The following is a 52,368-nucleotide window of genomic DNA, read 5'->3' as shown; positions in this document are numbered from 1 at the left end:
GGTCGGAACCCGGGCAAGCGGAAGGTGAGGAGCGGTCTGCCGCTGAAGCAGATGGCCGAGGCTGTTCGCGCCGTCCAGGACCAGCGTGGCGCCGAGGTGCTGCTCCGCGCGCTGACTCCGCGAACACCACCACCGATTACCCAGACCATCGCCGCGGGCGCCCAGGCGATGCTGGACGAACTCAACAACCAGCCCACCATCAACCTCGGTGCCCTGACCGCGAACACCGATCAGGGCGAACAGCCCCAGGCGCCGGGAGAAACACCCCAGGAGTCGGCCGGGTCAGGCGCCGAGTTCGACCAGTATCGGTTCAGGTATGAGCGGAAGAGTGGCGATCGGTGGGGCTGGGAAATTCTGGCGGAATTAATTCCGCGGTTCAATGAATTGACGATTCGGAGAGTTTGGGTGGAGTGGGATGGTGGAGAATGGCAGGCTGGATGAAGATCTTCTGGTCGCGATCGAAATAATGGAGCACGCTATATGGGGAATGTTTGTCCGGGTGGTCGACTATGGCACAATAGGGGTTGTGGACGCTCTGCACGTGACGGACGAGAGGCCATTTCAGCCGGTAGACGACTACCGCCCATCGGCCATCTTGCTCAGGCGGTAGTGCTCAGGTACACGCCATCGGGGCAGCTTCGGCTCAGTATGCTGGAGTCGGACTTTCCTGGGCGTCGTTGAGTGTAAGCTTGACGGCAGATATCGAAGCCCAGGGACGGGCTGTGAATTGTAACTCTCTCAATTCGGTGGCCTGGTCATGGCGGCAGAGTGGCGATCATTAGGTGAGGTCGAAATGTGGAATCATTTAAGTTTGTGTCGTTGTCGTTGTCGTTGAACTGAACTCGGCTGCCTTTGGTTGCGGTGTCGGTGCGGTTAGCTTGACCGATGTGTTACTCGGCCAAGCTTATGTTGAAGTGGCTGTGTCGATGTGACCGTTGCCGCGATCGAGCGCGCTGCGGAGATGGCGATCTGGATTGCTCTCGGCAACTCGGAGGACAGGGGCGTCTCCTGCCCCCGAGGGTGGCAGGTGAGTTGCCCACGCAGACCAATGAACGTGGTGTGCGCGCGGTCGAGTTGTGTCAACGGATGCCATCCCTTCGGGTGGTTTGTGGGAGCCACTGCCTGTCAGCCTGGGCGTCCGCCGTGGGGGATGGTGGGGTTCTTCTGGGTGAATCGGGGGGTGCGGGCGTGGTTCCCCCTGCTGGTCGTCACCCAAGATGGAGCGGGGCGCTGGGAATCGACGCGGCGACGGTGGGGGTGCGGGATCGCTCGATGGCTGGCCGGGGGAGGTGGCGGGTGAGCGGCGGGTGGACCCGGTCGAGGGTGGTCGAGGTGTGTTCCGCGCTGGGTGTGCGGGACGTTCCGGTTCCGGTGTGGGCGGTGGCGGCGATCACCGGGTTGCCGGAGGGCGAGGCGGTGGGGTTGGCCGATCCGGCTGGCGACCGTGGGCAGCGGCGTTTCCTGGCCCGGCTCGTGTCGGCTGCCGGGGTTGAGGTGGGGCGCGAGGACGACGACGCGGGTGCGCTGCTTGAGCACCGGGGGCTGCTGCTGGCGGGGGTGCGGGCGGGGCGGGAGCACGGCCTGCACGCGCTGGCGTGCGAACTGGCGCGGCGGCTGTGGTCGAGCACCGCGGAGCGCTCGGTCCTTCAGGACGACTCGGGGTGGCGGCGGGATCTCGCCTCGACGGGGGAGGCCGCCGCGTTGGCGTGGGAGAACGCGGTGGCGTTGGCGGGGCTGGTGGAGCGGTCGGCGGCCGTGGCCACCGGGGTCGACGACCTGGACACCGCGCAGCGGCAGTGGGTGCGCGCGGTGGCGCTGTGGCGGGCGTGCCGGGACGAGGCGCGGATGGTGGCGGCGATGGAGTCGCTGATCGACCTGTATGTGCGGTGGGGCAGGCTGCACCGCGCGCTGGACGTGGCGTTCGAGATGCTGGGCGAGCACCGCGGGCGCGCGCGCGACCTCGACGTGGCGCGCACCCTGGCGCGGCTCGGCGAGCTGATGGCGCGCGGGGGGCGGACGGCGTCGGCGATCGACTACCTGGGGCAGGCGGAGCAGGCGTACACGCGGTTGGCTCCGCCGCGCCCGGTCGAGCACGCCCGCGTGCTGGTGCGGTTGGGCCGGGCCCGCTGGGTGGACGGCGCTGCGGCGGGCGCCCGCCGTGACTTCCATCGTGCGCTGGCGTTGGCTGTCGACGCCGACGACGAGTTCGCTGAGCGGGTGCGGGTCCTGCTGCGCGCGGACGGGGACCTGCCCGACGAGGACTGACGCGCTGGCTGGCTCGGGGTGTTCGGTCGAGCGCGCGTGGTGGGCCGGGTTCGCTGGGTGGATGCCGCTGAGCAGTGGTCCCCAACGAGGACTGACGCGTGGGCTGCCCGCGGTGTTCGATCGAGCGCGTGGTGGGGCGGGTTCGCTGGGTAGATGGCGCTGAGCGGTGGGGCCCGCCCGACGAGGGCTGCCCCCCGGGGTCAGGGCTAGCGGGCTCCCGAGGTGATGGCGGCGTCCGAGTCCGGGGCCAGGGCCTCGCCGGGGGTGAGGTGGCGTAGGACAGCCTCGCAGACGAATGCCCGGCCGTAGGTCTTGTCGTCCAGTGGGGTGATCACCTTGGCGGTCATCAGCCGGTTGGTGATGTCGTGCGCCTTCGAGATGGAGATGCCGTAGCGGTCGGCGATGGCTCCGGGGTTGGTCACGGGGCTGTCGATCAGGCCCGCGGTGACGTCGCGGATGACGCCGGTGCAGCGTTTCGGCAGCGTCTGGACCAGGTGTTTGCGCAGGTCCTCCAGGGTTTTGATCAGCCGGACCTCGGCCTCGCAGACGGTGATGATCGCCTCGCCGATGAACACCAGCCACGGCTCGATGTCGCCGGTGTCGGCGATGCGGCGGATGTGCGACCAGTACTCGGCGCTGCGGCTGTCGATCACCTCCGAGATGGGCAGCAGGTGGTCGCGCACCAGCCCGGCTCTGGCGAGCTGCATCGCGATGAACAGCCGCGCGATGTGCCCGTTGCCGAAGCCGAACGGCCGCAGCACCTCCAACTGGTACAGCGCCAGCGCCATCCGCCCGACGATCTGCAGGTAGTCGTCCTCGGCTGCCCAGGTCACCAGCTGCTCCAGGCCCGCCCGCGCCGCCGCGCCCGGGGGCGTGGCGACCAGCACCTCGCCGACGCTGGCCGCGCCGATCGCGGTGTGCTCGGTGCGCCACACCCGCTCCGGGGCGTGGCCCTCGCCAGCGAAGGCGGCTGCCACGGTCTGCAGCAGCGCGACGTCGATCGGAACCCCTTGGCGCAGCGCGGTGAACGCGACGTCGCTGGCGCGCAGGTAGCGGTCGATCCCGGGTTCGAGGTCGCTGCGCCTGCGCACGCCGGGCAGTTGGGAGGCCAGCACCTCCCGCAGCGCCGAGGGCACCCCGTCCACCGCGGCCGACCGGTGCGCCTCCCGCACCTGCGTGAGCCGGACCAGCGTCGTGGAGTGCGACAGCCGCAGCGCCGCCTCGTCCAGCCTCCCCAACTTCTCCTGCGCGTCGGCCAGCACCCGGACCGAGCGCGGTGACAAGACCACATTCGTCCGCAACGGGTACGGGGTGAATGCGCCCTCGCGCCGCAACTCGACCGGGATTCGGTCCGACTCCGCCACCGGAGTCCACAGCCCGGGCATTGCGGGCCTGGAGTGATTCATAGCCGGAATCCTGATGGACACAAAACGATTTCCACAACACGGGAAGTCCGGCCGAACATGATCATTGTCGAGGTCCGTCCACCGGCCCGTCCCACCCCCTGTGTGCCTGTCGGATCGCCTGGCCTGGGTGTGGAAATCCCAGGTCGAGGGCGTGCAACGGCGACCGCGCGCGGGCGGGTGGGCACACTGCCGCCAGGGTCCCGACCCCCTACCGCGGTGGGCCGTCATAAACAGGAGCGATCAGCGGCCCCGGCGGATGCAAAGACCCCGAACTCATACCCGATCCGGTGAATCTCGGTGAACTCCAGCACTATCTCGCGACCATTGCCGACAGCACGATGCAATATGCCGCCGACATAGCGGCGCGCCGACAAGGGAATACCGCCGCGCGCGGCGTTGACGCGCGCCCGCGCCTGCGAGGAAGATCAGGTCGGCGGGGCCAGGACGCGTGGGGCGTAGCGTGGGCCCTCGATCACGGGGCGCACGGGGACGGGGCGGACATGGAGATACCCAGCGCACGGGGACATGGTGGGCAGCCGAGCGTGCACAACGTCGTGTCCGGTGCGGGCGGGAACGTCGTGCAGGTCAACTCGCTCACCGGCGACGTGAACATCATGTCGGGCGCCGGTAAGGCGGTGCCGAAACAGTTGCCCGCGTCCCCGTGGCCGTTCGTGAACCGGAGGAAGGAACTGGCCGACCTCGACGCGCGGCTGATCGCGCGCGGCACGGACGCGGCCTGGCTCGGCGTGGTCAGCGGGCTCGGGGGAGTCGGTAAGACCGCGACTGTCCTGCGCTGGGCCAACGCTGTCGCAAGCCAGTTTCCGGACGGTCAGCTGTATGTGGATTACGCTGCCTTGCGCACAGAGTCGGGCACCGCCGTCGGCGACGCGCTGGCCGACTGCCTGCGCGGTCTCGGCGTCCAGGATGACCACATCCCTGGGTCTTCATCTGGTCGTCTTGGGCTGTTCCGCACGAAGATCGCAGGTCGCCGGTGTCTGATCGTCCTGGATGATGTGACCGAGCCCGCTCAAGTCCTGCCCTTCCTGCCGAACGCGCCAGGAAGCGCCGTCGTTGTGACCAGTAACGACCGGTTGGTCGATCTGCAGTTGAACGGCGCGGACCCGATCATGCTCCAGCCACTGCGCCCGGACGACGGAGTGCGGATGCTCCAAGAGCTGTGTGGTGAGCAGCGGGTGCTCGCCGAGCGGGAAACGGCTCGTGAACTGGTCCGGTTGTGCGCCGGGCTTCCGATTGCGCTCCGGGTTGCGTCCGCGCGGCTAGTGGCCAGCCCCCGACTGCGGATCGGGGACTTAGTGAGCGAGCTAGCGGACGAGAGCCGCAGACTGCATGGTTTCGCGAGGCGAGGTGAGCGACTGGTGTCCGCGGTGTTCGACAACGTCTACCGGAATCTTCCCGGGGAAGCGGCCATGGTCTACCGCCGCCTCGGGTGCGTGCCCTGCCTCGATATCACCTGGGACGTCGCTGAGATCGCCGCCATGGGCGTCGGGGGCGTCGACGACGCGGTGCAGCGGCTCATCGAGGCCAACCTGCTCAACGAGGTCGAGGGAGACCGCCTCCGCTTCCATGACCTGGTGCGCCTGCACGCCCGCGAATGCGCGGCGCGAGACGAGCCCGCCGAAGTGGAGGCGAGCATCGTCCGCGCGGTGGCGGGGCACTACCTTCCCCGCGCGGTGTTCGCCGACCTGGCCACGATGAATCCCAACCGCCTCCGGATAGCCGACCCGACAGCGCTTACCGAGGGACTGACAGACCCGTTTAACGGCAGCTCGGTAAAGGCCGCGAAGTGGCAGGTGCGGGAGCGCGCGAACCTGCTGCACGTGCTGCGCGCCGTCGCCGACCGGGGCTGGCACGAGACGGCCTGGCAGCTCGCCGAGGCGCTGGTGCCGCTCTATCTCAACCAGCGCTACCTGGCCGACTGGGTCGAGTCGAGCGAACTCGGCGCGGTCGCCGCCCGGCTGGCGAGCAACCCCGCCGCGGAGGCGCGGCTGCGCAGCCTGGTCTCCCGTGCGTACACCGACCTCGGTGAGCTGACACGCGCGAAGGAGGAGCTGCACACGGCCAAGGAACTGGCCCACGAGTCCGGGAACCTGGTTCTGGTCGCGTCGGTGTGGGAGTTCACTGGCCGCTACCTCGACAAGGTGAACCCGGCCGGGGCTGTCGACGCCTACCGACAGGCGATCGAGGTCAACACCGCCGCGAAAGAGTGGCGCGGCGTCGCGCTGGTGACCTACTTCCTTGGCCGCGCGCTCCATGCTTCAGGCGACCACGCCGGGGCGCTGCCGCTGCTGACCGAGGCGCACGAGACCCTGACCGGGATGGGCGATCAGCGGATGGCGGCTCGGGCACTGCTCAGCCTCGGCGTGGCACGGGCGAAAGCAGGCGAGACCGAAGCGGCGCGGGACGCGCTCGGGGCGGCCGCTGACGTGCTTGAGCAGCGTGGGGCCGTCATTTACGAGGCTGAGGCCAGGCAGGCGCTGGCAGGCGTCTTGGAGCGGACCGGTGACCTCGACGGGGCGCGGGCGCAGCTTCGCCGGGTGCTGGAGATCCACGAGAAGGGCGGGGCCGACGTCACCGACCTCGTGGCCAGGCTGGCGCGGCTCAGCCCCGGCGCACCGTGACCACGGACTCGGTCGCGCCCATGCGCACGGTGAGCGGGCCTTCGGGGTCCTCTCCCGCGACCAAGAGCGTGTAGAGGGCCGATCCGACGGCGGCGGGGTCCGCCTCGGCGCCGTCGGCGAGCAGTTTGCCGCCGCCCCGTAGCGCTACCGCGCACCCGGTAAGCGTGGGGCCTGCGGTGAGACGGCTGAACGGATAGCGGGCCAGGGTCTCCGCGAGCCACGGCAGGTCTACCGGGCCGTGAGAGGCGACGATTACCGCCGCGTCGTTGAACAGCCGCACGTTGCGTTCACCGAGGCCGACGGCGAGGTGCCGCGACTCGTCGGGATGCGGTGCCGCGCGGTAGGCGCGCACGGCGGCGGGGAACCGGTCCAGGGTGACTGTGCGCGGCGCGGTAAGCCTTCCCGCGACCTGGTAAGACGACACCGGCGTGACATCAGGCCGTGGCTCGGGCATCGCCAGGGTGGGCGGCTCGTGCGCGGGTTCGGGCAATCCGATGCGCTGGTAGCACAGCCGCCGCAGCAGGCAGGCCGCCTCGCCCGGGCGCGCGAACAGGCGCTCCGCCAGCCCGGACGGCGGGAGGTGGGTCGCGATCAGCTTGTCCAGTTGCGGGCGCAGTGGCTCGCCGTGGTCGAGCGCGGGCGCGGTCCGGCCGAGTTCGGCCAGCGGCGTGCCGGGCACGACCTCGCCCGCGCCGAACGCGCCGAGCACCAGCGGCTTGCCGATGGCGGCCGCGTAGAGGCTGACCGAGCCGTGGTCGCCGATGACCGCGTCGGCGGCGACAAGAGTGCCGTGCCAGCCCGCGGTCGGGTCGATGAGAAGCAGTCCGGCGCGCAGGGCGGGGTCGAGGATTCGGCGCACCTCCGCCGCGCCGTGCTGGGTCCACACATTGGGGTGGACCACGGCGGCGACCCGGTAGTCGTCGGCGGGCAGTTCGCCGAGCAGACGTTCGAGCAGGTGCTCCTGGCCGCTGACCAGCGACTGCCCGCGCCAGGTCGAACTCGCGAGCACCAGTCGCTGGTGGTCGGCGACGCCGAGTGCGCGGCGGTACCGGTCGCGGTGCGGCAGGGACGCTAAGAGGCCGTCGTAGCTGGTGTCGCCGCCCAGCACGGTCAGTCCTACCGTCGCCTGGGAAACAGCGGCCAGTTGCGACTCTTGGTCGGGATGGGTCACCAGGAGGCTCACCCGCCCCCGGCGCAGCACCTCCGGCGTGACCAAGCCGGACAGCCGGTCTTCCGGACCGTCCGCGTCGGGCACGATCTTGTGGAAGCCGATCCCATGGGGAACCACGATGAGCGGAACATAGCCCGCGTGCGGGACGTTGACCTTCTCGCTCGCGGTGATCACGAGATCGCAGTCCATGGTGCGCGCTGTCTTCCAGGGCTCCACGCGCGCGGGCAGCGACCGAAGGTGCTCCGCGACGCCGAGCGAGAACTCCGAGCCCGGGTCCACGGTGAACACCACGCGCACCCGGGGGTCGCCCGCGAACACGGAGAGGGCTTCCAGGAGGCGGATCGCGGAGGTCATGGTGCGCGCTACCGCGAGGACAGTGCGCTTCCAGCGAAACGTGTCCCAGCGCGCGCTGTCCGTCGGCACGTTAGCCACAGTGATCGCCTCCGCGGGCGGTCCGCGCATTCCGGCTTCCGGCTTCCGGCTTCCGGCTTCCGGCTTCCGGCTTCCGGCTTCCGGCTTCCGGCTTCCGGCTTCCGGCTTCCGGGCGATTCTTTCAATCTTAGGGCAAGCACGAGGGGAAACCGGGGCGTAGACACGACGGCCGAGCATAGTGCGTGTCGCCGGTTCTCCTGTTCTGTGTGACCTTGGGTAGTGATCTCGGTACGGTGGGCTGGATGGGCCAGGGCGTGGGGAGGCCGGGTGAGCGGTGACGAGTCCGCCGTGCGGAACGTGGTCGGCGGGAACGCCGAGATCATCGTGCAGGCGGGGCAGGTGACCGGGGGCGTGCACTTCCACGGCCGCCGCCGTGAGCCTGCCCGGCTGGTTCCGCCGCCGACACCGCATTTCACCAACCAGCTCCGGGTGCTGGCCGAGGCGGACGCCGCGGTCACCGCGCAGACGCAGGCCGGGCCGCGGATCCTGGTGTTCAGTGGGCCGCCGGGGGTCGGCAAGCGTGAGGTGGCGCGGTTCTGGCTGCGCAGGCATTCCGACCTGTTCCCGGACGGGCAGTTCCACGCCGACCTCTCCGGCGGGCTGGACGACACCGGCCTGGAGAGCGCCCGGCTGCGGGACTTCCTGCTGGCCGCCGACGTCGACGCCGCGGCCATCCCGGATTCGGCGGAGGGCCGCGCGGCGGCGTTCCGGAGCTGGTCGACGGGCAAGCGGGTCGCGGTGTCGGTCGACAAGGCGATGACGCCGCGGCAGGTGCGGATGCTCTCGCCGGGGCCGGGGCCGTCGGTGATGCTGGTGACCGCGGCGGGGCCGCTGTCCGGGCTCACGGTGCGCGACGCGGTGACGTTCATCGACCTGGCCCCGTTCTCCGACGACGCCGCCCGGGAGCTGCTGGGCCGCATGGTCGGGACCGTGCGCACCGAGGGCGAGCCCGACGCCGTCGAGGCGCTGGTGCGGCTGTGCGCGGGGCTGCCGATCGCGTTGTGCGTGGTCGGGGCGCTGCTGGTCGCGCGGCCGACGCGGAAGATCGCGCGGCTGGTCGCCGAGCTGAGCGACGAGCGGCGCAGGCTGGCGGCGCTGTCCCGGGACGACGACCTGTCGGTCACGGCCGTGTTCAACACCGCTTACCGGCGGCTGTCTCCGGCCGCGCAGCGCTGTTACCGGGCGTTCGGCGTGCACCCCGGCATGGGCGACGTGGGCGTCGATGTCCTGCTGGCCGCGCTGGGGGACGGCGCCGAAGACGCCGTGGACGAGTTGGTGTCGGCGGGTCTGCTGCGGTCGACGGCGGACGAGCGGTACGTCCCGCACGCCCTGGTGCGGCTGCACGCGCACGAGGCCGCCGCGGCGGCCGCGGACGAGAGCGCCGCTGTCGCGGGCCGGATGGTCGAGCACTACCGGCGCACGGCGGTCGCGGCTGGCCACGCCGCGATGCCGTTGCGCGGCTGGCTGACGGCGTTCTTCGGCGAGCACCTGGACGGCACCGACGGCACCGACGGCACAGCCCCCGACGAGCCTGCGGCCTGGCTGGAAGTCGAGCGGACCACGCTGCGCGCGGTGGTCGAGCAGCTCTACGACGACGCGCGCTTCGCCGACGTGTGCCTGCTCGCGGTGGCCCTGTGGCCGCTGCACGAGCGCGGCAAGCACGCCGACGACCTCATCGAGGTCAACACCCGGGCGGTGACCGCGGCGCGCGAACTCGGCCGCGCCGACCTGCTCGCGTTGGCCACGACCCAGCTCGGCTTCGGCTACCTGCACGGCGGCGACAGCGCCCGCGCCCACAAGACCTTCCGCCAGGCGGTCGAGGCCGCCGACGCCGCGGGCGTGGTCGAGTTGCGGGCGACCGCGCTGGAATCGCTCGGCCTCGCCGCGATCGCCGCCGGACGCGAGGACGACGCCGTGGCGTCTCTGCGCGCCAACCTCGCGCTGGCCGAAGAGATCGGCGTGCCGCGCAGGCTCGCGCTGGCGCGGCTGCACCTGGCCAAGGTGACCGGGCCCGACGAGTCGCTGGCCCTGCTCGACGCGGCATTGGCGGGCTTTGTAGGCCTGGAGCCGGTGGACGACTACAACGCGGCCAAGGCGCGGCTGTGGCTGGGCCGCACGCTCACCCGACTGTCCAGGTTCTCCGAGGCGCGGGAAAGCCTCGACGCGGCGCTGGCGGTGATGCGGTCGCACCGCAGGCCGTTCGACCAGGCCCAGGTGCTGGAGGCGATCGGCGACCTCGACCACGCCAGCGGCGACACGGCCGCGGCAACCGACCGCTACCGGGAGTCTCTTGCGATCACGGAGTCATCCGGGTTCGTCGGCGAGGCCCGGCGGGTCCAGGGAAAGGTGTTGGCCCTATCCGCGAGCTGAGTCTTGGCCGCTTACCGTGACGGTGAGAACGCGGGTTCCGAGCGTGAGCGAGACCTCGGTAGGGATCGTGTCGACAGACCGGTTGTCGGTAAGCCAGGCGTGGACGAACGACGCGCACACTCGGCCCGCGTCCCCGGCGCCGGTGAACCGCAGCGTCCGGTCACCCGCGCCCACGACAAGCCAGTCCCCGCCTGCTACCGGACCGGTGGCAAGCAGGGCGCCCGGCAGCGCCGCCAGGACCTCGGCGGCGTCCCGCCCATCGGGGGCCACGACGATCTCGGCCAGGTCGAGGAACCGGCGGTAGGGCTCGTCGGCGTCCACGCTGAGGTGCGTGCCCTCGGGGAGGCTGCCGGTCAGGCGCAGCAGCTCGGCGGGCCGCCGGGTGACGCGGGCGGCCGCGTCGAGCCCGCCGAGCAGGTCCACCCGGACCAGGTGGGCGCCGGGCTCGACCGGCGGCTCAGCGGGCACCGGCACCGTGCGGACCTCGGCGGGGGAGTCGGGCTCGGCGAGCTTGAGCAGCCGGTAGAACTCCGCGCGCAGCAGCGGCATCGCCTGGCCGGGGGCGGAAGTCGTCAGCGCGACCACGGACGCGAACGGCTCCCGGGCCGGGTCGTGCGTCTTGACCACCTCGTCAAGCTGCTCGGTGAGCGGGCGGCCGTGGTCGAGGCAGGGAACGGCGTCGAGCAGCCTGCCCACGGCCGAGTCCGGCGCGACCGTGTCCCGGGGCGCGGTGGCCAGGATGGTCGGCGTGCCGAGAGCGGCGCCGTAGAACGTGACCGAGCCGTGGTCGCCGAGCACGACGTCGGCGGCGACCAACGCCGCCCGCCACCCCTCTTCCGGCGGCAGCAGCGTCACCCCCGCCCGGCGGCACCCCTCCGCCCATCGCCGCACCGCCCACGGCGAATGCCAGTGCCACACGTTCGGGTGCAGCGCCACCACGACCCGCCACTCGTCCAGGCAAGACTCGGCGGCCAGCCGCGCGACCAGATCGGGATGCGCCCCGTAGAGCGACGGCGGCCCCCAGGTGGAGGAGACGACGACCAGCCGCTGCCCCTCGGTTACCCCCAGCGCCCGCCGGTACACCGCGCGCAGCGGCCCGCTGGCCACGATCCGGTCGAAACACGGGTCGCCCGCGACGACGGCCACCTCGGCGGCCTCGGGACAGGACCGGGCCAGCCGCGCCAACTGCTCCGGATGCGACAGCACCAGACTCGACGGAACCAGCTTCCCGTCGACAACCAGCCACTCAGGCGACAGACCAAAGACCGGATTCCCGGATTCCCGGATTCCCGGATTCCCGGATTCCCGGATTCCCGGATTCCCGGATTCCCGGATTCCCGGATTCCCGGATTCCCGGATTCCCGGATTCCCGGATTCCCGGATTCCCGGATTCCCGGATTCCCGGCCTAAGTATTTATTGTATCCCATTCCGTGCGGCAGGATGATCAATGGTGGCGCGAGTCGGTGCAGGTCGCCGCCGTGGCTTGCGGAGATCGCCAGGTCGAACGGCGCCGCGCGGGCGGCCGCCCACGGTACCGGCGTCATTCCCCGGTCAAGGAGAAACCGCTCGGTCCCGGTGGTGAACGCCGACGACTGCGGCACACTGAAGTCGACCTGGATTCTGCTGTCGCGGGCCACCAGGTCGAGCACGTCGAGCAGTCGGGTGGCGGCGGTGACGTTGTGCACCACGGCCAGCACCCGCCGCTCGGTCGGAATGGTGGCCCACGGGGATGGGCCGCTCAGCTGCGAACCCCACCCTCGACGAGGACGGGCTCCGGCATGTCCACTCCTCCACGCTCCGGCGATGTCGGCCGTCACCGTAGCAACGCGGCCCCCGGCCCGAGCCGTGCGCGGGTCAGCGGCGGCGGCGCAGGAGGAGCCACAGGAGGGCGAGCGCGGCGACGACCGGCAGGCCCCAGCGGGCGAGGATCGCCGTCTGGAGGGTGGCCTCCTCGGACATCCTGGACCGCTGGTGCGCGCTGTGTCGGTCCCTTGGCATCGCCGTTCCTCCTGTCGCCGCCGGTGGGGTTTCGTCTCCGGTCGTGCGGATACCCGCATCCGAACGGTAAGACACTTCGGCCGAGAGGGCGGGTCATGGCCGACCAGGAAACGACCAACACCGTGGCGGACGCGCTGGTCGAGCGGCTGCGCGTGTGGGGGGTCCCGAGGGTGTTCGGGTACGCGGGCGACGGGATCGATCCGCTGCTGGCCGCGCTGCGCAGGGCCGGGGGCGACCCGGAGTTCGTGCCGGTCCGGCATGAGGAGATGGCCGCGTTCATGGCGTCGGGGCACGCCAAGTACACCGGCTCGCCGGGGGTGTGCCTGGCGACGCAGGGGCCGGGGGCGATCCACCTGCTCGGCGGGCTCTACGACGCCAAGCTCGACCGCAGGCCGGTGGTGGCGATCGTGGGGCAGGTGGTGTCGACCGCGTTGGGCAGCGGCTACCTCCAGGAGGTCGACCTGCACACCCTCTTCAAGGACGTGTGCGGGCAGTACCTGCAAACCGCGTTCGCGCCGGAGCAGTTCCCGATGATCCTGGACAACGCGATGCGCACGGCCATCGCCGAGGGGACGCCGACCTGCGTGATCGTGCCGCACGACGTGCAGCGCGCCGAGATGCCGGAGCAGATCCCGCACGCGCACGGTGTCGTCCCGTCCAGCGCGGTGATCGCCCGGCCCCGGGTGCTGCCCGCCGACGCCGACCTCGGCCGGGCCGCCGACCTGCTGAACCAGGGCCGCAGGGTGGCGCTGCTGGTCGGCCGGGGCGCCGCCGGGGCAGGCCCGGAGGTCGAGCGGGTGGTCGACCTGCTGGGCGCGGGGGTGACGGTGTCGCTGGTGGGCAAGCCGGTGCTGCCCGAGGACGCGCCCTGGCACACCGGGGTCATGGGACATCTGGGCACCACGGCCAGCGCCGAGCTGATGGCGGGCTGCGACACGCTGCTCATCGTGGGCTCCAACGACCCGTGGACGGAGTTCTACCCGGAGCCGGGGCAGGCGCGGGCCGTGCAGATCGATCTCGACGCCCGGGTGGTGGGCGGCAAGTACCCGGTGGAGGTCCCGCTGGTGGGCGACACCACCGAGACGCTGCGCGCGCTGATCCCGCTGCTGGCCCGCAAAACCGACCGCGGCTGGCACGAGCAGGTGACCGGCAGCGTGTCCCGGTGGCGGTCGCTGGCGCAGCGGCGGGCCAAGGACCCCGCCGACCCGCTCAACCCGCAGTTGGTGGTGCGCGAGCTGTCCGACCACCTGCCCGCCCGCGCCCGGGTCGCTGTCGACGTCGGCTCCACGACCTACTGGTACGCCCGCCACCTGGCCCTGCCGCCGGGGACGCCCGCGCACGTCTCCAGCTACCTGGCGTCGATGGGCTGCGCCATGCCGTACGCCCTGGCCGCCAAGCTCGACGCCCCGGACCGGCCGGTGGTCGCCCTCGTCGGCGACGGCGCCATGCAGATGAACGGCCTGCTGGAGCTGATCACCGTCGCCGACCGGTGGCGCTCCTGGGCCGATCCCCGGTTCGTCGTGCTGGTGCTGCACAACCGCGACCTCAGCGAGGTCAGCTGGGAGCAGCGCGAGATGGAGGGCGACCCGCGCTTCCCCACGTCGCAGCGCGTGCCCGATTTCCCTTATGCCGCTTACGCCGATCTGCTGGGCCTGCGCGGCATCCGCGTCGACTCCCCGAGGCAGGTGACCAGCGCTTGGCGCGAGGCGTTCGACGCTGACCGGCCCGTGGTCGTCGAGGCCGTGGTCGACGCGGCCGTCCCGCTGCTGGCCCCGCATCTGCCCGACGACAAGGCCGACAAGATGTACCAAGGCCTGTCGCGGGAATCCGACGACGGCGGCGCCCGCGAACACCTTTTCCGGCAACGCGAAGAAGAAGGCCACGACGACCGCGCGCGCCAGACCGCCGCCCACTGACCCAAAAGCTGATCCTGGGAACGAAAGTTCCCGGACATAAACCTGACAAGAGCCCGCGCCCCGCCGCAGGCTGCGCTCGCGCCGAAAGCACGTCGCTCATCCTGCCTGCCCGGCGAGGGACTGGCGATGTCTGACCGCACGAACAGACTCCACTGGCCACTGCTGTGTGCACGACGCGCACCTGATCCTGCTGCGGCCGGGCGGGTATGTCGGATTCCACGACCTGGCGGCCTCGGCGCGGCCATCACGGTGCGCGCGATCGCGCGCACCGAAACGGAATCAGGCCGCTTCGACGACGCGGTGCGCCACGCCGAGCGGGCAGGTGCCCAGCTCGCCCCTTCGGCCTGGGCGTCGCCATGTCGCTGAACTTCCTTGCCTGGGCGCACTTCTCGCTCGAACAGCCCGTCACCGTCCAGATAGGACAGTGGAGTCCGCTGAATCCGCTACCCATTCGGCGGAAAGGCGTGGTGAGCGATCCGGGGTAGTCTCGACACTCCTGTCGAGCAGGGCCTGATGTTGAGGTGATCGGACATGACGAAGTCCGTGCAGGCGACCCCCGAGCAGAGCGAAATCCCGTTTCTGGACATCACGAAACCCGGGTTTTCCTATGACTCCCCGGAAGTGGCCGCCGCCAGGGAGCGCCACTGGTACGCGGAAAGCCCGGTCGGGCTCATCGTGCTGCGGCACGCCGAGGCGCAAGCGCTCATGCGGGACCCCCGATTCGACCACGACGGCGCCGGGTTCATGCGGATGAACGGCGTCGAGGACGGCCCGATCTGGGACTGGTACGTCCCCATGCTGGTCAACCACGACGGCGCCGACCACCGGCGGCTGCGCGGCTTGGTGCACAAGGCTTTCACCCCGCGCACCGTGAACGACCTGCGCCCCTTCGTCCGCGCGCAGGCACGGCGGCTGGCCGACAGCCTCGCCGCCACCGAGGTGTGCGACTTCTTCGCCGACTTCGGCAACCCCTTGCCGCTGGCGGTGATGTCGCGGCTGCTGGGCGTCCCCGAGCAGGACTGGGAGATCTTCCGCACCTGGACCACCGACCTGGGGCTGGTGTTCAGCCTCGCCCACGGGGGCGACTTCCGCGAGCGCGTCACGGCCGCCGTCGTCGGGCTCTACGGCTACGTCGACGCCCTGATGGACGCCAAGGCGGCCCACCCCGCCGACGACCTGATCTCCCGGCTGGTCCTCGCGCAGCGCGAAGACCAGCCGGTCAGCCGCGCGGAACTGCTCAATCTCCTGGTCACCCTGGTCTTCGCCGCGCACGACACCACCCGCCACCAGCTGGCCAACGCCATGGTCGCCTTCGCCGACCACCCCGACCAGTGGCGCCTGCTGGGCAGGCGGCCAGGGTTGATCCCCACCGCCGTGGACGAGACGATCCGGTGGGCCCCGTCGTCGGTGTCGGTGTTCCGGTTCGCCACCGAGGACCTGGAGTTCCAGGGCACGTTCCTGGCGAAGGGCACGTTCCTGCTCATTTGCAGCCCGGCCGCGCAACGCGACCCGCGCGCCTACCAGGGCGCGGACACCTTCGACGTCACCGCCGGCGACCGCGAGCCAGCCGTCCAGTTCGGCGGCGGCCCGCACTACTGCCTCGGCGCGGCCCTGGCCAAGGTCGAACTCTCCGAGGCCTTCGCCGCCCTCACCGAGCGGCTGGGCCCGCCCACCGTCGCCGAGCCGTTCACCTGGCGCCCGCCCATCGGCATCCTCGGCCCCACGTCCCTGTCCCTGCGCTTCGCCGACGCCCAGCCCTGATCGACCGGTGGGCTATGGCGGCGACTCGTCCGGGGACGGGTCGCCGTAGGGGGCGACCGCCGGGTCGTCGTCAGCGGGGGGCTCGGGGTCGCGCCATTCCTCGGCGCGGGTGGGGCCGCCGCCCTTGAGCGTGCCCTGGAGTTCGGCTTTCAGCGCGTCGTCTTCTCGGGGGGAGTGCTGGTCGCTCTCGCGGTGCATCTGTGCCTCCTGGGATTGGTCTCCCAGGGGTTTCCGCGGGCGCGGTGGGTGAAACTCCCTCGGCCGGGTGGGCGGGATCATGAACCGGCGGCCGGTCCGCTGCTCGCCGTGCCCGCGGTGTCACTGGCCCGGAGTTCACTGGTCCGGAGTGTCCGCGGCGTCCTCTCGGCGGCCCCAGGCGGCGAGGGTGAACTGGGGGATGTCGATGAACGTGGGGTCGGCGAGCAGGGTGTGGAACTCGTCCAGGTCGGTCTGGGTGACCTCGCCGGTCGCGATGAGGCCGGTGGCGACCTGGTCGATGAGCGGGCGCCAGCGGTCGCGGGCCAGGTTGCCCATGCAGGCGAGTTTGCCGGTGAACTCGATCGAGGACAGGCCTGCGCCCGCGAGCAGCGTCGGGAGGCGGCGCGACCAGGTCAGGTCGGCGCCGTGGCCCGCGTAGACCTTCCGGTAGGCGTCCATGATGCGGGTCATCACCGGGAACGGTGAGGTGTCCGCGGGCAATTGGTACGGGTCGGTGACGACGAGCCAGCCGCCGGGTTTGAGCCAGGTCGCGGCGCGGGCCAGGACGGCGTCGCGGTCGGGCAGGTGGCACAGGACGAACCGGGCGTGCACCAGGTCGAACCGGCCGGGGGCGAAGCCGGGGTCGGTGATGTCGGCCTCGGCGACCTCGAAGGCGCTCTCGGCCGGGTCGAGGTAGCGGGTGTCGATGTCCACCGCGACCGTCCGGCCCGCCGGGCAGCGCTCGGCCAGCCAGGCGGCGATCGAGCCAGCGCCCGCGCCGAGGTCGAGGCAGTCCCAGTCCACGCGCGGGCCGAGGCCGTCGAAGATGTCGGTGCTGAACTCGTCCACCGACGACTGGATGGCGCCGAGCCTGCGGCGCTCGCCGGGCCGGTCCTTGCCCAGCGCGCTGGTCCGGTAGTCGCCCGCGTTGCCCGCGCTCGCGCTGTCGGCGTCGGTGCTGGTGCTGTCGGTCACGTGGTCTCCTCGGCGGCGGACGGGGTGGGCGTCCGGCTGGCGGCGAACTCCAGCACCAGGGGCGAGTGCTGGGCCTGGGCGAGCAGTTCGAGGAAGGCGAGTTCGTGGGTCCACTCGTCGCCCGCCGGTTCGCGGCCTGCCGGGGAGGTCTGCTCGGCCGGGTGCGGCTCGGCGCCCGCGGCCTTGGCCGACTCGGCGACGGCCAGCCAGCAGGCGGTGGTCACGGCCTCGACCGCGCGGGCCTCGGCGTCCGGGTCGGCGGCCAGGACGTGCGCTCTGGCCGCGTCCACGGTGTCCTGGTCGACGTAGTCGCGCAGGATGAGCAGCGCGTCGCGGATCTCGATGACCCGCCGGTACAGCCGCAGGTCGATCGAGGCGAGCCGCTGGCCGGGCGCGGGCAGCCGGACGTGCGGCGCCGCGGTGACCAGCCGCCGCCACAGCGGCGCCAGCCCGCGCAGGGTGCCCAGGCGCCGCCACAGCCCCCAGCCGTGCGCGAGCACCGGCACGGTCACCGCCGCCACCGTCAGCCACGCGGTGATGCCGATGTTGAGCGGGAAGAACGCCCCCAGCCACGGCGCGTCGGTGAGCAGGTAGCCCAGCACGACGAAGGACCAGAAGACCGTCGACGACGCGAAGCCCGCCGCGAGCAGCCGCAGCCCGACCCGCAGCGCCACGGTGCTCGCCTGCCGGGCGTAGCGGGCGCACAGCACCGCGCAGGGCAGCACCGCCACCACGTGCGCCACGCACAGCAGCCACCAGAACGGGCTGTACCAGGGCACCGCGATGGAGGTGACGCAGCCCGCCGCCGGGACCGGCCCAGTGTTGAGCCAGACCAGGGTGACGCTCACCGCGGCCGCGGCGCCGTACACCAGCAGCGGCCTGCGCCGCGCGATCGCGGCCAGCACGAAGTCGAGGATGAACGCCGAGCTGATGACGCCCCAGATGTTCATCGCGATGCCGCAGCTCTGCCCGAACACGTAGGTCTCGGTCAGCACCTTGGTGATCGGGTCGGTGTAGACGGTGATGGAGCCCGCCAGACCCGCGACGGCGATCAGCAGCCGCCGCTGCGGCCGGGAGCGCAGCGCCCCGGGCAGGCGCAGGGCCAGGGCGACCCACAGGGCGATCGCGCCCAGCATCACCGCGTCGCTGCCGAAGTCGCGGAGGTCGGTCGTGGTCATGCGGCGTGCGTCCTGTCGTTGGTCGTGGCTGTCGCCGGGTCGGGTGTCATGTCAGCGGCTCCACAGGCCGAGCGCGGATTCCAGCTCGCCCAGCGTGCCGGTGGCCGCGCCGGGGGCCTGGGCCTGGGCGGTGATGCGGATCAGGCTCGCCACCAGTTCCGCCTCCTGCTCCTCGTCGGTGGTGTAGCTGGTGCGGGCCAGCAGCCTGCGCACCAGCGCTGGCGAGAGGTCGGGCAGGAACCGGCCGAGGTCGGCGACCAGGTCCGCGGACTTGCTGTGGTGGTCGCAGAGCATGTGGCCGATCTCGTGCAGCACGATGTGGTCGCGGTGGAACGGGGTGGTCTTGGCCTCGACGAAGATCACATCCCGGTCGGCGAGCTGCAGCCAGGCGCCGCAGGCGTTGACGGTCAGGCCCGCGGGCAGGGTGCCGATCTCGATGGGCCGGTTCCGCTGCTCGGCGAGCTGGGCGACCAGCGCCGAGACCGAGAACGGCCGGGGCAGCGTGATGCCGTCGACCAGCGACCGGCACTTCCTGTAACCGTGTCGATTGACCATGTCCTCGCCGACACCTCCGCCTGGGCACCTCCGAAACCGGCCTGGCCACCGCCGCGCCGAGCGTGCCATCACTCGCCCCGCGCCTGCCCGCCGTCCCCCGCGTCCGTCGCGGGCCCCAGCCGTTCGATGCGCCGTGCTTCGGTGACCATTGCCAGCAACGCGTCGAGCGTATCGTCCGAGAGCCCCTCCGCACGCAGCGCGATGGACCGCACCTTCTGGTTGCGCAGCGCGATGGCCAGGTCGAGCTGCGCGTCGACCCGGGAGGCGACCACGTCGTCGAGGAAGTACTCGGCGGGCACCCCGAAGAACTCGGCCAGGGTGACCAGGGTGTCCTGGGTGAGGTTGCGCTTGCGCCCGCTGGCCAGTTCCCACAGGTAGGTCGCCGACATGGGCTTGCCGGTCTGCTCGCGGATCTGGGCGGCGAGCTTGGCGTACCCGGGCCTGCTCGCCTTGTCCGGGTACAGCCGGTCGCGCAGGTGGTTGATCTTCTCGGCCAGCCGACCCTCGGCACCGGTGTCCGCGCGCTGCTCCGGGTCCATCCAGGTGGTCCTCACGGTCGGTGTCGTCCGCTGAGGCGGATGCCCCAGACGGTGCTTCATTGTGGAACACCGTGGGGCGGTTGACAAAGCTTGGGTATCGGGGCCTATTCTGCTAGTGGGGCGTCCGCTATAGCGGACGGTGCTGAGGAGACCTGGGGGCTCTTCAGCATCAATTGGGGGGCTACCCGTGTGCGCGAGGGGGGCATACGGGTAGTCTGTAGTCGGCGCCCGCCCTCCAGCGACCCCCAGGCTGTTGAGGGCGGCGCCGCTTTCTTTGCGCGGTCCGCGCGCGGCGGCGGTGAAACGCCCGCCGGGACGATCTCGATGCGCCATCATGGCCGGGCGCGCGCCCGGCGTGCCGAAGGTCACGACCCCGAGGAAGACACCTCTGTGAGCGACGTCGCCATGACGGCCCGGTTGACCCGCGAGCTCGCCCGGCTCTATCCCGACGACGACAGCGTCCGCCGCGTCCTGGCGTTCGCGGGCATCCCCACGGAGCTGGTCCGGTTCCACAGCCGGGCGCTGGACACCTGGTTCAACGCGGTCACCGAGGCCGACAACCGCCGTCGGCGCGGCGACCTGCTCAAGGTCGTGCTGCTGGAGCACCCGGACAACGCGCCGCTGCACGACGCGCTGCGGGACTCGCTCGACCAGCCCGCCGCCGACAGGCCGCGCTGGACGCCCGCGCCGGACGGGACCGGCGGCGTGGAGAAGCTGATGGGCGCGCAGAGCACGCTGCTGCCCGTCGCCTTCCTGGAGACCGGGCTGCGGCGGGCCAGGGCGGTCTGCCGCATCCAGACCGCGCGCGGCGCCAGCGGCACCGGCTTCCTGATCGACGGCGCCCGCGTCGTCACCAACCACCACGTCCTGCCCGACGCCGACACCGCGGCCGGGGCGACGGCGACGTTCAACCACCAGACCGACGCGGACGGGGTGCTGCTCCCGGCCACCACGGTCCCGCTGCTGCCCGGCCGCGCGTTCGCCGCGTCCCGGGCCGACGACCTCACCGTGGTGGGCACGGTGGGGCACGCGAACGACGACTGGGGCCGGATCGATGTCGGCGCCTCGGCCCGCCCGAACGTGCCGCGGGTCAACATCATCCAGCACCCCGGCGGCGGGCCGAAGCAGATCGCGCTCTACCACAACGTGGTCAGCCACCAGGACGACCGGGTGCTCCAGTACTACACCGACACCCTGCCCGGCTCGTCCGGATCGCCGGTGTTCGACGACGCGTGGGATCTTGTCGCCATCCACCACGCGGGTGGTCAACTCTACAATCCGGGTACGAAGAGCTGGGTCTACCGGAACGAGGGAATCGCCATCGCCCGGCTGAACGCGTTGTTGGGGGGCGCATGACCGGTGTCCACACCGAGAACGGATGACGCATGGCGCGGTCGGCTTGGCAGAACCTCCGCCAAGGCCTGGAGGGATTCCTGGCGGCCCGCTACCGGGACCGCGACGAGATAGCCCGCGTCCTGCACCACGCGGAGATCCCGGTCACCAACCGCACCGACCTGGCGCCGCTGGTGGTGTGGCACCAGATCATCAGAAGTGTCGAGCGGGTGCCCGCGCAGCTCGCCGACCTGCTGCTGGTGGTCGAATACGAGAACCCCGACGACCCGCTGCTGGTCGCCGCCCTGGAAGCGGTGGACGAGCTCGACCGCGCCGGGCCGGAGGACCCCGCGCCGCCCGCGCCCGCCGAGCGGGCCGCGCCCGGCTCCGGCGGCGACCGGGCCGCGCTGCTGACCTGGCTGGCGACCGAGTGGCCGCGCACCGGGCCGTGCGTGTGCCTGGTCGAGGGCTTCCCCGGGGTCGGCAAGACGCACCTGAGCGACCAGCTCGTTGCCCGCGCCAAGGACCGCAAGTTCATCGATGTGGAGATCCCCGAGGGGCAGACGTCCTTCCACGACCTCATGCTCGCCGTCCGCCAGGCCCTGCTGCGCGGGACCGACCTGTCCGTCCCGCCCGGGGCGGACATCCTGCAGTTCCTGCGCATCGCGCTGCGCGAGCCGATCACGATCAGGATCGACGACTTCCAGTACTGCATGGACGCGCACGGCGACCCGCTGCCCGAGCTCGTGGAGTTCTTCAGCACCCTGAAACCGGCCCGGCACCAGGGCCGCGTCCTGCTGCTGTCGGCCCGCGCGCTCAACGAGGAGGTCCCCTGGCACGACAAGATCGAGGTCCGCCCGCTCAAGGCGCTCGACACCGCCGAGGGCGGGCGTCTGCTCACCACGTTCCTGCGCAACCTGGGCCGTGCGGACGAGGTGCCGCCGGAGCGCCTTGACGACGTGGTCGAGTGGCTGGGCGGCAACCCGCGCGCGTTCAAGATCTTCACCTCCAGCCTCAAGGCCGCGCCGCTGGACGAGCTCATCGGCGCTGAGCCGCAGGCGTGGGAGCTGCGGCACCGGCGCACCAGCGAGGCGCTGCTCAAGCGCCTGGAGCGGGAGCTGGTCAAGCGCACCCTGCTGACGGTGTCCGACGAGGGCCGCGACGCGCTGATGACGCTGTCGGTGCACCGCAGGTCGTTCAAGCGGGAAGCCCTCATCCTGGCCGACCCTCGGGGGCGGCACGAGGACATCCTGCGCGAGCTGGTCGACAACTTCCTGCTGGAGCGGCGGCAGAGCTGGTACTCGCTCAACCCGGTGGCCAAGGAGGTCGGGTTCGCCCAGATCAGCCACGACCAGCAGCGGGCGCGGCGGGCGCACCGGACCGCGGGGGAGTACTACCTGCGCCCGTTCAGGGCCAAGTCCTTCAACGCGCCGCGCAACGGAGCCGACTTCATCGAGGTCCGCCACCACCTGGTGCTGTCCAACCAGGTCCGGGCGCTCAACAAGATCGCCCAAGACTACGCGCTCGACCTGGAGAAGTACTACAAGCGCACGTCCCCGATCCCGAGCGACCCCACCGCGCTGACCGAGACGATCGTCCTGTTCACCGCGGCGCTGTCCGGCGGGAGCCCGTCCCCGGACCTGCACTACTACCTCGCCCGGCTGCTGCTGGCCCGCGACGAGGGCGAGGACAGCGTGAAGGCCAGCGAGGAACTGGCCGCGGCGACCGCCCTGCCCTCCTGCGTCGCCGACATCTGGCTGCTGCACCTCAAGGTGATCGCGGAGTTGCGCGGCGTCGCTGAGATCGTGGCGACCGTCGAGCAGGCCGCGCTGTCGGTGCCGGACACCGACATCGTGACCATCGCCGCCGAGGCGGCGAAGCTGGTCGTGGCCAAGGGCGGCGTCGACGAGGGCGTCGCCCTGCTCCTGCGCGCCATCGAGACCGCGGGCGCGGGCTACGACACGACGGGCCTCTACGGCGAGGCGGCGCGGCTGCTGGCCGAGCGTGCGGATGCCGACGAGGCGATTTCCCTGCTGCGCAAGGGGATCGATGCGGCGGGCGCGGAGCACGACGCGCGGAGCCTCTACCGTGACGCCGCGCGGCTGCTGGCCGAGCGCGGGGACGGCGACGCGGCGATTTCCCTGCTGCGGCAGGGGATTGATGCGGCGGGCGCGGAGCGCGACGCGACGGGTCTCTACCGGGAGGCGGCGCGGTTGCTGGCCGAGCGCGGGGACGGCGACGCGGCGATTTCCCTGCTGCGGCAGGGGATTGATGCGGCGGGCGCGGAGCGCGACGCGACGGGTCTCTACCGGGAGGCGGCGCGGTTGCTGGCCGAGCGCGGGGACGGCGACGCGGCGATTTCCCTGCTGCGCAAGGGGATCGATGCGGCGGGCGCGGAGCACGACGCCGCGGGCCTGCACCGGGAGGCGGCCCGGCTGCTGCGTGCGCGCGGCGACGACGACGAGGCCATCGCCGTGCTGCGGCAGGGGGCCGAGGCGGCGAAGAACGACTACGAGGCCACCAGCCTCTACCGCGAGGCGGCGCGGTCGCTGGCCCAGCGCGGCGGCCGGGAGGAAGCGATTTCCCTGCTGCGGCAGGGGATCGCGGCGGTCACCGTGCGGGCGCACGCCGTCGACCTGCACCGCGACGCCGCGCGGCTGCTCGCCCATGGCGACGCGGCGCAGGTCGACGATGCGGTGGCCCTGCTGCGGCGGTGCATCGAGATCAGCGACCACGACCACCACTCGGTCACCCTGCTGCGCGACATCGCCCGGCTGCTCGCCCGCCGCGACGGCCCCGACGTCGCGGTCGACCTGCTGCTGCACGGCGTCCAGGACGTGACCGAGAGCCACCACGCGGTCGGCGCCTACTACGACGCGGCCGAGATCCTGATGGAGCACCGGCGATTCGCCCGCGCCACCGAGGTGCTGACCGAGGCGATCGCCCGGCACGCCGACCACCCGACGGTGGCGATGCTGTACTCGGCGCGCGCGGGCGTGCTGTCCAAGCAGGGCGACTTCGCCGCCGCCGTCCGGTTCCTCATCGGCGCTTCCGCCACCCTGGCCCACCAGCACCGGGAGCGGCTGCACACGCACACCATGTTCCTGGCCCACCAGTTGCGGGACCCGGCCGTCTCCGCCGAGGTCGCCGCGATGCTCGCCGACAGCGGCGACGAGCTGAGCCGGGTGCTGTGGGAAACCCTCGCCATGCAGAACCAGGACCGCTGGGCCGACGCGGCCCGGATCGCCGGGGACCTGCGGCGCGCCCACGGCTTCAACGCCACCCTCGCGGGCCAGGAGGTGTTCAGCCTGCTCTGCACCGGCGAACACGCCGAGGCGGTCGAGATCGCCGCCAACTTCACCCACCGCGAGGCCACCGCCGAACTCGCCAACTGGCTCAACGCGACGACCTTGATCGTCGCCGGACGCCCCGACCTCGCGCACGGCTTCCTCGCCGAATGCCTGCGCCGCGAGCTGACGGCGGCGGAGAAGGACAACCCGCTCTTATGGGTCCAGATCTGGAAAGTCGTGCCGCCGGGCATCCAGCCCCACCCCGCGTTCTACTTCCCCCGCCTGCCCCGAGTCCTCACCGGCCTCGACACCGACCTGGTGATCTCCGCACCGCCTCCCGCCGCCTAGGCGCGCTGTCCCGTCCGTTCGCCTCGTTGGCCGCTTCTCAGCGCCGGGTGGAGTTCTGGCTCGCGTCACGCCGATAGGTGTAGACGACGAGGCCCTTGCTGATCTCGGCCACCTTGTCGTACAGGCCGCGCGCCGGGGAGTCGTCCAGCGCGTTCCAGTAGAGGCGCGGAAAGCCCTGTTCCCCGGCGTCGCGGGCCACCCACGTGATCATCGCTGTCGCGGCGCCCCGCCTTCGCGCGTCCGCGGCCACGAACAGGTCCGCCAGATAGCACCTCCCGGCACCCCAGATGCCCGCGTGGAACACGTAGTGCGCGATCCCGACCATCCTGCCGTCCAGCCGCGCGGCGATTCCGCGCGCCTGCTCGCCGTCGAGCAGGCGTCGCCAGGTCTGGTCGTAGGCGTCGTCGCCGCGTTCGACCGCGGAGTGCGCGTCGTACCCCCGGGCGAGCACTTCCCAGTGGGCACGATCGGATTCGGTCAGGAAGCTGATCTCCGCCATGGCCCCATCCTGTCCCACAGCCGGTCGGTGGTGGGCCGGTGTGGGGAAGGCGGTCAGCAGCGGTCCGGCTAGTGCGGGTCGGTGTGCAGCCAGGGCGCGCGGATCACCTGGATGTCCTTGGCCAGGCCGTGCACATGCAGGCCGTCGGTGTCCACGCGCAGCGAGACGCGGCTCCCGCCGAGGGGGACGTCGTCGATGAGGAAGTATCCCAGCGACGCGGGCACCGCGGGGTCGATCCACACCCGCCCGTCCGGCACGTGCGGCTCGACCCGCAGCAGGGTGCGCAGCAGGTGGACCGGGGCGGCCGACGCCCACGCCTGCGGTGAGCACGAGGTCGGGTAGGGCACCGGGCGGTAGTACTCGGCGCGGTCGAACCCGCACATGAGTTCCGGCAGCCGACCGCCGAACTCCTTGGCCGCGTCGAAGATGGCCGCGGCGACCCGCTGGGCGTGCTCGACGAACCCGTAGCGCATCAGCCCGGCCGCGACGATGGCGTTGTCGTGCGGCCACACCGAGCCGTTGTGGTAGCTCATCGGGTTGTAGGCGCCCATGTCCGCGGACAGCGTGCGCACGCCCCAGCCGGAGAACATCGCCGGGGAGAGCAGGTGGTCGGCGACCGCGGCCGCCTTGTCCGCGTCCACGATGCCCGTCCACAGGCAGTGCCCGATGTTGGAGGTCAGCGCGTCGATCGGGGTCTTGTCCCGGTCCAGGCCCAGCGCGAACCAGCCCTTGTCCGGCAGCCAGAACCGCTCGTTGAACGCCTGCTTCAGCTTCGCCGCGCGCTCGCGCCAGTGCCCGGCGCGCTCGGTGTCGCCGACGCCCTCGGCCATGTTCGCCCGCGCCAGGTAGGCGCCGTAGACGTACGCCTGCACCTCGCACAGCGCGATCGGGGCGGTGGCGATGCGCCCGTCGGCGAAGTTCACCCCGTCCCAGGAGTCCTTCCACCCCTGGTTGACCAGGCCGCGGTCGGTGCCGCGCTCGTACTCGACGAAGCCGTCGCCGTCGCTGTCGCCGTGCCGCTCGACCCAGTCCAGGGCGCGGTCGGCGTGCGGGAGCAGCGCCTCGACGTGGTCGCGTCCGATGCCCCACAGGTGCAACTCGCCCATGAGCAGCACGAACAGCGGGGTCGCGTCGGCGGTGCCGTAGTAGGCGTTGCTGCCGCCGAGGGCGAGCGAGGCGTCCGCGCCGAACCGCATCTCGTGCACGATCCGGCCGGGCTGCTCCTCGCTGTGCCGCTCGGTGCGGCTGCCCTGGTAGCGGGCCAGGGTGCGCAGGGTGCCCAGGGCCAGCACCGGGTCGACCGACATCGCCATGAGCGAGGCCAGGATGGAGTCGCGGCCGAACAGCGTCATGAACCAGGGCGCGCCCGCGGCCACCACTTCCTCGTCCGGGCGCTCCGGGTCCACGATCCGCAGCGCCCCGAGGTCCTGGCGGCTGCGCTGCAGCGTGCGGGCCAGGCCCACGTTGTCCGCCCACCGGACGACCGGGCCGCTGCGCCGCCACTGCTTGGCCCGCACCATCGGCACGGACTCGGTGACCGGGCGCTCGGTGGGGAACAGCGCGGGCCACTCCACCCCGTCCACGGTCGGGTGCACCAGGATGCTGGTCTGCCACGACTCCCGGGGTCCGACGATCGCCCGGAACAGCAGCCGGTCGGCCCGCGCCTCCGCGCCGTGCGCGCTGATCCGCACGCCGCGGCACTGGTCGCGCAGCCGCCGCCGCATCCGCATCTCGCCTGCCTCGACGTCGATGCTGTACTCGCCCGCGGAGCGGACCCGGCCTTCCTTGACCTCGAACAGGTCGGCGAAGTCGGCGCCGATCTCGACCGACAGCCAGATCTCGGCCGTGCGCTGCCCCAGGTTGCGCAACTCGATGTCCTCGCGCATCCCGGTGCCGACGTAGCGGTCCCGGTGCACCAGCAGGCTGGCCTCGCCGATGTCGTGGTCGAGGTGGGCGCGGCCGAGGAACGTCGCGTGGAACGGGTTGGGCGTCATCGTGGTGATCGGCTCCACCGGCCGGTCGTTGAGCCGGACGTGCCAGGTCGAGATCACCCGGGTGTCCCGGAAGAAGACGCCCTGCGCCGCGTCGGTCGCCATCTCGCCGTCGCCGCCGCAGACGCAGAACGAGGTGCCCTGGACCAGGGTGACCGTGCCGTTGCCCAGTGCGGCGGGTTCCCCGTCGAAGGCCCACCCACTGCTCACCGCGACCACCTGCCGTCCGCGTGTCGTGTCACCCGGTCCCGTCCCAGCATCCCCGCGTTGCCCTAGATCCTCAACACTTCCCCGATGGTGCGCACGCGGTGAACGACGCAGAGTGCGCGCGGATTCCCTCGCCCGGCACTGTCCACACACGATGGTGGGTCTTACCGCTGCGTCGTCGGGGTACTCGAGTCACCATCGAGGAAGGAGTCGGCAAATGGAGAGTCGACCGCTGCGGATCGCGATGATCGCGCCGCCGTGGCTGGAACTCCCGCCGCGCGCGTACGGCGGGATCGAGAGCGTGTGCGCTGACCTCGTCGACGCCCTGGTCGACCGGGGGCACCAGGTCACCCTGGTCGCCCCCGGCCGGAACCGGACGAAGGCGACCCTGGTCAACACCTACCGCGAACCGCAGCAAGAGCGGTTCTGCCAGGTCGCGCCGGATGTGGTGCACGCCGTGGCGGTGCAGAGGTTATTGCCCGACCTCGACGTCGACATCGTGCACGACCACACCATGACCGGACCCCTGCTCGCGGGCAAGTGCCCGGTGCCGACCGTGGTCACCGTGCACGGCCCGGTCACCAACGAGCTCAGGGACTACTACACCCACATCGGGGCCGACGTGAGCCTGGTCGCCATCTCGACGGCGCAGTGCCGGGCCCGGCCGGACCTGCCCTGGGCGGGCATGGTGCACAACGCCGTGCACCTGGACGCCATCCCGTTCCGCGCGGACAAGGAGGACTACGTGGTCTTCCTCGGCCGCGCCAACCCGGACAAGGGCGCGCCACTGGCCATCCAGGCCGCCCGCGCCGCGGGCCTGCGCATCGTCCTGGCGGGCAAATGCGGCGAGTCGAACGAGAAGCGCTACTTCGCCCGCGAGGTGGAACCGCTGCTCGGCCCGGACGCGGAGTGGATCGGCGAGGTCGACCACGAGGCCAAGACCCGCCTGCTCGGCGGGGCCCGCGCCCTGCTGTTCCCGATCCGCTGGGAGGAGCCCTTCGGCATGGTGATGATCGAGGCGATGGCGTGCGGCACCCCGGTGGTGGCGCTGCGCCGGGGCTCGGTCCCCGAGGTCGTCACCCACGGCGAGACGGGCCTGATCTGCGACTCACCGGACGACCTGCCCGCCGCCCTGCGCGACGTGGACCGAATCGACCCGGCCCGCTGCCGCCAAGAGGTGGCGGACAGGTTCACCGCGGACACCATGGCCGAGGGCTACCTGAGGGTCTACCGCTCGGTCCTGCGCGACCGACAAGCGGTCCCGGCCCCCCGCCTCGCCCCGGCCACCATCGCGGCGACGTGATCCGGTTCGCGGAGCACCACCTGACCGCCCGACCGCGGTGAGACCGGGCGGTCAGGTGCGCACCAGCCCTGGACCCGATCTCCGCCTGCTCGTCCGATCGACAGTCCTGTGGTGCACTAGGGCGGCGGTGTCGGCACTCGACAACTGATCCGCAAGCCAAGGTGTGCGTGGGCCAAGGGGGCCAGCGATCGTCTCGTGATCGGCGGTGCCGTGCAACAGGGGCACCTACGCCACGAGGGGCTTCGCGCGCGAAGCCCCTCGTGGCGTAAGCGGGGGGGTGGTCGGACTCTGCCGACAACCTGGTTATCGGCGGCGATCGCGCGGGTCATGATCGCCCGATCGGGTGAGATCGCGGGGTTGTCGATCTTGCCCCGGATGGGGGGTCACTCGAAGGCGGGGCCGTCCTTGCCCGGCGCTCGGTGCGGTGGCCATCGTGGGTGGGTCTGATCCCTCGAACCTGGAGTCCGCTCATGGCGACGCCCATCCGGCTCGTGTCGCGCCGAACCCGTAGCACCCTGCCCGACATGCCGACCGTGGGGTCGACCTATGTGGTGCTGTCCGACCTGTTCGACGACCGCGGCGATGCGGCGGGGCGGGGGTTCGCGACGTGCTCGATTGTCGACGTCACCGCGGCGGGGCCGGTCGTCGCGGCGACGATGGTGTTGCGGCTGGCCGACGGGGAGATCCACTACCAGCGGGTCTTCGACCGGTTCGGCGCGTATCCGCGGTCGGGGACGGGGGCGATCCTGGGCGGCACGGGCGCCTACCGGGACGTGCTCGGCGAGGTGGAGGCCACGTGGCCGGACGCGGACCAGGTGGATGTGGTGATCCATCAGGTGGCCGGGGCGAGGGGGTGACGGGGCCCGCACCCCGCTGGGTCCGGGTCGTGGCCGCCCTGGCCGGGTCGGCCTACCTGGTCCAGGGCGTCTGGGCGGTGGCCCACCCGCGGTCTTTCGCCGACCTGGTCGCCACCTTCCCGCCGTACAACGCGCACTACCTGCACGACAACGGCGCCTTCGCCGCCGGCGTCGGGGTGTGCGTGCTCACCGCGCTGGTCTGGGCCGACGCGCTGGGGGCGGCGCTGGCGGGCGCGGCGGCGGCGTCGGTTCTGCACCTGGTCAACCACATCACCGACGCCCACCTCGGCGGGTCGCCGTCCGACCTGGTCGGCCTGGGGGCGATGGCGGCGCTGACCACCGCGGCGCTGATCGCGGCGGCGCTCACGCGGCGTGCGCGCGGGCGCGGCGCAGCGCCAGGTCGAACACCCGCTCCCGCATCTCGGAGCCGCGCTGGGTGACCAGGAAGTGGCCCCCGCCGGGCAGGTGGACGAGGTGGAACCCGGCCGTGGTGTGCTCGCGCCACGCGGCGAGCTGGGCCGGGGTGACCAGCGGGTCGCTGGTGCCGCCGAAGGCGTGCAGCGGGATCGGGAGCGGGACGATCTCCCGGCGCCGGTCGCTGGCGCAGACCCGCAGGTCGTCCTTGACCACGGCCAGCAGCGGCCCCAGCCAGTCCGGGCGGCGCAACAGCTCCGGGCGCAGGCCGTCGATGTCGCACAGGTGGGTGGCCAAGTCCACATCGGACACCTCGTCGACGGCGATCCGCACCGGGTCGAGATGCGGGGCGACATAAGAGGCGACCGCCAGCGCCTCGGGCGCGCGCAGGCCGAGTTCGAGCCTGCGGTGCGCCACCCGGTAGGCGACCAGCGCGCCCATGCTGTGCCCGAAGAACACGTGCGGACCCGCGAGGACCGGCGCGAGCTCCGGCAGCAGCGCCTCGACCAGCGTGTCCAGATCCGTGTGCCGCGGCTCGCCCATCCGGCTCTCCCGGCCGGGCAGCTGCACGGCGTGCACGGCGAGTTCGGGCCCGGCGTGCTTGCGCCACTCGCGGAACACCGAGGCCGTCCCGCCAGCGTGGTGGAAGCAGACCAGCGTCACCGGGGCAGGCCCGGTCGAGTCTGAAGCGGTGGAATCCGGTCTGGTCGGGGAAAACGCGGCGGTGTTCGGCGCGGTCCGGGTGGTCGCGGCCGGGGTGGTCGCGGTGGGAGTCGAGGTGGCCGCGGTGGTGGGACTCGGAGTGGTGGGACTCGCGGTGGCGCGGCTCGGGATGATGGGACTCGGGATGATGGGACTCGGGGTGGTGGGGGTCGGTGTGGTCAGCACGGTCATCGGGCCTTTCTGGCGGGTGACAGGGCGCGGCGGGCGGCGCGCAGGCGGAGCGCGGCGCCGAGGACGGCGGTAGGGACGCCCTTGCCGGGGCGCCGGGACAGCAGCGACCGGATGATCCACAGCTTGGTGTCGGTCAGGTGCGCGGGGGAGCCGTGCACGTCGTCGAACTCGACTCGGGAGAAGCGCGGGAGGGCGGCGGCGAGCAGGGCGCTGTCGGCGGCGGGGACGATCTCGTCGCGCCCGCTCACCACGTAGCCGACCGGGATGTCGACGCGGGCCAGTTCCTCGTCGGTGAGCGCGAAGCCCGCGAGGGCGTCGGGCAGCGCGGCGCGGGGCAGGCCGGTGACGTGCGCGAGGGTCCGCTTCGTGGTCTCCGGAACCGTTTCCCACCAGTCCGAGTCGGTGAAGAACTCGCGGACCGGGGCGCCGACGGTGAGCACGCTGCGCACCCTGGGGTCGCGGGCCGCCCAGTGCAGGGCCATGGTGCCGCCGAAGCTGAACGCGACGGTGTGGACGCCCTCGTACGGGGTCAGCTCGGCCACCGCGTCGGCGAGGTCGGCGAGCATCAGGTGGCTGTCGGGCTGGTAGCGCAGCGGGTTCTCGCCGACGCCGGGCATCTCGGCGACCACGACGGCCATGCCGAGTCGGCGGGCCGCCACGAGGAACTGCGCCCACTGCTCCTTGACGCTCACGATCCCGCCCATGATGAGCAGCAAGGGTTTGCGCGCGGTGGTGTCCAGCCCGCTCGCCCACACCGGCACGGTTTCGCCGAGCACGCGCAGGTTCCGCCGTTCGATGCCCGGCTGCCCGGCGCGCCACTGGTCGAACGCGGCGACGCACTTCGCCGCCGCCGCGCGCTGTCCTTCGGTGTCGGGGTAAGGGAAGCGCGCCAGGTTGTAGCGGCGGCACGCGCCGAGCGGGTCGCCTTCGGCCAGCGCCGCGTCGCCCGCCGAGGTCCACGCGACCGACCAGGAGCCCGGGCCGTCGTCGCCGAGCCTGCCCCCGGCGGCGATGATCGCCCCGGCCCGCGCGGGCGTCATGCCCTGGGCGCGGGCGTGCAGCAGCACGAGGTCGGCCACCTCGTCCGCATAGGACAGTGTCATCCCGGTCACCATTTCGCCTTCCCTTCCACGGCGGATTCCACCGCTGTCGTGATCCGATACCGGTCCGCCACGATCGCGCTGCGCACCCGCCAGCCCGCGGGCGGGTGGGCAGCCTGGATAATCCGGAAGTCCAGGGCCAGCCCCTCGCCGCTGGCCTTGGCCAGCGCCTCTTTCGCCGTCCACAGCCACACCATGTCCTCAGTGGACAGATCGGTTTCGCTCGGATGGCAGGCTCGGGCGACAAAGGCGGGCGTGCGCAGCGGCCGGTCGCGGACCTCGACGTCCACACCGACGCGCCCGGCCCGCGACAGCGCGGTCACCAGCACGTCCCCGGTGTGTGCCAGACTGACGTCCACTGCGGACTCGCCGGTCAGCGAAGGCCGCCCGCGCGGGTCTTTGGCCAGTCGCACGGGCCGCCCCAAAGCCGCCTCCGCCACCGCTTGCGCCATCGCCCGCGACGCGACCAGCCTGCGCCGGAACGCGACCCTCGTGGACCGCTGGTAGCGGGCGAGGTCGTCGCCGAGCAGGTCGCGGGCGTCAGACGGCGTGCGGCTCCACGGTTCCACGCTCGCCCACACGGTGATCGTCGCGCCCTCGGCCAGCCGGGGGACCGTCGGTGCGAGCAGGCCCGGTGTCACGGGGCCGAACGGATCGGGGCACATCGGCGGCCTCCAGCGTCTTCTTCAACTCGCCCATGACCTCGGCGGCGAGGGCGCCGTCGATCATCCGGTGGTCGAAGGTGACCGACAGCGGCAGCAGCGGCCGCACAGTCACCGCGCCGTCCACAGCCACCGGGGTCGGCGTGATCCGGCCCAGTCCCACGGTGAGCGTCGTGCCGCCATAGGAGAAGAACCGGCGCACCGGCTGGTGCCCGAGCGAGGTCAGCGCGACCGTGCCCATCCGCAGCCGCCGCCCGCGCGGCCCGGTGGCCAGCCGGAACGCGAGCCTGCCCACCGGAACCGGCAGCTTCTGCAGCTTGCGAACCCCGTCCAGCTCATGGATCTGCTCGATCGGGGTGTCACGGAGCCGGTCCACGGCATTCTGCAGGTGGTCGATCGTGCACCCGTCCACATCGGGCAGGACCACCGACAGCACCGCCCGGGTGCCGTCGACTTCCTTGTCCAGCGTCAGTTTCACGTCCACGCTCGCGTGCGTCGCGGCGCGGGGGCGCAGCGACCCGGCGAACGCGGCGTTGGCCTCCGGGTAGCGCGGCAGGACCTGGCCGAGCGCGTGCATGACGTAGGCGACGACCGAGTACCGGCGGGCGACCGCGCGGTGCGCGAGCAGCGCGGTCGCGTCGACCTCGGTGTCCAGGTAGACCGGGCTGGCCGCGGCCGCGAAGCGCAGGAAGTGCAGCGTCTGCCTGCGCCCCGGCGGAATCGGCGCGATCGAAGGCTTTGTCACGCCGCCGCCACGGCTCGGTGCAGGTCGCCCAGGGACTTGGTGCTCAGCAGCTCGGCGACCCGCAGGGTGATGCCGCGCTCGGTCTCCAGCGCGGAGAGCACCTTGAGCAGGTGCACGGAGTCCCAGCCGGGCAGGTCGTCGAACCCGGTCGCGAGGTCGGCCACGGTCAGCGGCAGGCCGCTCTCGGCCCCGACCAGGTCGATGAACTCGGTTTCGGTCATCTTCTGTGCTCCTGGATGGCTCGTGGAATCAGTCGGTGGCTTCGGGCACGCGCAGGTCGACGTGCGGCACGGCGGGCGGCAGGGTCAGCAAGTCGTGCGTGAACAGACCAGCGTCCGCTATGGACGGTTGGAAACCGTTCTTCGGGTAGAACTCCGCCACGGCGCCGTTCTTGGCGGTCGGCCGGTACTCGGCGGTCACCGCCGTCGCCCCGGACTCGCGGGCGCGGGCGAGCAGCGCGTGCACCACGGCGTCCTCGACGCCGCGGGCAAGCACTCGGCAGGACAGCAGGAAGTTGTCGATGTGACAGGCGCCCTCGGTCCGGGTGAGGAAGACCGCGCCGACGACGCCGTGCTCGCCGAAGCGGTCGGCGCAGCGCACCCCGAACACCTCGCGGCCCGGGTCGGCGAGCGCGGCGGTGACCGCGGCGACGTCGAGCCGGATGGTGGTGAGGTTGAACTGGTTGGTGCGCTGGGTGATCTGCGAGATACGGCCGATTTCGGCTTCGCTGGGCCGGAACAGCTCGACGGTGGTGCCGAGCTGGGCCAGGTACTCGGCCAGCGACTCGGTGCGCTCGCGGAACTCCAGCCGCTTGCGCTCGGTGCGGTAGCGCTCGCCGCGCGCCCGGTCCTCGTCGGTGACCCGCTGGGTGGTGAACCAGCCGTCGGCGAGCAGGGCGTGCAGGTGCAGGGCTGGTTCGTCGGCGTCGACGGCGATCACCGGCACCTCGGGCACGGTCGCCCGGACCAGGCCGCGCTCACTCGCCGAGTCGTCGATGAACACCAGGCTGTCCACGCCGATGTTGAGCTGCTCGGCGATCTGGCGCAGGTTGTCCGGCTTCGCGCCCCAGTTCGCCACTAACGCCACCAAGTCGTCTTCGCGCAGCGTCAGGTCGGGGTTGTCGCGCAGGGCCGCGCGCACCCGGTCCTCGTCGTTCTTGCTGCACACCGCGAGCAGCAACCCTTGCGCGGCAAGCTGTTTGGCCGCCTTCTGCACGGCGGTGAACGCCTCGCCGACCGGGCCGTCCCCGGTGACGATCCCGGTCGGCCCGTCCTCGGCCAGCACACCGCCCCAGGTCGTGCCGTCCAGGTCGAGCACGAGGCACTTGCTGGTGCGCCCGCGCAGCGCCCGCGCCACGTGCCCGATCTCGCGGGCCAGCGCGGCGAGCACGTCGTCGGAGAACTGGACCTTGGTGTAGGCGGCCATGCGCGGGTCCAACAGCGGCCCCGCGACGCCGACCAGCGGTTCCAGGTCGAGCACGAACACCCCGGCGTGGTCGACGGCCAGCCGCAGCAGCCGGGCCTCGAACTCGCGCCAGGCGATGCCCAGCAGCGCCCGCGAGCGCAGGTCCACGATCTGCGCCGCCCAGTGCCGGGGCAGCGGCACGGTGGTGAGCACCAGCGCCCCGGCGTGGTCGCGCCGGTAGGCCCCGGTCAGCGCCTCGACCGACTCGGCGTGCTCGGCCAGCGCGGCGGCGACGTCCTCGACCGTCCACGGCGTGGAGAGCGCGCCGAACACCTCGTCGGCGTCGAGCACGCACACGGTGAGGTCCGGTTCAGTGCCGAACAACGGGTTCGCCGGGTCGCGCAGCTCCATGGCGTGCTGCCGGTATCCGCCGAGCCGCACGTCCGGGACGAACCCGTGCCGCGCGAGCTGCGCGGTCAGCGGGGCCTGGATCGGTTGCAGCGCCGAGCTTCCGGTGACCGCGACGGTGAACCGGGCCAGCGCCGGGTCCACGTCTGATATGTCCACTCTGGACAGAACCGCGCCCGCGCGGCGCAGCCCGGTGTCATCGAGCCCGGCGAGCAGGCCGGGCACTTCCCGGTAGCGCGCGGCCAGCTCGCCGGTGGTGTGCAGGTCCCGCAGGACGGTGTGGCTCATCTTCCCTCCAGGGTGAAGCCGCCCTTGAGCCACTTGCTGGACTCGATGGCGACCGCGACCGCCCGGTGGCCGGGGCCAAGCCGCGGCGCCAGGGCGTCGAGTTGCAGGAACGGCAGCGCGTTGCCGTTGTTGCCGGTCTCGGCGACGCAGCTCACCTCGGTCGCGCCGTCCACAGCCAATTCCTTGACGATGCGCTGCGTCATCCGGCCGGAAAGCTGCGGCGGCAACAGGAACGACACCGAACTGGAGTCCCAGCCCGCCCGGTCGAGCAGTTCGTGCAGCACCTCGACAGCCATCCCGGGCACCCGCTCCTCAATCGCCTTGTAGTCCTCGGCGACCGACCGCGCCCCCTCGGGCTGCCCCGTCTCGCCCCACCAGTGGATGACCTGCGCGGGGTCGCGGCCGAGGCCGGTGAAGCGGTTGAGCACGCTGGTGAGCCGCATCGGCGCGCCTTCGTCGTCCGCGGAGAGCACCGCGGCGCCCGCGCCGTCGCCGAAGAGCACGTAGTTGATCAGCTCGCCGGGCGGGGTGGCGCTGGTGTCCCGGTCGAGCACCAGGTGCTTGGCGCACACGTCGCCGCCGATGACCAGGCCGGTGCGGCGGTCCTCGTCGAGCAGCCGCGCGCCGATGTCGAGCGCCTGCACCGCGCCCGCGCAGCCGGACTGCAACTGGTAGGTGGCCACCTGGTCGATGCCGAGCCGGTCGGCGACCAGGTTGACCGTCGCGGGCATCAGCATGTCCGGGGTGGCGGTGCCGAGCACCAGGAAGTCGATGTCGGCCGCCTCGACGCCCGCCCGGCTCATCGCCTGCGCTGCCGCGGCCGAGGCGAGGTCGGCCAGGGTGTGCGTCTGCTCCCCGGTCTCCAGGTCGACGGCGAAATGCCGGGTCCGGGTGCCGACGAACAGCTCCACCCACTGCGCGTTCGTGCCGAACCGCCGCGCCATGGCGTCGTTGTCGACCGGGTCGCCCGGCAGCGCCGCCCCGGTCGCCAGGATGAATGTGTCGGTGTTCATCGCCTGCTCACCGCTTGCCTTCCTGCGAGACTTCGGCCGCGAACGCCAGCAGCTCGCCGACGGTCGTGACCCGGGGGAGGAGTTCTTCGACCGGGATCGGCTCGGTGAGCCGCAGCACCTCGGTCAGCTGGTCGCCCAGCTGCATCACCATGATCGAGTCGAAGCCCAGGTCCTCGTGCAGCTTCGCCTCGGGCGCCAGGTCGGCGACCGCGTAGTCGCCGATCTCGGCGACCGCGGCCAGCACGGCGTCGACCGGGCCGTCGCCCAGTCGCCGAACCGGGCGCTCGGACCGCGGGGACACCTGGTCCTCGGTGACCGTCTTCTCGGTGACCACCGAGGCGGTGTTTCCCCGCACGGTCGCCGCGCTGGCCCAGAACCGCTCGGTGTCGGCGAAGACGTAGCCGGGCAGCCTGCGCGGGACGCGCTGGCCGTCGCGGTAGAGCCGGTCCCAGTCCAGGTCCATGCCGTCGCTGTAGAGCGTGGCCAGCGTCGCGGCGAACTCCGCGCCGGTCGCCGCCGCGCCCGGGACCGGCACCAGCCGCTTCGCCCCGCCGGTCAGCCCGGCGCGGACGGCCAGGCCGAGCAGCACGCCGCGCGGCCCGATCTCCACCAGGTGCGTCGGCTCCCGCCGGGCCAGCGCCGCCATCGCGTCGGCGAAGCGCACCGGCGCGGTGATCTGCTCGACCCAGTACGCCGGGTCCAGCTCGTCGCCCGCCGCGAACCGGCCGCGCACCGTCGAGGCGAACGCAGCGGTGGCAGGCCGGGGAGCAGCGATGCCGCTGAACGCCCGGTCGCCGAAATCCCGGGCGGCCTGCGTCATCAGCGGGGAGTGGAAGCCATGGGAGACAACGAGTTCGGTCACCTTGCGGCCGGACTCGGCGAGGGCGGCCGCGATCCGACGCGCGCCGCCCGCGTCGCCGGAGAGCACGACGCTGTCCGGGCCGTTGACGGCCGCGATCGACACCAGCGGCTCGGCCGCCACCAGGTCGGCGACCTCGTCCGCGCCCGCCCGCACGGCGATCATGGCCCCGCCCGGCGGCAGCGCCTGCATCAGCGCGCCCCGGGTGGCGATCATGGCCGCTGCCTCCGCCAGGGTCAGCACCCCGGTCGCGCAGGCCGCGGCGAACTCGCCGACGCTGTGGCCCAGCACCGCGTCCGGGCGCACGCCCAGGTCGGCCAGCGCCGCGGCGAGCGCGTACTGGAGCGCGAACAGGGCGGGCTGGGTCAGCGCGGTGGCGTCCACGCCGAGGCCGTCGCGCTCCTTGCCATCCAAGGCGATTGCGCTGATCGAGACGCCCAAGTGCGGGCGCAGCGCGGCGTCCGCCTCGGCCAGCCGGTCGCGGAACGGCGGGCACGCCGCGCGCAGCGCCGCGCCCATCCCGGCGAACTGGGAGCCCTGGCCGGTGAACAGGAACGCGACCTTCGGCTTGCCCCGCTGCTCGGTGGGAATCGAGTCGCGCAACAGCCCGCGCAACTCGGCCCGCGCCTGGGCCACCGAGGTCGCCGCGAGCGCGACCCGCTGCCGCAGCCCCGACTTCACCCGGTTCGTGCTGTGGCACAGCTGCCCCAGCCGCTCGTCCGGCTGCCCCTCCACGGCCTCGGCGAGCGCCGCGATGTTGCGCCGCAGCGCGGCGGCGGTGTTCGCCGACACGGTGAGGACCCCGACGCCGCCCGGCTCGGCGGGCCGCCGCACCACCGGCGCGCTGGCGAGCACGACGTGCGCGTTGGTGCCGCCGAGCCCGAAGCTGCTGACCGCCCCGCGGACGGTTCCGTTGGCGCCCTTGGGAAGCCGGACCGCGCCGCGCGCCAGCCGCAGCCCCTGCTCGGCGAGCTTGAGCCGGGGACTCTCGGTCTCGCTGTGCAGCGTCGGCGGCAGCACCCGGCGGTCCAGCGCCAGGCACGCCTTGATCAGCCCGGCGATCCCAGCCGCGCCCTCGGCGTGCCCGATGTTGCCCTTCACCGAGCCCAGCAGGCACGGCTGCGGGCGCGGCCCGCCGTGCACCGCGCCCAGCGCCTTGACCTCGATCATGTCGCCCAGCGTCGTGCCGGTGCCGTGGCCCTCGACGAAGGCGATGTCCCGCGGCCGCACCCCCGCCCGCGCGTAGGCGGCGGTGAGCACGCTCTCCTGCGACCACCGGCTCGGCGCGGTGATGCCGTTGCTGCGCCCGTCCTGGTTGACCGCGCTGCCCTCGATGACCGCGTACACCGGCTGCCGGTCGGCCAGCGCGTCCGACAGCCGCCGCAGCACCACCACGCCGACGCCCTCGCCGCGGCCGATGCCGTCGGCCGCCCCGCTGAACGGCTTGCACCGGCCGTCCGGCGCGGACAGCCCCGCCTGGGTGTAGAAGATCGACAGCGCCGGGGTGAGCATCAGGTTGACCCCGGCGACGATCGCCTGGTCGCAGTCGCCCGCCCGGATCGCGTTCGCGGCCAGGTGAGTGGCCACCAGCGACGACGAGCACGCCGTGTCCACGGCGGTGCTGGGGCCGCGCAGGTCGAGGTGGTAGGAGACCCGGTTGGCGGCCATGCAGTAGCCGTTGCCCGACCCGCGGTGCGCGGTCAGGCCCGGGTAGTCCGACAGGTGCAGCGTCGCCCACTCGCTGGACATCATCCCGACGAACACGCCCGTCGCGCTGCCCGCCAGCGCCCCAGGGGCGACCCCGGAGTCCTCCACCGCGCGCCAAGCCGCCTGCAACAGCATCCGCTGCTGCGGGTCCATCGCGGCCGCCTCGCGGGGCGAGACGCCGAAGAACTCGAAGTCGAACGCGTCCGGGTCGGACATGAAGGCCCCGAACCGGGTGTTGACCCGCCCGGCGCCCCCGGCCGCGTCGTGGAAGGCCGCGCCGTCCCAGCGCGGCGCGGGCACCTCGGACACGCCGTGCTCGCCGCGGACCAGCATGTCCCAGAACGCGTCCTTGTCCCCCGCCCCGGGGAACCGGCAGTCGATCCCGACCACCGCGATGTGCTCCGACCCGGTCGTCATCAGGTGGCCGCCGGACGCTCGATCTCGGCGCGCAGGTACGCGGCCATCGCGTTGACCGTCGGGTAGTCCCAGGCCAGCGTCGGCTCGACCACCAGGGTGAGGGTGTCCTCGATGTCGCCGCACAGGCTCAGCGCGTAGACCGAGTCCAGGCCGTACTCGGCCAGCGGCAGGTCCCGGTCGATCGCGTCGGCGGTGGTGTCCAGGTACGCCGCGACCCGGCCCGCGAGCCACTCGGCCAGGTCGGCGGGGATGGGCGCGATGGTGGCGGCGTCGGTGGAAGTCCCGGGAGTGGGCATGAGAGGCGTCCTTCTGTGTTCGAGGGCTGATTTCGGTCACGGGGCCAGGGATCGGTGGACAAGGTCGCGGTCGAGGCAGAAACCGACGCCGCTGGCGGCGCGGTCCACGAGGTCGCCGAAGAGCGCTTCCTCGGCGTCGGGGCGGAACACGGGCAGCGCGGCCGAGGGGCGCAGCCGTTCGGCGAGCCGGTCGAGCGCGAGTTCGGCCCAGCCCTCCGGTGCGTCGCCGTGCCGCGCTTGGCCGAGAACCGCGGCGGCGGCGAGCAGCAGCGCGTACCGCTCGGTCAGCGCGAGCGCCGCCGGGCCTGCCGCGACGCCCGTTTCCCGCGGGGACATGGCCGCCGCCGCGTCGGTCAGCGCGGCGAGTTCGGCGGCGATGGCGGGCGGTGTGCCGTCGTCGCGCAGGACCGCCAGCAGCGGGTCGCCCGCGGGGGCGAACAGGCGCAGCTTCGCCAGATCGAGTTCGGGCAGCGGGGCGGCGGTGTCGAACACCGCGGCGGGCGCGGCGTCGCCGGTCCCGCGCAGCAGCCGGGGAAGCTGCGGCAGGATCGTGAGCTGGCAGGACACCCCGCCCGCGTGGCCGATGCCCAGCGGCGGCAGGTCGCGCATGTGCTTGCCGAACCCCGCGTACTCGCCTTCGCGCAGGTAGAAGCGGGCGCCGAGGATCACCGACAGGGCGTTCATGGCGTCTTCGAGCAGCAGCGGGACCAGGTACTTCGCCGCCGCCGCGCAGGCGCTCGCGCTGGCGGGCAGCACGTGCAGCGCCCGGGTCACCGCGGTCACCATGGCGTCCGCGGTGAGCAGGTCGGCGTACGCGCCTGCCAGCGTCGAGCGGGCGTGCGGCAACTCGGCGACGGTCCGGCCGTAGAGCCTGCGGTCCAAAGCGAACCGCAGCACTCCGAACAGGCCCGCGTCCAGGATTCCCAGCCCCGCGCCCGCCATCACCGCGCGGCTGACCTGGAACGAGCGCAGCGCCAGGTCCGGGCCCGCGCCGACTTCGCCCACGAGAGCGCTGTCAGGGACCGCGCAGCCGTCGAACTCGAACCCGGCGAGCGCGCAGCCGCGCAGTCCCAGGGTGCGGTAGCGGGGGAGGCGGCGGAAGCGCTCCTGGTCGAGCCGGGTGAGGTCCACCAGCAGCAGGGAGTGGTCCCGGCCGCCGCCGCGCGTGTCGGTGCGGGCGAACAGGACCGCGGCGACCGCGCGGCCCGCGTTGTTGATGACTTCCTTGCGCCCGTTGAGGATCAGCGAGTCGCCGGTGCGGTTCGCGGAGAACTCGTTGCCCGTCAAGTCGTTGCCGCGCCCCAGCTCGTGGTAGCCCACGGAGACTTTCCCGTTGCCCAGCAGCGCGTCGGCGAGCCACTTGCGCTGGACGTCCGAGCCGCCCAGCCAGACGTTGAGCCCGGCCATGAACGAGGTGACCCCGTAGCCCAGCCCCAGCGCGGCGTCCCGCCGGAAAACCGGACGCAGCCTGCGAACCAGGGCGTCCACCTCGGTCAGTCGCCCGCCGAGCCGCTCGGGCACGAACTCGGCGTTGAGCCCGACCTCGTCCAGCACGGCCTCCGCACCGTCGGGCAGTTCGGCCCGCTCGTCGGCGGCGACGATCGCGGCGTGGCCGAACGGGTTCGCCTCGTCGTACGGGTCGCCGAACCGCTCTTCCAAGTCGTTTGCGCTGTCTTTCCTGCCGTGGGTGGTCATGCCGTTCGTGCTCACAGTCCAGCCTCCGCGAGTCGGACGTCGAACAGCGAGGGCAGCAGGCCCGCGCCCACCTGCTCGCGCAGCACCGCGAACGCGGTCTCGTACATGCTGTCCGGGGCCGGGGCGGACACCCCGACGGCGGCGAGCAGCCGGTCCAGGGCCAGCGTCGGCCATACCCCGTTCCGCCACAGCGCGGCGTTCGGGCCGGACGCGGCGGCGTCCCGGTTGCGCAGCCACAGCTGCACCACCTCGGCGGCGCCGAGGCAGGCCGCGAGCTTGCCCGCGAGGACGAACGACGACGTCGGCACGGCCACCGGAACCGAAGGCTGCGCGCGGATGACCGCGTACAGGTCGTCCAAAGTGGACAACAAGGTCCGCGCGGAAGCGGCCAGCGGAGCCAACCGGTCGTCGTGCGCGGCCAGCGCCTCGATCTCGGCGACCGCCGCGGGCAGGCCCAGCAGGAAACTGGACCCCCGACGCGGCAACAGCGACAGTCGCTCGTGCCGCGCCGGGGCGAGGGGGAGGGACACTGTCGCTGCGGCGCGGACGCCCTCGGCGTCCGGCTCCACCCCCTTGTCGGCCGTGCGCACCAGAATGGGGAACAGGTTGACCAGGGAATTGAGGTTCACCAGCGTGTTGCCGTCGAACAGCGACACGATCCGGTGGTCGCGCTCGACCTTGCCGAACGCCCCGTGCTCGTGCGCGTCGCGCAGCAGCGACCGCGCGCCGACGAGTCTGCGCAGCCGCGCGATCATCGCCTCGGTGCGGGTCGGCACCAGGTATTTCGCGGCCGCCGCCAGCACCGACATCTCGCCGGTGAGCGTCTGGACCGAGCGGGCGGAGACCACCGAGACCGCCTCGGCGAGCAGGTGGTCGGCGAACGCGGTGGCCAAGACCCGTCGTGCTGCGGGCAGGTCGGCGAGCCCGCGCCCGTAGAGCTCCCGGCCCAGCGCGAAGCGGGTCGCCACCCCCAGGGCGTGGTCACTCGCGCCCAGCGACAGCGCGCAGCACAGCGTCCGGGTGAGCTGAAGTCCTTTGAGGACACTCTCCAGGCCTGCGCCCGGTCCGCCGATCAGGTCGCCCGGCCCGAGCAGGGCGCCGTCGAACGCGACGCCGCTGATGTCCGCGCCCCGGATGCCGTGCGTGCGCTGCTTGGGCAGATGCCGGTAGGACTCCGTCGCCAGCGCGGACTTCTCCACGAAGAACACGCCGAACCCGCGCGGGCCGCCCCCGGCCGAGGTGCGGGCGAGCACGCACAGCGCCGCGCCCCGGGTGGCGTTGTTGATCAGCCACTTCTCGCCGTCGAGCAGGTAGCCGCCCGCCTCGGGCGTCGCGGTCACCTCGCCCGCCAGCAGGTCGCTGCCGTGCGCCCGCTCGGTCAGCGCCCAGCTCACCGGGACGCCCGCGCCGACCAGCGCGCCGACCCGCTCGGCCTGCGCCCGGGTCCCGCCCACCCACACGCTGACCGCGCCCAGGTAGGTCTTGCCGTGCGCGACCGCGACGGTCACATCTCGCCGGGCGACCATCCGCATCGTCTGGAGGCAATCCTGGTAGTCGGCGAGCCCGCCGCCGAACTCGACCGGGACGTAGTGCCGCGCCAGGCCGAACTCGTCCAGCGCGCGGCAGATCTCGGCCGGGAACTCGTCGGCGTCGTCCAGGTCCGCGCAGCGGGCGTAGGAGAACACCGCGGCCGGGTCGCCGGGGTCGCCCAGCGCCCGCTCCAGGCGCTCGGCGTCGGCGAAGGCGGAATACCTCATCGCACGGCCCCGGAAATCACGGCCCCGGAAACCTCAGTGGGCTTGGTGGTTTCAGCGGTCTCAGTGGTCTCGGCGGTCAGTTCCGGCGGTGTGGCCAGCTTGCCCGCGAGGAACTTCGAGCGCATCTCCCCGCGCCGGATCTTGCCGCTGGTGGTGCGCGCCACGCCGCCGCGCGGCAGCAGCACCAGTTCGGCGATGTGCACGTCGAACTCCGCGCGCACCTCGGCGCGGACGCTCGCCAGCAGGTCGGTGACCGGGGTGCCGTTGAGCGCGGACGCCTTGATCTCGTGCACCAGCACCAGCCGCTCGGGCCGCTCACCGACCACAAAGGACGCCCCGACCCCGGCCTGCAACGCGGGGTGCGCCCGGCGGGCGGTGTGCTCGATGTCGTGCGGATACAGGTTGCGGCCGTTGACGATCAGCATGTCCTTGAGCCGCCCGGTGACATACAGCTCGCCGTCGACCAGCGCGCCGATGTCACCGGTGCGCAGGTACCCCGGCTCGCCGTCGGCGACCGCGTTGAACGTCGCCTCGGTCAGCTCCGGCTGCTTCCAGTAGCCCGCCGCGACACTGTCCCCGCGCACCCAGATCTCGCCGGTCCGCCCATCCGGCAGCACCGTGTGGGTGTCCGGGTCGACGATGCGGATCTCGAACCCGAGCGTCGAGCCGCTGCCGACCAGGGCGCGCCCGCCCGGCGCGGCCGTCGCGACGATCTCGTTGCGCTCCAACGCCCTCGGATCGACCACAATGGACCGACGGCCGTCGCGGCTGCCGGTGACGAACAGCGTCGTCTCCGCAAGGCCGTAGCAGGGGAACACCGCATCGGGCCGCAGCCCGGCCGCGGCGAAGCGCTCGGTGAAGGCCTCGACGGTGTGCGCCTGGATCGGCTCGGAGCCGTTGAGGACCCAGCGGACCGAGGACAGGTCCAGGGTGGCCAGCTGCTCGTCGCTGATCCGCCGCACCGCGAGGTCGAAGGCGAAGTTCGGCGCGACGCCGATCGACGCGCGGTGCTCGCTGACCGCCCACAGCCACAGGTACGGGCGCTTGAGGAAGGTCATCGGCGACATGAACACCGAGGTCCCGCCCAGGTAGAGCGGGTGCAGCAGCTGCCCGATCAAACCCATGTCGTGGAACTGCGGCAGCCAGCCGCACACGGTGGTCTCCGCGTCGGTGCCCAGTGCCAGCCGGATCTCCTCCTCGTTGTGCAGCAGGTTCGCGTGCGTGACCACCACGCCCTTGGGGTCGCTGGTCGAACCGGAGGTGTACTGCAGGAAGGCGATGGTCGCGCCGTCGAGGGCGGGCCGCGACCAGGCGTCGGCCAGGTCCTCGGGCAGCGCGTCCACCGCGGCGACCCCGACCGCGTCGCCCAGGTCCGAGCGCTCCGCCCACGCGGTGACGGCATCGATCGCGGTGGCGTGGCTGAGCACGGCCCGCACGGCGGCGTCCCGGGCGATCCCGGCGACCCGGCTCATGCCGCGGCCGTTGCTGTCGGGCATCGGCGCGGGCACCGCGACGACCCCGGCGTAGAGGCACCCCAGGAACCCGACCATGAACTCGGGTCCGGGCAGGAACAGCAGCAACGCCCGGTCACCGCGCCCGGTTCGCTCGCCCAGCCACGCGGCGACCCGGCGGGCCCGGCGGTCGAGTTCGGCGTACCCGATCGCGCGCTCGGACACGCCTGCGCCGGAGTCGGCCAGAAACACCAGCGCGGCCTTGTCGCCCTGCTCGGCGACCCGCTCACGGAAATGGCTGACGAAATCGCCGCTGTTGCTCACGAAAAACCCCTCACGGCCGTGTTTCCAGTCCGGGACACCACTGTCCACGGGTGGTCTTAAGGTCGCGGCTGACCAGCCCTAAAGTCCGGCTATCGCGGGTCTTACGCCCCTCCGAACAGGGGTTTTACCCCTACGGCGCTGCCTCTAGCGTGTCGGGGGAAGGCAGGAGACACCTTGTGGCGAAACGGAGTCGGCGATGACCCCGGTCGGTGAGCCTGGCGCGGAGTTCGGCGGCGGCCTGCGCGCCGCCAAGGGCTCGCTGCGCGTGCTGCATGATATGTATTCGGCCCGGATAGCGTATTTCGACGCCGCCATTCGGTCCCGTTTTCTGGACCGGCCGTGCTCGGCGGCGAGGGTGCTCGACATCGGCTGCGGCGGCCAGGTCGGCGCGGCGCTGGCCCAGGTCGGCTATGACGTCACCAGCGTCGACCTGACCGCGGGGGCGGGACAGGCCCCGGAGTCCACAGTAGACAGACGGCCGGGTTCGGCGTACGACCTGCCTTTCGCCGACCGCGCCGCCGATGTGGTCGTGGTCTCCGACGTGCTCGCGCAGCTGCGCGACGTGCCCGCGGGGATCGCCCAGATCACCCGGGTGCTGCGGCCCGGCGGGCTGCTGCTGTTCGACGCGATCAACCGGACCGTGCGCAGCTACCTGGTCACGATCCTGCTCGCCGAACGGGTGCTGCGGGTCCGGCGGCCCGGCACGCACGACTGGCGGATGTTCATCCGGCCCGGCGAGTTGCGCGCCGCGCTCGCCGAACACGGCATCGTCCTCGCCGAGATCAGGGGCCTGATGCCCGCGCGCCCGCCGCACCGGCTGATCGGCTCGGTCCTGCGCGGCCGCGGCCTCGCCGAGTTCGAGCTGAACAACTCCGTCGGCGTCGGCTATGTCGGCCACGGCGTCAAGGAACCGGCCCGCTTCAGCGCCGTCCGCTAGCCACCCGGCCGCTCGGTTCGTCGGTCGTGCGGCAGGCTCGCCACCCGGTTCGCCAGCCGCACGACCCGTCGGCCGTCGCGCCCGCTCCGAGGCGCCCGCCGGTCAGCGGCCCGAGTTCTCCCGCTTCTGCAACCGGAAGTACGCGTCGCTGAGCACCCGGCGCTGGAGGAACGGGCTGGCGTTCATGGCGCGGTAGAGGCTGGTGCGCAAAAACACGCCCGCCTTGCTGCCGAAGGTGAACATGCGCTCCTGCCGCAGTTGCAGCGCCCGCGACCGGCGCACCTCCGGCTCGCGCAGCCGCTGGAACTCCGCGGTCGCCTCGGTCGTCGCGGCCCGGTGGTCGGGTCGGCGCACCGCCTTGGCGAGCATCGGCGCCAGCGTCACCGCGTCGATCAGCGCGTGGTTGACGCCCTGGCCGAGCACCGGGGACAGGGTGTGCGCCGCGTCGCCGATGACCACCAGGCCGGGGCGGGACCAGCGCGGCACGATCGTGGTGAAGATGTCGAGCATGGAGGTGTCGGAGTAGCTGGTGACCTTCGCCCGGACCAGCTCGGACAGCTCCGGAGCCAGTTCGTCGATCTTGGCGTGCAGCGCGCCGATCCCCTGGGCGCGCAACTGTTTGAGGCCGCCCTTGGGGATGTTGAAGCCCACCCGCACCATGTCCGGGTAGGTGGGGATGAACAGCCCGTGCCGGTCCCCGGAGATCCGCACGCGGTAGGTCTCCGGGTCCCACGACGGCGGCAGCGGCGCCTTGAACCACACCACGTCCCGGTCCAGCGGGATGCGCGTGTTCTCCAGGCCGGACATCTCCAACACCTTGCTGTAGCGCCCATCGGCGCCAACGGTGACCTTCGCGGAGATCTCCGCCTCGCCGTCGGGGCCCTTGACCAGCACCCCGGTCACCGCGCCGCCCGCGCGGAGCAGGCCGACCATCGACGTCTTGCGCAGCAGGGTGAAGGTGTCGAACCCGCTCGCCGCCGCGTCGAGAACGCCGAGCAGCGTGGGCTGCGGCAGCTCCAGCGGGTACCGGTGCGGGTAGCGGTAGTCGCGGAACTCGCTGCGCAGCACCGTGCGGCCCGCCTCAGTGATCTCCATCCGCTCGGTGGTCAGCGCGCCCTCGGCCTTGATCTTCTCCAGCACGCCGAGCCGGTCGAGCACGAACACCGCGTCCGGGGAGACCGACTCGCCGCGGAAGGACCGGTTGAAGTGCCCGCTCTGCTCCACCACGACGACCTCGACGCCCTGGCGCGCGAGCACCAGCCCGAGGGCCAGTCCCGCGGGCCCGCCTCCGACGACGCAGACATCGACTGCCATTGGACCCATCGGTTCGTCTCCTCCAGCCGCCGGATTCTCCCAGCCAGCTTCCCCGGGCCCGCTATGCCGACCGCGGGAGCCGCGCTGAAGCGGCGCTTAACCGGGCAGGTTCCACCGGGCGGGCGCCCGCGGTGGCGTTCGCGCTTCGGTGAACCGGTTACCTCGCGGGTAACGACTCGCTATTCATGAATATGCCGGGAGCGGTCCCGGCTGCCATTGCGCGGCCAGGATGCGTCGATGTTGTTAGCGAGAGGTGAACTGCGAATGATCACGCATTCGGGCTAGCCTGGTTGGGCTCCTCGGTGGATTACCCACGCTTGTCGAAAGCGGGCACACTGACATCATTGGTCACATGTTCTGGTTCGCCGCGTGCAGCGGCGGGCGAATCGCGAAGTCGCACGCCCGCGGTCACCGGGCCGGTGGTCGAGGTCGTGTCCCGGTTATGTGAATCATCGTCATGTCGAACCGGTTCAGTCCGGGGGATGCGGAGAAATGGAATACCGAGTATTGGGACCGTTGCAGGTGATCGGCTCCGGGGAGACCCCTCGCGCGCTGAAAGCCGCCAAGGTCAAGATCCTGCTGGCCACCCTGCTGGTGCGCGCCAACGAGGTCGTCACCCTCGACGCGCTCCTCGGGTCGATGTGGGGCAACCACGGCCCGCGCAGCGCGCGGACCGCCCTGCACGTCTACGTCTCGCAGCTGCGCAAGTTCCTCGGCGAGGACGGCGCGGGCGCCAGCCCGGTGCAGACCTGCGCAGGCGGCTACCTGCTCGCGGCCGACCAGGCGGACATCGACTTCCTGGTGGTCGAGCGCCTGATCGGCGACGGGAGCAGGCTGCTCGCCGCCGGGGACGACGACGCGGCGGCGAAGACCCTGGCCGCGGCGCTGTCGATGTGGCGCGGGTCGACCCTGCACGGCCTGCACGACAGCCCGCTGCTGCGCAACGCCGCCATCCGCCTCGACGAGCTTCGGGTGTCCGCGGTCGAGATGCGGGTGGAGGCGGACCTCGCCCTCGGCCGCGACCGGCACCTCATCGGCGAGCTGCTCACCATGGTCAGCGAGCACCCGTTCCGGGAGGCGTTCTACCGGCAGCTCATGATCGCCCTGTACCGCTCGGAACGGCAGTCCGACGCGCTGCGCGTCTACTCCCAGCTGCGCGGCACGCTCAATCGCGAACTCGGCCTGGAACCGTGCCGAATACTGCGCGCGCTCCATCAGGCGATCCTGCGCGCCGACCAGACCCTGGACCCCTTTTTCGCTCCCCGCGCCGCGGTCTGACCATCTTTGAGAATGCATGGTGGGAGTCCCGTGTGAATCCCTGCCGGGCTGGTCGGTGGCCCGAAGTGAATCCACCGGTCAGGGGTCCCGGAAAATCCGGCGGGTTCAGTGGTGGATAGGGGTTGCGCCCCGGCGAATAGTGGGGCGCGATTTCGCCGCCGGTCCGGGTGATCACGGGCATGGGGCCGGTCGGCCGTTGGGTAGAGTCATCGGCACTGGTCAGGGTGGCGAGAGACAGGGGTGCGGTCATGAGTGTCGAGTTCGTGGTCCACCCGTCCGACCACCCCCTGGCCGCGGCCGAGCGCGCGGCGATCCTGGCCGCCCCCGGCTTCGGCAAGCACTTCACCGACCACATGGCCACCGCGACCTGGACCCCGGACACCGGCTGGCGCGACCGCAGGGTGAGCGCGCTGGCCCCGTTCAGCCTGCACCCCAGCGCCGCCGTGCTGCACTACGCGCAGGAGATCTTCGAGGGCCTCAAGGCCTACCGGCACGCCGACGGCGGCGTCTGGCTGTTCCGCCCGGAGATGAACGCCCGCCGCTTCGCCCGGTCCGCCCGGCGGCTCGCGATGCCGGAACTGGACGAAGAGTCCTTCGTGCGCGGCGTCGAGGCGCTGGTCCGCGCGGACGAGGCCTGGGTGCCCGACGGCGGCAGCGAGCACAGCCTGTACCTGCGCCCGTTCATGTTCGCCGCCGAGGCGTTCCTCGGCGTCCGCCCAGCGGAGGAGTTCGTCTTCTCGGTGATCGCCTCCCCGGCGGGCCCCTACTTCGCCGCGGGCGTCGCGGGCGTCACCCTCTGGATCAGCGCCGAGTACACCCGAGCGGCCCCCGGCGGCACCGGCGCTGCCAAGTGCGGCGGCAACTACGCAGGCAGCCTCGCCGCCCAGCGTGAGGCCCGCGAACACGGCTGCGACCAGGTCCTCTACCTGGACAGCGCCGACCGGAACAAGCTGGAGGAGTCGGGCACCATGAACCTGTGCCTGATCACCGCGACCGGCGAGCTGATCACCCCCGGCCTCGGCACCATCCTCGACGGCGTCACCAGGGACAGCGTCCTGGCCCTGGCCCCCGACCACAACCTGACCCCGGTCGAACGCCCCGTCACCCGCGCCGAACTCAGCGAGGGCTGCCGCACCGGCGCCATCACCGAGGTCTTCGCCACCGGCACCGCCGCCGTGATCACCCCCATCACCGCCTTCCGCTCCCCGACCGACGACTTCACAGTCGGAGACGGCGCACCAGGCAAGACCACCCTCACCTTGCGCGAGCACATACTCGACATCCAGTACGGCCGCACCCAGGACACCCGGGGCTGGCTCCACCGCGTCCTCTGAGCGGACGGCCGATCAGCGCCGGAAGTGCGCGGTGGCGGTGAGCGCCGGGGCCGTCGGGGAGCCGCAGCGATGGGTGACCTCGACATCCAGGGCGGTCAGCGCGCCGTCGGCCGGGTCCCGGGCCAGCGAGGTGATGGTGAACTCGGCGTAGTCGTCGCCGCAGCCGAAGCCGTTGGAGACCACCTCGATGCCGGGGCCCTCCGGGTGTCGGTGCCGGTTGCGGACCCCGGTGTAGGCGCCCGCTTCCAGCGGTGTGCCCCCCGGCCCGGTTAGCTCGACGCGCAGGTAGTCGGAGCCGGTGCTGTTCTGGCCGTCGACCTTGACCACCCCGTCGAACTCCCACACCATCACCTCGTTGGCTGGCGTCGACCACGACGCACCGCGGCCGTCGACCGGCCACGCGCCCGCCTCGGCCTGGTACGCCAGGCTCGCGCCCGGCTCGTCCGCCTGCGCCGCGGGCGCCACCGCGGCGACCAGCGCCGCGACGGCCCCCAGTGCGAGCATTCCCATGGCTCTCCCTCCACCGAACCGCCCCGGCGGGGCGGAATCGGCTCAAGATTGCCGCATCTCGCGGGCGTGCGTCCCCGTTATCGCCGAACTCACCGCAACAGCTCGCCGAACGAGGCCAGTGCGTACGCCGCGACCGACTGTCCCACATGGACACCGACCTCGTCCGCCGTGCGACTGTGGATGCCTGACCACACTCGGGCGTCGACGTTGTCGCGGGTCAACTCCTGCCAGCTTCGGTACGTGACCGTCAGCCCGGGGGCGGTGGGGCTGGCGACGGTGAACGGCCGCTTCGCGCGCGCCCCAACCAAAGCCGTCAGCACCCCTTCAGCGGCTCCCGCGTAGCTGGCGTGCCCGCTCGGATAGTCCGGATGCGCCGGGGTGACATGCAGCGGCGTCCACCCCGCCTCCCCGCTGGCGCGGATCTCGGTGACCGGCCGCCAAGCGAGGTAGGCGTACTTGGCGTCGGACGTCGCGATCTGCGTGTCCACCGCGATCACATGGAACGCCGCGACCAGCCCAGCCCGCCACGCCGACCCCCGCCACGATCGGGTACGTGCCGGTGCGATTCCCCACCGGGACCGGCGTTCTCGGTAGCGTGGCGGTAGGGGATCGGGGGGTTGAGATGGCCACGGGGATGGTCGTCGTCGACGACGGCGAATTGAGTTACGAAATCCAGGGCGCGGGGAGCCCGGTGGTGCTGCTGCACGCGGGCGTGCTCACCGGGCGGATGTGGGACGACCAGGTGGCGCGGCTGGCGCGGCAGCACACTGTCGTGCGCTACGACGCCCGTGGCCACGGCGCGTCCGCTACGCCGAGAAAGCCGTTCGCCCACTACGAGGACCTGCGGCGGCTGTTCGCGGCGCTCGGCATCGAGCGGGCGGCCCTGGTCGGCCTGTCGCTGGGGGCGCGCACATCGATCGACTTCGCGCTCGCCTACCCGCACCTGGTCGACCGCCTCCTGCTGGCCGCCCCCGGCATCAGCGGCATGACCTTGCGCGACCCGTTCATCCTCGGCCAGCTCGCCCGACTCACCGAGGCCGCCGAGGCGGGCGACACCGGCGCTGCCGTCGAATGTGTGATGCGGATGTGGGTGGACGGTCCGCACCGCCTGCCCGAGGAGACGGACCGGACCACGCGGGACCTGTGCCACGGGTTGATGACCGACACCATCGCCCGCCACGGCGCGGCCGCGATGACCCTGGCGACCGAGCTGGGCGCGATCGACCGGGTGGCCGAGTTAACCGCGCCCACCCTGCTCCTCGTCGGAGACCTGGATTCCAGCGACATCCACGCCGTGGCCGACCTCGTCGCGAGCAAGGCGCCCGATGCCGGCAAACAGGTCGTCCCCGGCGCGGGCCACATGGTCAACCTCGACCGCCGCGCCGAGTTCGACCGCGCCCTGCTCGGCTTCCTGAACGGCTCCGTCCACTGAGTCTGGTCGGCTGTGGTGCGAACCACTGACCGCGCACCGGCGATCCGCGCCAGGATGGAGCGCGCGGACAAACGATCGCAGCTGGTCGCGGTGCGGCGCACGCCGACTGGCGACCGCGAAGGAGGCAGCGGCATGGGCGGTGGGGCGGACGTGGGCCGCGGTGGCGCGGGCGGGGGTTCCGAAGCCGTCGGCGGCAGCGGTGATCGTCGGGGGGCCGCGGGGGTCGGCCGAGGGGACGATCGGCAGGGGGTCGGCGGTCGGGGCGCGGGCATCGCGGGCCGGGGGGTGGAATGCGAGGCGCACGTCGACGCGGGGGTGCGGCGGGTCTGGGAACTGGTGACCGACATCGAGCTTTCCGTTCGGTTCAGTGAGGAACTGCGGCGCGTGCGGTGGCTGGGCGGTGCCTCCTCGCCCGCGCTGGGCGCGCGGTTCGAGGGGTACAACCACAACCCGATGCTGGGCGACTGGCGGACGGTGTCCCATGTGGTCGACCTGTCCGCCCCGCACACGTTCGCCTGGGCGGTGGTCGATCCCGACGGCCGCTTCGGCGACACGGCACCCGATCCCACCGCGCCCGCCGCCACCTGGCGCTTCACCCTCACCCCCGACGGGGACGGGACGCTGGTGCGCTACGCCGTCCGCTTCGGTTCCGCCCGCTCGGGGCTCACTCTGGCCGTCGAGCGCTTTCCCGACCGGGCGGAGGCGATCGTCGCGGGCAGGCTCGACGCGCTGCGCGCGAGCATGGCCCGCACCCTCGACGGCATCAAGGCCATCGCGGAAGGGCCCACAGTGGTCGCCGGTCCGGCTTGACCACGCCTGGCTTGACCACGCCTGGCTTGACCACGCCTGGCTTGACCACGCCTGGCTTGACCACGCCTGGCTTGACCACGCCTGGCTT

42 protein-coding genes are annotated in these 52,368 nt (G+C 72.2%); 16 read left to right on the top strand and 26 right to left on the bottom strand.

Features of this window, described 5'->3' with window-relative positions:
* Together BLS56_RS29570 and BLS56_RS29560 are read left to right on the top strand one after the other, a co-directional pair.
* A partial coding sequence (locus BLS56_RS29570; RefSeq protein WP_228772039.1) for a hypothetical protein occupies positions 1 to 441 on the top strand: 441 nt, incomplete at its 5' end.
* Positions 442 to 1,296: 855 nt separating this feature from the next.
* Positions 1,297 to 2,265, top strand: coding sequence for a hypothetical protein (locus BLS56_RS29560; RefSeq protein ID WP_139191072.1), 969 nt, complete (start codon positions 1,297 to 1,299; stop codon positions 2,263 to 2,265).
* 206 nt (positions 2,266 to 2,471) lie between these two features.
* On the opposite strand, the gene BLS56_RS29555 is transcribed toward BLS56_RS29560, so the two are convergent.
* Entirely contained in the window at positions 2,472 to 3,671 is a 1,200-nt protein-coding gene (locus tag BLS56_RS29555; RefSeq protein ID WP_175483111.1) for a Fic family protein, read from the bottom strand.
* A gap of 542 nt (positions 3,672 to 4,213) precedes the next feature.
* On the opposite strand from BLS56_RS29555, the gene BLS56_RS29550 reads away from it, so the two are divergent.
* Positions 4,214 to 6,310: an NB-ARC domain-containing protein gene (locus BLS56_RS29550; protein ID WP_175483110.1), complete on the top strand. Its 2,097-nt coding sequence runs from the start codon at positions 4,214 to 4,216 to the stop codon at positions 6,308 to 6,310.
* Here BLS56_RS29550 and BLS56_RS29545 read toward each other — a convergent pair.
* Positions 6,291 to 7,904, bottom strand: a complete 1,614-nt coding sequence (locus BLS56_RS29545; RefSeq protein ID WP_139191070.1) for a UDP-N-acetyl glucosamine 2-epimerase — start codon at positions 7,902 to 7,904, stop codon at positions 6,291 to 6,293. The genes BLS56_RS29550 and BLS56_RS29545 overlap by 20 nt on opposite strands.
* A 276-nt stretch (positions 7,905 to 8,180) precedes the next feature.
* Between BLS56_RS29545 and BLS56_RS29535 the strand changes: the two genes are divergently transcribed.
* A complete protein-coding gene (locus BLS56_RS29535) occupies positions 8,181 to 10,283 on the top strand; it encodes a tetratricopeptide repeat protein (protein WP_091457667.1) in 2,103 nt (700 codons plus the stop codon).
* On the opposite strand, the gene BLS56_RS29530 is transcribed toward BLS56_RS29535, so the two are convergent.
* Together BLS56_RS29530 and BLS56_RS31865 are read right to left on the bottom strand one after the other, a co-directional pair.
* Positions 10,269 to 11,972: a hypothetical protein gene (locus tag BLS56_RS29530; protein WP_139191069.1), complete on the bottom strand. Its 1,704-nt coding sequence runs from the start codon at positions 11,970 to 11,972 to the stop codon at positions 10,269 to 10,271. The genes BLS56_RS29535 and BLS56_RS29530 overlap by 15 nt on opposite strands.
* Before the next feature lie 166 nt (positions 11,973 to 12,138).
* Positions 12,139 to 12,282, bottom strand: a complete 144-nt coding sequence (locus tag BLS56_RS31865) for a hypothetical protein (RefSeq protein WP_175483109.1) — start codon at positions 12,280 to 12,282, stop codon at positions 12,139 to 12,141.
* A 95-nt stretch (positions 12,283 to 12,377) separates the two neighbouring features.
* On the opposite strand from BLS56_RS31865, the gene BLS56_RS29525 reads away from it, so the two are divergent.
* Both BLS56_RS29525 and BLS56_RS29520 read left to right on the top strand, forming a co-directional pair.
* The gene (locus BLS56_RS29525) at positions 12,378 to 14,198 is read left to right on the top strand and encodes a thiamine pyrophosphate-requiring protein (protein WP_091457663.1); all 1,821 of its coding nucleotides are present in this window, start codon (positions 12,378 to 12,380) and stop codon (positions 14,196 to 14,198) included.
* 531 nt (positions 14,199 to 14,729) lie between these two features.
* A complete protein-coding gene (locus tag BLS56_RS29520; RefSeq protein WP_091457660.1) occupies positions 14,730 to 15,959 on the top strand; it encodes a cytochrome P450 in 1,230 nt (409 codons plus the stop codon).
* Between the two features lie 12 nt (positions 15,960 to 15,971).
* On the opposite strand, the gene BLS56_RS29515 is transcribed toward BLS56_RS29520, so the two are convergent.
* The 5 genes from BLS56_RS29515 to BLS56_RS29495 all read right to left on the bottom strand — a co-directional run bounded on the left by BLS56_RS29515 (position 15,972) and on the right by BLS56_RS29495 (position 19,419).
* On the bottom strand, positions 15,972 to 16,157 hold the full coding sequence (locus tag BLS56_RS29515; RefSeq protein WP_091457658.1) for a hypothetical protein: 186 nt from the start codon (positions 16,155 to 16,157) through the stop codon (positions 15,972 to 15,974).
* Between the two features lie 135 nt (positions 16,158 to 16,292).
* Complete coding sequence (locus tag BLS56_RS29510; protein ID WP_228772038.1) at positions 16,293 to 17,132, bottom strand: class I SAM-dependent methyltransferase; 840 nt, start codon at positions 17,130 to 17,132, stop codon at positions 16,293 to 16,295.
* The gene (locus BLS56_RS29505) at positions 17,129 to 18,310 is read right to left on the bottom strand and encodes an MAB_1171c family putative transporter (RefSeq protein ID WP_091457655.1); all 1,182 of its coding nucleotides are present in this window, start codon (positions 18,308 to 18,310) and stop codon (positions 17,129 to 17,131) included. Before BLS56_RS29505 ends, BLS56_RS29510 begins: the two co-directional genes overlap by 4 nt.
* Positions 18,311 to 18,361: 51 nt before the next feature.
* Positions 18,362 to 18,865 (bottom strand): hypothetical protein, encoded by a 504-nt coding sequence (locus BLS56_RS29500; RefSeq protein ID WP_091457652.1) that lies wholly within the window; start codon positions 18,863 to 18,865, stop codon positions 18,362 to 18,364.
* Positions 18,866 to 18,933: 68 nt separating this feature from the next.
* Complete coding sequence (locus tag BLS56_RS29495) at positions 18,934 to 19,419, bottom strand: hypothetical protein (RefSeq protein WP_228772037.1); 486 nt, start codon at positions 19,417 to 19,419, stop codon at positions 18,934 to 18,936.
* A gap of 375 nt (positions 19,420 to 19,794) precedes the next feature.
* Between BLS56_RS29495 and BLS56_RS29490 the strand changes: the two genes are divergently transcribed.
* Entirely contained in the window at positions 19,795 to 20,760 is a 966-nt protein-coding gene (locus BLS56_RS29490) for a trypsin-like peptidase domain-containing protein (protein WP_139191068.1), read from the top strand.
* Between the two features lie 29 nt (positions 20,761 to 20,789).
* Positions 20,790 to 24,374 carry a tetratricopeptide repeat protein gene (locus tag BLS56_RS29485; protein WP_091457644.1) on the top strand — a complete coding sequence of 1,195 codons (3,585 nt, stop codon included), beginning with the start codon at positions 20,790 to 20,792 and terminating at the stop codon, positions 24,372 to 24,374.
* Positions 24,375 to 24,411: 37 nt separating this feature from the next.
* Here BLS56_RS29485 and BLS56_RS29480 read toward each other — a convergent pair whose 3' ends face one another.
* Positions 24,412 to 24,873 carry a GNAT family N-acetyltransferase gene (locus tag BLS56_RS29480; RefSeq protein ID WP_091457641.1) on the bottom strand — a complete coding sequence of 154 codons (462 nt, stop codon included), beginning with the start codon at positions 24,871 to 24,873 and terminating at the stop codon, positions 24,412 to 24,414.
* Positions 24,874 to 24,941: 68 nt separating this feature from the next.
* Positions 24,942 to 27,074 (bottom strand): amylo-alpha-1,6-glucosidase, encoded by a 2,133-nt coding sequence (locus tag BLS56_RS29475; RefSeq protein WP_267463961.1) that lies wholly within the window; start codon positions 27,072 to 27,074, stop codon positions 24,942 to 24,944.
* A gap of 214 nt (positions 27,075 to 27,288) precedes the next feature.
* Between BLS56_RS29475 and BLS56_RS29470 the strand changes: the two genes are divergently transcribed.
* The 3 genes from BLS56_RS29470 to BLS56_RS29460 all read left to right on the top strand — a co-directional run bounded on the left by BLS56_RS29470 (position 27,289) and on the right by BLS56_RS29460 (position 29,671).
* Entirely contained in the window at positions 27,289 to 28,374 is a 1,086-nt protein-coding gene (locus BLS56_RS29470) for a glycosyltransferase family 4 protein (protein WP_228772036.1), read from the top strand.
* Between the two features lie 470 nt (positions 28,375 to 28,844).
* A complete protein-coding gene (locus BLS56_RS29465; RefSeq protein WP_091457638.1) occupies positions 28,845 to 29,231 on the top strand; it encodes an allene oxide cyclase barrel-like domain-containing protein in 387 nt (128 codons plus the stop codon).
* Positions 29,228 to 29,671 (top strand): pyridoxamine 5'-phosphate oxidase, encoded by a 444-nt coding sequence (locus BLS56_RS29460; protein WP_139191067.1) that lies wholly within the window; start codon positions 29,228 to 29,230, stop codon positions 29,669 to 29,671. The genes BLS56_RS29465 and BLS56_RS29460 overlap by 4 nt, the downstream gene beginning before the upstream one ends.
* Here the strand turns inward: BLS56_RS29460 and BLS56_RS29455 are convergent.
* The 12 genes from BLS56_RS29455 to BLS56_RS29400 are packed head-to-tail and all read right to left on the bottom strand — an operon-like array spanning position 29,595 to position 44,665.
* Positions 29,595 to 30,539: a thioesterase II family protein gene (locus tag BLS56_RS29455; protein ID WP_139191066.1), complete on the bottom strand. Its 945-nt coding sequence runs from the start codon at positions 30,537 to 30,539 to the stop codon at positions 29,595 to 29,597. The genes BLS56_RS29460 and BLS56_RS29455 overlap by 77 nt on opposite strands.
* Positions 30,536 to 31,642 (bottom strand): alpha/beta fold hydrolase, encoded by a 1,107-nt coding sequence (locus BLS56_RS29450; RefSeq protein WP_175483108.1) that lies wholly within the window; start codon positions 31,640 to 31,642, stop codon positions 30,536 to 30,538. Before BLS56_RS29450 ends, BLS56_RS29455 begins: the two co-directional genes overlap by 4 nt.
* A gap of 5 nt (positions 31,643 to 31,647) precedes the next feature.
* A complete protein-coding gene (locus BLS56_RS29445) occupies positions 31,648 to 32,208 on the bottom strand; it encodes a 4'-phosphopantetheinyl transferase family protein (RefSeq protein ID WP_175483107.1) in 561 nt (186 codons plus the stop codon).
* Entirely contained in the window at positions 32,180 to 33,046 is an 867-nt protein-coding gene (locus BLS56_RS29440) for a 2-oxo acid dehydrogenase subunit E2 (RefSeq protein WP_091457626.1), read from the bottom strand. The genes BLS56_RS29445 and BLS56_RS29440 overlap by 29 nt, the downstream gene beginning before the upstream one ends.
* Positions 33,043 to 33,267, bottom strand: coding sequence for an acyl carrier protein (locus BLS56_RS29435; protein WP_091457623.1), 225 nt, complete (start codon positions 33,265 to 33,267; stop codon positions 33,043 to 33,045). The genes BLS56_RS29440 and BLS56_RS29435 overlap by 4 nt, the downstream gene beginning before the upstream one ends.
* A gap of 28 nt (positions 33,268 to 33,295) precedes the next feature.
* Positions 33,296 to 35,146 (bottom strand): HAD-IIIC family phosphatase, encoded by a 1,851-nt coding sequence (locus tag BLS56_RS29430; RefSeq protein WP_091457621.1) that lies wholly within the window; start codon positions 35,144 to 35,146, stop codon positions 33,296 to 33,298.
* Positions 35,143 to 36,159, bottom strand: coding sequence for a 3-oxoacyl-ACP synthase III family protein (locus BLS56_RS29425; protein WP_091457619.1), 1,017 nt, complete (start codon positions 36,157 to 36,159; stop codon positions 35,143 to 35,145). Before BLS56_RS29425 ends, BLS56_RS29430 begins: the two co-directional genes overlap by 4 nt.
* 7 nt (positions 36,160 to 36,166) lie before the next feature.
* The gene (locus tag BLS56_RS29420; RefSeq protein ID WP_091457617.1) at positions 36,167 to 39,142 is read right to left on the bottom strand and encodes a type I polyketide synthase; all 2,976 of its coding nucleotides are present in this window, start codon (positions 39,140 to 39,142) and stop codon (positions 36,167 to 36,169) included.
* Positions 39,142 to 39,438 (bottom strand): acyl carrier protein, encoded by a 297-nt coding sequence (locus BLS56_RS29415; protein WP_091457615.1) that lies wholly within the window; start codon positions 39,436 to 39,438, stop codon positions 39,142 to 39,144. Before BLS56_RS29415 ends, BLS56_RS29420 begins: the two co-directional genes overlap by 1 nt.
* 36 nt (positions 39,439 to 39,474) lie before the next feature.
* Positions 39,475 to 41,148: an acyl-CoA dehydrogenase gene (locus BLS56_RS29410; RefSeq protein WP_175483106.1), complete on the bottom strand. Its 1,674-nt coding sequence runs from the start codon at positions 41,146 to 41,148 to the stop codon at positions 39,475 to 39,477.
* Positions 41,145 to 42,890, bottom strand: a complete 1,746-nt coding sequence (locus tag BLS56_RS29405) for an acyl-CoA dehydrogenase family protein (RefSeq protein ID WP_091457610.1) — start codon at positions 42,888 to 42,890, stop codon at positions 41,145 to 41,147. The genes BLS56_RS29410 and BLS56_RS29405 overlap by 4 nt, the downstream gene beginning before the upstream one ends.
* Positions 42,887 to 44,665: a fatty acyl-AMP ligase gene (locus BLS56_RS29400; RefSeq protein WP_091457608.1), complete on the bottom strand. Its 1,779-nt coding sequence runs from the start codon at positions 44,663 to 44,665 to the stop codon at positions 42,887 to 42,889. The genes BLS56_RS29405 and BLS56_RS29400 overlap by 4 nt, the downstream gene beginning before the upstream one ends.
* Before the next feature lie 196 nt (positions 44,666 to 44,861).
* On the opposite strand from BLS56_RS29400, the gene ubiG reads away from it, so the two are divergent.
* A complete protein-coding gene (gene ubiG / locus BLS56_RS29395) occupies positions 44,862 to 45,602 on the top strand; it encodes a bifunctional 2-polyprenyl-6-hydroxyphenol methylase/3-demethylubiquinol 3-O-methyltransferase UbiG (protein ID WP_091457605.1) in 741 nt (246 codons plus the stop codon).
* A 102-nt stretch (positions 45,603 to 45,704) separates the two neighbouring features.
* Here ubiG and BLS56_RS29390 read toward each other — a convergent pair whose 3' ends face one another.
* Positions 45,705 to 46,925 carry an FAD-dependent monooxygenase gene (locus tag BLS56_RS29390; protein ID WP_228772035.1) on the bottom strand — a complete coding sequence of 407 codons (1,221 nt, stop codon included), beginning with the start codon at positions 46,923 to 46,925 and terminating at the stop codon, positions 45,705 to 45,707.
* 483 nt (positions 46,926 to 47,408) lie between these two features.
* Here BLS56_RS29390 and BLS56_RS29385 point away from each other — a divergent pair, with 483 nt between their 5' ends.
* The gene (locus BLS56_RS29385) at positions 47,409 to 48,194 is read left to right on the top strand and encodes an AfsR/SARP family transcriptional regulator (protein WP_091457600.1); all 786 of its coding nucleotides are present in this window, start codon (positions 47,409 to 47,411) and stop codon (positions 48,192 to 48,194) included.
* A 248-nt stretch (positions 48,195 to 48,442) separates the two neighbouring features.
* Positions 48,443 to 49,528, top strand: coding sequence for a branched-chain amino acid aminotransferase (locus BLS56_RS29380; RefSeq protein WP_091457598.1), 1,086 nt, complete (start codon positions 48,443 to 48,445; stop codon positions 49,526 to 49,528).
* A 12-nt stretch (positions 49,529 to 49,540) separates the two neighbouring features.
* Here BLS56_RS29380 and BLS56_RS29375 read toward each other — a convergent pair whose 3' ends face one another.
* Together BLS56_RS29375 and BLS56_RS29370 are read right to left on the bottom strand one after the other, a co-directional pair.
* Entirely contained in the window at positions 49,541 to 50,038 is a 498-nt protein-coding gene (locus BLS56_RS29375; protein WP_139191064.1) for a hypothetical protein, read from the bottom strand.
* An 89-nt stretch (positions 50,039 to 50,127) separates the two neighbouring features.
* Entirely contained in the window at positions 50,128 to 50,526 is a 399-nt protein-coding gene (locus BLS56_RS29370) for a vanadium-dependent haloperoxidase (protein ID WP_228772034.1), read from the bottom strand.
* A 134-nt stretch (positions 50,527 to 50,660) separates the two neighbouring features.
* Between BLS56_RS29370 and BLS56_RS29365 the strand changes: the two genes are divergently transcribed.
* Both BLS56_RS29365 and BLS56_RS29360 read left to right on the top strand, forming a co-directional pair.
* Positions 50,661 to 51,470, top strand: coding sequence for an alpha/beta fold hydrolase (locus tag BLS56_RS29365; protein ID WP_091457591.1), 810 nt, complete (start codon positions 50,661 to 50,663; stop codon positions 51,468 to 51,470).
* A 15-nt stretch (positions 51,471 to 51,485) separates the two neighbouring features.
* Positions 51,486 to 52,280 (top strand): SRPBCC family protein, encoded by a 795-nt coding sequence (locus BLS56_RS29360; protein WP_228772033.1) that lies wholly within the window; start codon positions 51,486 to 51,488, stop codon positions 52,278 to 52,280.
* Positions 52,281 to 52,368 lie beyond the last annotated feature (88 nt).

The sequence above is a fragment of the Actinokineospora iranica genome (genome assembly GCF_900101685.1).
In the GTDB taxonomy this organism is placed as follows: domain Bacteria; phylum Actinomycetota; class Actinomycetes; order Mycobacteriales; family Pseudonocardiaceae; genus Actinokineospora; species Actinokineospora iranica.
The sequence above is the reverse complement of the archived record's forward strand: the minus strand, read 5'-3'. Positions and strand labels throughout refer to the sequence as shown.

Excerpts from the sequence above, each read along its gene's own strand:
- BLS56_RS29500 (WP_091457652.1), bottom strand. The coding sequence starts at position 18,865 with ATGGTCAATCGACACGGTTACAGGAAGTGCCGGTCGCTGGTCGACGGC.
- BLS56_RS29385 (WP_091457600.1), top strand. The coding sequence starts at position 47,409 with ATGGAATACCGAGTATTGGGACCGTTGCAGGTGATCGGCTCCGGGGAG.
- BLS56_RS29365 (WP_091457591.1), top strand. The coding sequence starts at position 50,661 with ATGGCCACGGGGATGGTCGTCGTCGACGACGGCGAATTGAGTTACGAA.
- BLS56_RS29420 (WP_091457617.1), bottom strand. The coding sequence starts at position 39,142 with ATGACGACCGGGTCGGAGCACATCGCGGTGGTCGGGATCGACTGCCGG.
- ubiG (WP_091457605.1), top strand. The coding sequence starts at position 44,862 with ATGACCCCGGTCGGTGAGCCTGGCGCGGAGTTCGGCGGCGGCCTGCGC.
- BLS56_RS29405 (WP_091457610.1), bottom strand. The coding sequence starts at position 42,890 with ATGAGGTATTCCGCCTTCGCCGACGCCGAGCGCCTGGAGCGGGCGCTG.
- BLS56_RS29435 (WP_091457623.1), bottom strand. The coding sequence starts at position 33,267 with ATGACCGAAACCGAGTTCATCGACCTGGTCGGGGCCGAGAGCGGCCTG.
- BLS56_RS29520 (WP_091457660.1), top strand. The coding sequence starts at position 14,730 with ATGACGAAGTCCGTGCAGGCGACCCCCGAGCAGAGCGAAATCCCGTTT.
- BLS56_RS29380 (WP_091457598.1), top strand. The coding sequence starts at position 48,443 with ATGAGTGTCGAGTTCGTGGTCCACCCGTCCGACCACCCCCTGGCCGCG.
- BLS56_RS29555 (WP_175483111.1), bottom strand. The coding sequence starts at position 3,671 with ATGAATCACTCCAGGCCCGCAATGCCCGGGCTGTGGACTCCGGTGGCG.
- BLS56_RS29390 (WP_228772035.1), bottom strand. The coding sequence starts at position 46,925 with ATGGGTCCAATGGCAGTCGATGTCTGCGTCGTCGGAGGCGGGCCCGCG.
- BLS56_RS29455 (WP_139191066.1), bottom strand. The coding sequence starts at position 30,539 with ATGACCGTGCTGACCACACCGACCCCCACCACCCCGAGTCCCATCATC.
- BLS56_RS31865 (WP_175483109.1), bottom strand. The coding sequence starts at position 12,282 with ATGCCAAGGGACCGACACAGCGCGCACCAGCGGTCCAGGATGTCCGAG.
- BLS56_RS29465 (WP_091457638.1), top strand. The coding sequence starts at position 28,845 with ATGGCGACGCCCATCCGGCTCGTGTCGCGCCGAACCCGTAGCACCCTG.
- BLS56_RS29450 (WP_175483108.1), bottom strand. The coding sequence starts at position 31,642 with ATGACACTGTCCTATGCGGACGAGGTGGCCGACCTCGTGCTGCTGCAC.
- BLS56_RS29470 (WP_228772036.1), top strand. The coding sequence starts at position 27,289 with ATGGAGAGTCGACCGCTGCGGATCGCGATGATCGCGCCGCCGTGGCTG.
- BLS56_RS29515 (WP_091457658.1), bottom strand. The coding sequence starts at position 16,157 with ATGCACCGCGAGAGCGACCAGCACTCCCCCCGAGAAGACGACGCGCTG.
- BLS56_RS29480 (WP_091457641.1), bottom strand. The coding sequence starts at position 24,873 with ATGGCGGAGATCAGCTTCCTGACCGAATCCGATCGTGCCCACTGGGAA.
- BLS56_RS29415 (WP_091457615.1), bottom strand. The coding sequence starts at position 39,438 with ATGCCCACTCCCGGGACTTCCACCGACGCCGCCACCATCGCGCCCATC.
- BLS56_RS29505 (WP_091457655.1), bottom strand. The coding sequence starts at position 18,310 with ATGACCACGACCGACCTCCGCGACTTCGGCAGCGACGCGGTGATGCTG.
- BLS56_RS29375 (WP_139191064.1), bottom strand. The coding sequence starts at position 50,038 with ATGGGAATGCTCGCACTGGGGGCCGTCGCGGCGCTGGTCGCCGCGGTG.
- BLS56_RS29430 (WP_091457621.1), bottom strand. The coding sequence starts at position 35,146 with ATGAGCCACACCGTCCTGCGGGACCTGCACACCACCGGCGAGCTGGCC.
- BLS56_RS29425 (WP_091457619.1), bottom strand. The coding sequence starts at position 36,159 with ATGAACACCGACACATTCATCCTGGCGACCGGGGCGGCGCTGCCGGGC.
- BLS56_RS29485 (WP_091457644.1), top strand. The coding sequence starts at position 20,790 with ATGGCGCGGTCGGCTTGGCAGAACCTCCGCCAAGGCCTGGAGGGATTC.
- BLS56_RS29525 (WP_091457663.1), top strand. The coding sequence starts at position 12,378 with ATGGCCGACCAGGAAACGACCAACACCGTGGCGGACGCGCTGGTCGAG.